The organism is Streptomyces sp. NPDC090045 (assembly GCF_044747975.1).
Taxonomy (GTDB): Bacteria; Actinomycetota; Actinomycetes; order Streptomycetales; family Streptomycetaceae; genus Streptomyces.
The window spans coordinates 284243-335910 of record NZ_JBIVFA010000010.1 but is presented as its reverse complement, the minus strand read 5'-3'; the positions used below and the strand labels follow the sequence as shown (position 1 = coordinate 335910).

Annotated in this window: 40 protein-coding genes and 3 pseudogenes (1 of these 43 cut by a window edge); 29 read left to right on the top strand and 14 right to left on the bottom strand. The window is 70.9% G+C overall.

What is annotated here, in order from left to right; all coding sequences use genetic code 11:
- The first annotated feature begins 329 nt into the window (after positions 1–329).
- The gene (locus tag ACIPYQ_RS26530) at positions 330–5159 is read left to right on the top strand and encodes a HEAT repeat domain-containing protein (RefSeq protein WP_401255757.1); all 4830 of its coding nucleotides are present in this window, start codon (positions 330–332) and stop codon (positions 5157–5159) included.
- A gap of 56 nt (positions 5160–5215) precedes the next feature.
- Here the strand turns inward: ACIPYQ_RS26530 and ACIPYQ_RS26525 are convergent, their stop codons facing one another.
- Entirely contained in the window at positions 5216–5857 is a 642-nt protein-coding gene (locus ACIPYQ_RS26525; RefSeq protein ID WP_401255754.1) for a MerR family transcriptional regulator, read from the bottom strand.
- Between the two features lie 320 nt (positions 5858–6177).
- Here ACIPYQ_RS26525 and ACIPYQ_RS26520 point away from each other — a divergent pair, with 320 nt between their 5' ends.
- The 16 genes from ACIPYQ_RS26520 (at position 6178) to ACIPYQ_RS26445 (ending at position 21028) form a co-directional block, all read left to right on the top strand.
- Complete coding sequence (locus ACIPYQ_RS26520; RefSeq protein ID WP_401255751.1) at positions 6178–7422, top strand: cytochrome P450; 1245 nt, start codon at positions 6178–6180, stop codon at positions 7420–7422.
- A gap of 173 nt (positions 7423–7595) precedes the next feature.
- Positions 7596–8744, top strand: a complete 1149-nt coding sequence (locus ACIPYQ_RS26515) for a hypothetical protein (RefSeq protein ID WP_401255748.1) — start codon at positions 7596–7598, stop codon at positions 8742–8744.
- A gap of 3 nt (positions 8745–8747) precedes the next feature.
- Positions 8748–9146, top strand: a complete 399-nt coding sequence (locus tag ACIPYQ_RS26510; RefSeq protein ID WP_362233586.1) for an iron-sulfur cluster assembly scaffold protein — start codon at positions 8748–8750, stop codon at positions 9144–9146.
- Complete coding sequence (locus ACIPYQ_RS26505; protein ID WP_401255744.1) at positions 9121–10371, top strand: cysteine desulfurase family protein; 1251 nt, start codon at positions 9121–9123, stop codon at positions 10369–10371. Before ACIPYQ_RS26510 ends, ACIPYQ_RS26505 begins: the two co-directional genes overlap by 26 nt.
- Entirely contained in the window at positions 10353–11558 is a 1206-nt protein-coding gene (locus ACIPYQ_RS26500) for an acyl-CoA dehydrogenase family protein (RefSeq protein WP_361767706.1), read from the top strand. Before ACIPYQ_RS26505 ends, ACIPYQ_RS26500 begins: the two co-directional genes overlap by 19 nt.
- Positions 11555–11860 carry an acyl carrier protein gene (locus ACIPYQ_RS26495; protein ID WP_401255740.1) on the top strand — a complete coding sequence of 102 codons (306 nt, stop codon included), beginning with the start codon at positions 11555–11557 and terminating at the stop codon, positions 11858–11860. The genes ACIPYQ_RS26500 and ACIPYQ_RS26495 overlap by 4 nt, the downstream gene beginning before the upstream one ends.
- On the top strand, positions 11857–13515 hold the full coding sequence (locus ACIPYQ_RS26490; protein ID WP_401255737.1) for an AMP-binding protein: 1659 nt from the start codon (positions 11857–11859) through the stop codon (positions 13513–13515). The genes ACIPYQ_RS26495 and ACIPYQ_RS26490 overlap by 4 nt, the downstream gene beginning before the upstream one ends.
- Entirely contained in the window at positions 13516–14022 is a 507-nt protein-coding gene (locus ACIPYQ_RS26485) for a flavin reductase family protein (protein ID WP_401255734.1), read from the top strand.
- Positions 14019–14729, top strand: coding sequence for a 4'-phosphopantetheinyl transferase family protein (locus ACIPYQ_RS26480; RefSeq protein ID WP_401255731.1), 711 nt, complete (start codon positions 14019–14021; stop codon positions 14727–14729). The genes ACIPYQ_RS26485 and ACIPYQ_RS26480 overlap by 4 nt, the downstream gene beginning before the upstream one ends.
- A gap of 149 nt (positions 14730–14878) precedes the next feature.
- Positions 14879–15871: a beta-ketoacyl-ACP synthase III gene (locus ACIPYQ_RS26475; protein WP_401255793.1), complete on the top strand. Its 993-nt coding sequence runs from the start codon at positions 14879–14881 to the stop codon at positions 15869–15871.
- Positions 15872–15945: 74 nt separating this feature from the next.
- Positions 15946–16194, top strand: coding sequence for an acyl carrier protein (locus ACIPYQ_RS26470; RefSeq protein WP_401255728.1), 249 nt, complete (start codon positions 15946–15948; stop codon positions 16192–16194).
- The gene (locus ACIPYQ_RS26465) at positions 16188–17246 is read left to right on the top strand and encodes a 3-oxoacyl-ACP synthase III family protein (RefSeq protein WP_401255725.1); all 1059 of its coding nucleotides are present in this window, start codon (positions 16188–16190) and stop codon (positions 17244–17246) included. Before ACIPYQ_RS26470 ends, ACIPYQ_RS26465 begins: the two co-directional genes overlap by 7 nt.
- Position 17247: 1 nt before the next feature.
- Positions 17248–18129, top strand: a complete 882-nt coding sequence (locus tag ACIPYQ_RS26460; RefSeq protein ID WP_401255722.1) for a hypothetical protein — start codon at positions 17248–17250, stop codon at positions 18127–18129.
- 11 nt (positions 18130–18140) lie between these two features.
- Positions 18141–18707, top strand: a complete 567-nt coding sequence (locus ACIPYQ_RS26455) for a carboxymuconolactone decarboxylase family protein (protein ID WP_401255719.1) — start codon at positions 18141–18143, stop codon at positions 18705–18707.
- A 9-nt stretch (positions 18708–18716) separates the two neighbouring features.
- On the top strand, positions 18717–19418 hold the full coding sequence (locus tag ACIPYQ_RS26450) for a pyridoxal 5'-phosphate synthase (protein WP_401255716.1): 702 nt from the start codon (positions 18717–18719) through the stop codon (positions 19416–19418).
- Positions 19409–21028, top strand: coding sequence for an MFS transporter (locus ACIPYQ_RS26445; RefSeq protein WP_401255713.1), 1620 nt, complete (start codon positions 19409–19411; stop codon positions 21026–21028). The genes ACIPYQ_RS26450 and ACIPYQ_RS26445 overlap by 10 nt, the downstream gene beginning before the upstream one ends.
- Positions 21029–21092: 64 nt before the next feature.
- Here the strand turns inward: ACIPYQ_RS26445 and ACIPYQ_RS26440 are convergent.
- Positions 21093–21278, bottom strand: a pseudogene (locus ACIPYQ_RS26440) (CorA family divalent cation transporter); the annotation flags it as partial.
- 291 nt (positions 21279–21569) lie between these two features.
- Here ACIPYQ_RS26440 and ACIPYQ_RS26435 point away from each other — a divergent pair.
- From ACIPYQ_RS26435 to ACIPYQ_RS26425, 3 genes are all read left to right on the top strand, one after another.
- Positions 21570–21722, top strand: coding sequence for a hypothetical protein (locus ACIPYQ_RS26435; RefSeq protein ID WP_401255710.1), 153 nt, complete (start codon positions 21570–21572; stop codon positions 21720–21722).
- Between the two features lie 413 nt (positions 21723–22135).
- Positions 22136–25864, top strand: coding sequence for a CHAT domain-containing protein (locus ACIPYQ_RS26430; protein ID WP_401255707.1), 3729 nt, complete (start codon positions 22136–22138; stop codon positions 25862–25864).
- Positions 25861–27723 carry a caspase domain-containing protein gene (locus tag ACIPYQ_RS26425; protein ID WP_401255704.1) on the top strand — a complete coding sequence of 621 codons (1863 nt, stop codon included), beginning with the start codon at positions 25861–25863 and terminating at the stop codon, positions 27721–27723. The genes ACIPYQ_RS26430 and ACIPYQ_RS26425 overlap by 4 nt, the downstream gene beginning before the upstream one ends.
- A gap of 18 nt (positions 27724–27741) precedes the next feature.
- Here ACIPYQ_RS26425 and ACIPYQ_RS26420 read toward each other — a convergent pair.
- From ACIPYQ_RS26420 to ACIPYQ_RS26410, 3 genes and pseudogenes are all read right to left on the bottom strand, one after another.
- Positions 27742–27816 (bottom strand): annotated as a pseudogene (locus tag ACIPYQ_RS26420) (RidA family protein); the annotation flags it as partial.
- A gap of 248 nt (positions 27817–28064) precedes the next feature.
- Complete coding sequence (locus tag ACIPYQ_RS26415) at positions 28065–29384, bottom strand: UDP-N-acetylglucosamine 1-carboxyvinyltransferase (RefSeq protein ID WP_401255701.1); 1320 nt, start codon at positions 29382–29384, stop codon at positions 28065–28067.
- A gap of 4 nt (positions 29385–29388) precedes the next feature.
- Positions 29389–29829, bottom strand: a complete 441-nt coding sequence (locus tag ACIPYQ_RS26410) for an ATP-binding protein (protein WP_401255698.1) — start codon at positions 29827–29829, stop codon at positions 29389–29391.
- A 176-nt stretch (positions 29830–30005) separates the two neighbouring features.
- On the opposite strand from ACIPYQ_RS26410, the gene ACIPYQ_RS26405 reads away from it, so the two are divergent.
- Together ACIPYQ_RS26405 and ACIPYQ_RS26400 are read left to right on the top strand one after the other, a co-directional pair.
- Positions 30006–31283, top strand: a complete 1278-nt coding sequence (locus ACIPYQ_RS26405) for a helix-turn-helix domain-containing protein (RefSeq protein WP_401255695.1) — start codon at positions 30006–30008, stop codon at positions 31281–31283.
- Positions 31280–31834, top strand: a complete 555-nt coding sequence (locus ACIPYQ_RS26400; RefSeq protein WP_389565820.1) for a flavoprotein — start codon at positions 31280–31282, stop codon at positions 31832–31834. Before ACIPYQ_RS26405 ends, ACIPYQ_RS26400 begins: the two co-directional genes overlap by 4 nt.
- Before the next feature lie 109 nt (positions 31835–31943).
- On the opposite strand, the gene ACIPYQ_RS26395 is transcribed toward ACIPYQ_RS26400, so the two are convergent.
- The 5 genes and pseudogenes from ACIPYQ_RS26395 to ACIPYQ_RS26375 form a co-directional block, all read right to left on the bottom strand.
- Positions 31944–32327: a hypothetical protein gene (locus tag ACIPYQ_RS26395; RefSeq protein ID WP_389565817.1), complete on the bottom strand. Its 384-nt coding sequence runs from the start codon at positions 32325–32327 to the stop codon at positions 31944–31946.
- Positions 32328–32440: 113 nt separating this feature from the next.
- A pseudogene (locus ACIPYQ_RS26390) lies at positions 32441–34139 on the bottom strand (relaxase/mobilization nuclease domain-containing protein).
- On the bottom strand, positions 34136–34492 hold the full coding sequence (locus ACIPYQ_RS26385; RefSeq protein WP_401255690.1) for a plasmid mobilization protein: 357 nt from the start codon (positions 34490–34492) through the stop codon (positions 34136–34138). Before ACIPYQ_RS26385 ends, ACIPYQ_RS26390 begins: the two are co-directional and overlap by 4 nt.
- Positions 34493–35347: 855 nt before the next feature.
- Complete coding sequence (locus ACIPYQ_RS26380) at positions 35348–36046, bottom strand: ATP-binding protein (protein WP_401255687.1); 699 nt, start codon at positions 36044–36046, stop codon at positions 35348–35350.
- Positions 36043–36963, bottom strand: a complete 921-nt coding sequence (locus ACIPYQ_RS26375; protein WP_401255684.1) for a hypothetical protein — start codon at positions 36961–36963, stop codon at positions 36043–36045. The genes ACIPYQ_RS26380 and ACIPYQ_RS26375 overlap by 4 nt, the downstream gene beginning before the upstream one ends.
- A 568-nt stretch (positions 36964–37531) precedes the next feature.
- Here ACIPYQ_RS26375 and ACIPYQ_RS26370 point away from each other — a divergent pair.
- The 3 genes from ACIPYQ_RS26370 to ACIPYQ_RS26360 all read left to right on the top strand — a co-directional run bounded on the left by ACIPYQ_RS26370 (position 37532) and on the right by ACIPYQ_RS26360 (position 39601).
- On the top strand, positions 37532–37771 hold the full coding sequence (locus ACIPYQ_RS26370) for a helix-turn-helix domain-containing protein (protein WP_242707646.1): 240 nt from the start codon (positions 37532–37534) through the stop codon (positions 37769–37771).
- Positions 37772–38017: 246 nt separating this feature from the next.
- Positions 38018–38296 (top strand): helix-turn-helix transcriptional regulator, encoded by a 279-nt coding sequence (locus ACIPYQ_RS26365; RefSeq protein ID WP_401255790.1) that lies wholly within the window; start codon positions 38018–38020, stop codon positions 38294–38296.
- A gap of 57 nt (positions 38297–38353) precedes the next feature.
- Positions 38354–39601, top strand: coding sequence for a tyrosine-type recombinase/integrase (locus ACIPYQ_RS26360; RefSeq protein ID WP_401255681.1), 1248 nt, complete (start codon positions 38354–38356; stop codon positions 39599–39601).
- Between the two features lie 88 nt (positions 39602–39689).
- Here ACIPYQ_RS26360 and ACIPYQ_RS26355 read toward each other — a convergent pair whose 3' ends face one another.
- Positions 39690–42779 carry a hypothetical protein gene (locus ACIPYQ_RS26355; RefSeq protein ID WP_401255678.1) on the bottom strand — a complete coding sequence of 1030 codons (3090 nt, stop codon included), beginning with the start codon at positions 42777–42779 and terminating at the stop codon, positions 39690–39692.
- 346 nt (positions 42780–43125) lie between these two features.
- Positions 43126–44295, bottom strand: a complete 1170-nt coding sequence (locus ACIPYQ_RS26350) for a magnesium and cobalt transport protein CorA (protein WP_401255675.1) — start codon at positions 44293–44295, stop codon at positions 43126–43128.
- Positions 44296–44474: 179 nt separating this feature from the next.
- On the opposite strand from ACIPYQ_RS26350, the gene ACIPYQ_RS26345 reads away from it, so the two are divergent.
- The 3 genes from ACIPYQ_RS26345 to ACIPYQ_RS26335 all read left to right on the top strand — a co-directional run bounded on the left by ACIPYQ_RS26345 (position 44475) and on the right by ACIPYQ_RS26335 (position 48082).
- The gene (locus ACIPYQ_RS26345) at positions 44475–45593 is read left to right on the top strand and encodes a winged helix DNA-binding domain-containing protein (protein ID WP_401255673.1); all 1119 of its coding nucleotides are present in this window, start codon (positions 44475–44477) and stop codon (positions 45591–45593) included.
- A 98-nt stretch (positions 45594–45691) separates the two neighbouring features.
- Positions 45692–46285 carry an O-methyltransferase gene (locus ACIPYQ_RS26340; protein ID WP_401255670.1) on the top strand — a complete coding sequence of 198 codons (594 nt, stop codon included), beginning with the start codon at positions 45692–45694 and terminating at the stop codon, positions 46283–46285.
- Positions 46286–46390: 105 nt separating this feature from the next.
- Positions 46391–48082, top strand: coding sequence for an AMP-binding protein (locus ACIPYQ_RS26335; protein WP_401255667.1), 1692 nt, complete (start codon positions 46391–46393; stop codon positions 48080–48082).
- A 141-nt stretch (positions 48083–48223) separates the two neighbouring features.
- Here the strand turns inward: ACIPYQ_RS26335 and ACIPYQ_RS26330 are convergent, their stop codons facing one another.
- Together ACIPYQ_RS26330 and ACIPYQ_RS26325 are read right to left on the bottom strand one after the other, a co-directional pair.
- Entirely contained in the window at positions 48224–48712 is a 489-nt protein-coding gene (locus ACIPYQ_RS26330; RefSeq protein ID WP_401255665.1) for a glutathione peroxidase, read from the bottom strand.
- Positions 48713–48828: 116 nt separating this feature from the next.
- Positions 48829–49773: a hypothetical protein gene (locus ACIPYQ_RS26325; RefSeq protein WP_401255663.1), complete on the bottom strand. Its 945-nt coding sequence runs from the start codon at positions 49771–49773 to the stop codon at positions 48829–48831.
- A gap of 267 nt (positions 49774–50040) precedes the next feature.
- On the opposite strand from ACIPYQ_RS26325, the gene gcl reads away from it, so the two are divergent.
- On the top strand, positions 50041–51668 hold the 5' portion of the coding sequence (gene gcl, locus ACIPYQ_RS26320; protein WP_361769781.1) for a glyoxylate carboligase. 160 nt of this gene lie beyond the right edge of the window; only the first 1628 of its 1788 coding nucleotides appear in the window; it begins with the start codon at positions 50041–50043; its stop codon lies beyond the right edge, outside the window.

The following is a 51668-nucleotide window of genomic DNA, read 5'->3' as shown; positions in this document are numbered from 1 at the left end:
ATCTGTGCGTCGCCACCGACGGCCACCTTGCCGACCTGGATCTTGCGGCTGACCCTGCGGTCGGCAAGCTTCGTCGGCACGGCCGGCATTCCGAGCGCAATCGCTGTCACAGCAACCTCTTCCCCCTCTTCCGGGCCGGCACGAAGGCGGTGAAACCCCGTCCCCCACCTGATCGCAGCCCACCCCCGTGGTCCTGAGTGGGCACATGCCCACCGTAGTGGGCATGTGCCCACCCGTCAACGCGGTGGGTCCCGCGCATCGACGGCGTACGGCGCGCGCCGGGGGAATCCTGCTGGTGGGGCCGGGAGCGTCCCGGTTAGCATCCGACGATGACGACGCCCACGGACCAGCCCTTCGACGATGCGGTGCGCCGAGCGGACGTCGCCTGGCTGACGGACCGTCTCGACCCGCGGCTCTGCCCGCCCGCCGTCTTCGGACGTCTCGTCAGGCACGAGGATCCCCGCATGCGGTACCTGGGGCTGGTCCTGCTGACCGAGCGCGTCACATCGGGCCGGACGGGCGACGAGTCCGAGATGGCCGAACTCGCGGGGCTGCTGCCCGTGTCGGTGGAGGGGCCGCCGGAAGCGGCGCTCGCCCTGGCGCGGCTCTACGAACGACTGGCGCCGTACGTCAGGGGGTTCCCGGAGCTCCGCTGGCCGTCGTGGCGCACGGCCGGGCTGCCCGTACGCGTACGGATCGCCTGGCTGCGCGCCGAGCTCCTGAACGAGCCGACGGTGATCCGCAAGGAGCCTCCGGGTGAACTGCTGTACCAGGCCGTGCAGGAGGCGACCGTCACCGGCGCGCACCGGCCCGGGCGACTCGTCGACGAGCTGGCGGACAGCGGCGACCCGGTGTTGCAGGCCGCGGCCCTGCGGCTGGCCCGGCAGGGGCTGCACGCCGGTCTGCTGGCCCCCGCACGGGTGCGCGCACACGTGATCGGCCTGCTCGGCGCCGACAGCGTGGACGTCGTCACCGCCGCCCTGGGTGAACTCGGCGAACCATGGACGGCGTTGGATCCCCTGCGGCCGGAACGGCTGTCTTCCTTCCTCACCGCCGAGTCCGTGACCGCACGCCCCGAGGCGGCCGAGGCCGCACTCACGGCCGCGGCCCGGCACGGGCACGGCGCCCTGCTGCGGCAGGTCGTCGCCGACCCGGATCTGCCCCCGGTTCTTCGCCGGCGAGGGATGGAACTGCTCGGCGACCTGGCGGACCGCGGTGACATCGGCGCGTTGACGGCCGTCGCCGCACGCGACCCGCTGCTGTTCGGCCGGCCGTTGATGACCTGCCTGCGGGGGCTCCACCGGCGCGGGCACTTCCCGGACGGCACGCACGTCCCGTCCCTCATCGGCCTGGCGCTGGCCGATCACACGATCGCGCCCCACGAGGTCGCGACGATCCTGTTCACCTGCCGGCAGGTGATGTTCCGTGAGCTGGTGGACGGCGCGGCCGCCGCCGACGCGGACCCCGCCGGTGATCCGAGCCGGCCGCGGCGGCTCGCGCTGTTGGTCGCCCTGGCCGGACAGGGGGCGGGGGAGCTTCCGATCGGGGACGCGATCACCCGGCTGCTGCCCTCGGCTCCCGTACCGGGGCCGTTCCTCGACGCGATCCGTGCGCTGCGCCACGCGCCGGCCGAGGAAGCCGTGATCGTCCTCCTGCCCGCGGTGCCCGCAGCGGCCCTGGACGCGCTGGAGGCCATCGGCGGGCACCGGACGGTGACCGTGCTGAGGGAAGGGCTCGGCCTCGCCGAGCACGAGGGTGCGGGCGTGATCGCGCCGCATCTGCGCGCCGTGCGGAACCGCGCCCTGGAGGTGCTGTGGCATCTGACCGACGACCCGTCACAGCGGCGTGCCCTCCTCGTCCGACTCGATCCCTCCGACCTGCCGGCTCGCATCGCGGCGGACCTCGGCGGCCCGGACGAGCAGGAACTGGCCCTCCTCGCCTCCCATCTGGACCCGGACGAGCCGGTGGCGGCACTGTGCAGACTGGCCACCCACGGCAGCGCCGGCACGCTGCCGGCCATCGCGGACCTGCTCCTGCGCGTCGTGGCCGAGCTGGCGGCGTCCCCGGAACCGGGCGCGGTCGCCCTGCACTCCCCGTACCCCCTGCACCCCGCGCACGGACAGCCGTCCGGGGAGCCCGTGGTGCCCCAGGAGGTCGTGGACGCCGTACACGGTCTGGGCCGCCGTCTCCACGAGCGGGGGCGGATCAGACCGACCTGCCTGCTCGACGCGGCAACCGCACCAGAGGCCGGACACGCACTCGTCGCGTCCCTCGCGCTGGATCTGCTCGACCGGCCCGGACTGTCGGGCGGCGAACAGGCCATCCTGCTCGAACTCCTGCTCCGGGCCCCCTCTCCCCACACCCGCGCACGGACGCACCGCCTGCTGCGCCACCGCGACCGGCACGTGCGCAAGCACGTGATCGCGTTGCTCGCACGCGACGCCGCGGGGGAGGACGCGCAGGCGCTGTCGGCGACCCTGATCGCGCTGACCGGCGCCCAGGACATCCAGACCGTTCGGCAGGCGCTGCTCGCCCTCGGTCACGCGCGGGCCCGCTGGGCCTCCACCGCGATCGCCGCGTGTCTCGGCCATCCGAACATGAACATCAAGAAGACCGCCGCCGAGGTACTGGTCCACGCGGGCACGGCCACGGCGGTACCGGCACTGCTCTTCTGGCTCGGCCGTCACGACAACCCGGGCCTGCGCGCCCGACTCATCGAGGCGCTGCGCGCCATCCTCGGCGACGCGTACCCGGCGACCGTCCTCGCCGCCGCCGAACGTGCCGGACACGCAGGACAGGCCGAACGCGCGGAACGCGCCGGACACGCCGGACACGCCGGACAGGCTGAACGCGCTGAACGCGCTGAACGCGCTGAACGCGCTGAACGCGCTGAACGCGCTGAACGCGCTGAACGCGCCGGACAAGCCGGACAGGCCGAACGTGCCGGACACGCCCGCACCCGCGAGCTGCTGCTCCAGGGCCTCGACCGCACCCTGCCGGCGCGCTCGGTCCTCGCCCTGGACGACCAGGCCTCCCCGGTCGCACCGACCCTGATCGCCCTGGTGGCGACCGGCCGGATCGCCCTCGCTTCCGGGACGCCCGAAGACCTGTCGACGGCCATGGCCAGGCACGGGATCACCCGGCCCGCCGCGCCGCGGCCGGCGGGCGGGACCGGGGCGGACCCCGACGTCGGCTCGCTGGCGGCCGGGGCCTGGAACCCGGCGGTCGCCCTGCGCATCGCCGACCGGCACGAGCTGCCGCACCCCATCCGGCTGCACGCCCTGCGGCCCCTGCTGGCGGACTGGCTCCGCCTGGCCGGCTCCGAACCCGCCGCCCGGGACCGCGTACTGCGGCTCACGCTCCGGCTCTGCCCCGCACCCTGGAGGCCCGAGGAACTGACGGCCTTCTCCCGGTCCACCGCGGTCCTCGTCGACGCCCTCGCCGAAGGCGCGGCCGCGGACCGCCCCGCCCTCATCGCCGTACTCGAAGCCGTCGCGCCGACTCTGCCGCCGGTGGAGAAGTCGACCGTCGCCGAAGCGGTACGCGCGCTGCCACCCGTACCCGGCGGGCACCGGTCCGCTCTGCCGCTGCTCCGCAGCCTCGACGCGGTCCTGGTCCGCGCCGACCTCGAACGGGCCCTCGCCTCGGCCCGCCTGGACGCCGACCCCCGGCAGGCCGAAACCGCCGTACTGCGGGACGCGTTCGCCGCCCCGCCCTCCACCGCCGCCACGCCGGCCGAGGCCGAGGGGTGGCGAACGGCGCTGGACGCCGCGGCACGGACACCGAGCGCCCTGCGGGCCTTCCGCCGACAGCCCCTCCCGTACGACTCCAGGAGCTGCCTGACCGCACTGATCGAGGTCCACGCCTCCGCCGGCTCCGAGGTCCGCGCCGCCCTCATCGACTGGATGACGGACCTCCAGCCCCTCGACGCACCACCGTGGACCCTCGCCGAGACCACCCACGAGCCGACGGCTCGGCCGCGGACCGTGCACGCCGACGACCTCGACCAGCCCCGGTCGACCGCCCTGCGGGAGCGCCTGCTCGCCATGCTGCAGGCATCCGCCCCGGACCGCCGGCACGCCGCGGCCCTGGCGCTCCTGGAGTGGCCCGAGCCGGAGGCCGCGGTTCCGGTGCTCCGGGCGTTCCTGCGAGGCCGCATCGACATACCCGTCGGCGCCGTTCTGGCCCGCAGCCTGAGCGCCATCGCCGGTACCGAACTCCGCGCGGACGGCATCCTGCGCGACAGGGTGGCGCTCGCGGCCGGCCGGCTCGACCCGTGGGACCTGGAACCCCTCGTCCCGCTGCTGCTGGAATGGTGGGAGCACGACCCGCCGTCCAGCAGCTCCGCAGCCGGACGGGCGCTGCTCCGGTTCCCCGCGGACGCGCTGGCGGTGCACCTCGCCGACCGCCTCGACGCCGGCGCCTGGGGCTTCCTCGACCTGCTCTCCGGACGCTCCCTGCTGCGCACCCCCGCACTGACGCGGACCTGCCGGCGGCTGCGCGCCGAAGGACGCGACGACCTCGCGGACCGACTGCTCCTCGTGGACGGTCCGCTGCGCCGCCCGGACTCCGCGAAGCAGGACGCCGCCGCCCTGGCAGCACTCCGCGACCGCACCCCGTCCACCCCGCCCGGCGCCTCACCATCCCCGTCCCGCCAGGAGCTGTTGGACCTGGCCCGCACCGGCGACCCGGCACGCATCCACCAGGCACTGAGGCAACTCGCCGAAGGACACACCGGCCCGACCGCAGACCAGGACGGCGGCCTGCGCGACCTGATCGGCGCGTTGCTGCACCACCCCAGGCCCAAGGTCCGCCTGCACGCCCACCGCACCTCGCGGGCCCTGTTGGACCGCCAGACCTACCTGCACCACACGTCACTCCTGCTGGCCGACCCCCAGCCGGACCTCGTCCGCGCGGCGATCCGGACCCTCGGCCACGCGACCTGGCCCCCCGCCATTCCCGCGATCACCGCGATGCTGGAGCACCCCCACCCCACCATCCGCAAGACCGCGGCCGAGGCCCTCATCACCTGGGGCGAACCGGCGATCCCCGCCCTCAGGCACGCCGTCACCCACTCCCGCCCCGACAAACGCCGCCTCTACACGCAGGTCCTCGACCGGATCACGGATGACGGCGCCGGCGATGCCACAGCGACCTGACGGGGCGACCAGGCCGGTGCACCCCTGCGGCCGGCGTGAACACCGGATTCGCTCGTCTAGCGGCCCACGGGGTCGAGCACCAGGTTTAACGCCGAGCCGTCGGCCCAGTGGTCGAGTTCGGCTTGGAGACGGCGGTCCACGGCGAGGGAGAGCTCTGCCTTCACCACGTACTTGACCAGCGGATGCACGCTTTTCAGCGCGGCGGCGAGCCGGCCGGCCTGGCTCGGGACTGCCTCGCCGCCGATCGTTTCGAGAAGGCGGGTGCGGACCTGGACGGTGAAGAGGTCCGCGAGGGCGTCGACGTGGGCGCGGACCTCCCGACCGGCGGCCCGTACGGCGTCGGCGAGGTCCTGGGGCAGCGGATGAACATGGGTCTCCCCCCTCCCGGGATGGGTCAACGAGTGGTCCAGCCCCAGGAGTTCGGCAACCGTCTCGAGGTTGCGGCCGCGCCCCCAGGCGTCCATCAGCTCGGCGATGCCGCCCAGCGTGTGCCCGCGCTCGAGCAGGACGGCGATCGTCCGCAACCGGGCGAGGTGAGCCTCGGAGTACCAACCGATCCGCCCGTCGCGGCGCGGCGGGGGAAGCAGTCTGCGCTCGCGGTAGAAGCGCACCGTGCGGACGCTCAGGCGAGCCTCCTTGGCGAGTTCCGCGATCCGGAATTCCCGGCCCCCGCTCGGCGCATCACTTTCGTTCGTCATGGCGGCAGCCTACGAGTTCTCTGTCCGGAACTCGGCTGCACCAGAGTATGGAATGCGATATTCCGGAATCCGGCCCGGGGTGGGCGGGCGTAAATGGCGAATGTAGTACCAGCGTAGAGAAATCCAGATGTGTGAACCCACAGCCGGCGCTGCCGCGGTCCGTGGCTTCGTATTAACGCTGTATTTCGCCGTTGACGACGGTTCCAACACCGTGATCAACTGCGGATGTCTCACCGGGGGGGAGGCGCCTGTCGTATGGCCACGAGGTGCGCTTCACAGCGGAACCCCTCCAGCAGCCGTTCTGATCGATAGGTGCGTTCATGTCCTTGGCGGAGATCGCCTGTACCACCGAGTCGTCCACGCCGGAATTACCGGATCTCGGCATGCTCATCGACCCGGCCTCCCGGCCGGATCCCTATCCGATCCTCGGCGCCCTGCGGGACGCCTCGCCGTTCATCGCATCCGACGGCCTGGTCGTCGTCGGCCGGTACGGGGACTGCTCGAAGGTGCTGCGCGACCCGGCCATGAGCAGTGAGCACGACCGCTCGCGGCTGGCCGGGCGGCGCGGCGCACGGGCCATGCGGACCGGCAACTTCCTGCACCTCGATCCGCCCGACCACACGCGGATCCGGCGGCTCGTCACCAAGGCGTTCACGCCGCGCGCCGTCGCGGCCCTGGAGCCGCGCATCCGGGCCATGGTGGACGAGCTGCTGACCGCAGCCCGGGACCGTGGATCGCTCGACGTGGTGACCGGGCTGGCCCATCCCCTGCCGGTCCGCGTGATCTGTGAGCTGCTCGGCGTGCCGGCGGAGGACCACGGCCGGTTCCAGGAGTGGTCGGCCAGCCTGGCCGAGACGCTGGAGCCGCCCTTTCCCGGTCTGGTCGGCGCCCGCGCCAAGGTGGCGGCGGCGCAGGCGCGCGCCGAGTTCATCGCCTATTTCCGCCGGCTGATAGCCGAGCGTCGGGCCGCCGCCCGGGACGACCTGGTGTCCCACCTCATCCAAGTCAAGGAGGACGGCGACCAGCTGACCGAGAGCGAGCTGCTGGCGACCTGCATCCTGCTGATCAACGCCGGCCACGAGACCACCGCGAACCTGATCAACAACGGTGTGCTGGCACTGCTGCGCCACCCCGACCAGCTCCATCTCCTGCGCCAGGAGCCCGCGCTGGCGCCGGCCGTGGTCGAGGAGGTGCTGCGCTACGACACCCCGGTGCAGCTGACGTTGCGCGTGGCGAGCGAGCCGACCCGGCTCGGCGACGCACGGATCGAGACGGACGACCTGATCGTGCTGTTGCTCGGCGCGGGGAACCGGGACCCGGAGGCGTACGACGATCCGGACCGGTTCGACATCCGCCGCACCGCCCCACGCCCACACCTGTCGTTCTCCGCCGGCCCGCACTTCTGCCTCGGTGCCGGTCTCGCCCGGCTCGAAGCACGCATCGTCTTCGAGGTCTTCGCGCGCCGTTTCGTCAATCCGAGACTGTGCTCCACCGAAATCGCCTACAGGCCCCATCTGAATCTGCGAGGGCCCGCCCGGCTCGACATCGAATTCGATGCCGTGTAACCACGGGACTCAGGGCCACTCTCGTGGCCGAGGTGCCGTCTCGCTCGCGATTTTCGCATTCACCATCACTTCACCTTTCTCTTTCTTTTCGACCACATCGCGGTCGGCGCGTGGCGATGAGTCATGCCCGCTTTCCGTCCGCGCAACACAACATTTCATGAGCTGGGGGAGCTATGGAACTGTCTGCCATGCTGGGCTGTCCGGAAAAAGCGTTCCGCATGCCGCAGGGCGAGTGGGAGGAGTCCGCAACGGCTGCCATGCGCGAATCCTTCGCGCTCCATGCCGAGAACAACGCCTTCTACCGTGCCCAGTGCGAGGCGGCCGGGGTCGGCCCGGCCGATATCGGTACCCTCGCGGATCTGGCGAAGATACCGCTGCTGCCGATGAGCATGTTCAAGAACCCGGACGCACACGTCTTGCTGACCGCGTCGCCGGCCGACATCGAGCTGGAGATCCGCAGCACCGGCGACAGCGGTGTGCCCAGCGTCGCGCGACGCGACGCCACCACGACGACCCGGATGCTCTCGGCGGTCTTCGCCCAGTACCGGGAGTTCTTCGGCATCTCCAACGGCGCGGGGCTCTTCCTGAGTCCGTCCGCGGTCGAGGCTCCGGAGATGGGCATGGTCAAGGCCGCCGCGGTCCTCAACGGCCTGCTGGACCACCACGCGTACGTGGTGCGCGACTACACCTTCGACCCGGAGGAGGCCCTTGGCCTGCTGCGCACCTGGGGTGAGTCGATGACCCGTCACATCATCGGCCCGCCCTTCCTGATCACCCGTCTGGTTCAGGCCCTTGAAGAGCAGGGCAGCACCCTCAAGCTGGACCGCGACTCGATGGTCATCACGCTCGGCGGCTGGACCCGGTACACCGGCCAGAAGATCGTCCCCGCGGAGTTCTACGAACAGCTCGACCGGACCCTCGGCGTTCCCGCCGACCGGGTGCGCGACATGTACGGAATGATCGAATCCAACATGCTCGCCGTCGAGTGCGAGCACCACCGCAAGCACGTACCGCCGTGGAGCTACGTGAGCGTCCGCGACGTGACGGACACCAGTGTCGAGGTTGCGCCGGGCAAGACCGGTGTGATCGCCACGCTTGACGCGCTCAACACGGCCTACCCGGGCTACGTGCTCTTCCAGGACGTCGGCGAGGTCGACGTGACGCCGTGCCCGTGCGGCCGGACCGGTCAGACCGTCACCTTCCGGCGCCGCCTGCAGGGTGCGGAGCTCGGCTGCTGCGCGGTCAGCATCGAGAAGTTCATCGACAGCCGGGAGATCGTCGCCGAGTGCGAACTCCCCTCCCTCGCTCCCGTGGAGGGCTGACCCGTGGCCCGCTTCACCCCCGTGGTCGTCGACCACTTCACCAACCCGCGCAACGCCGGCGAGCTCGACGCCCCCGACGCCCGCGCCTTCATCGGCAACCCCGTCTGCGGCGACCAGATCATGCTCACCGCGCGCGTCGCGGACGGCACCGTGACCGAGGCCCGGTTCCGGGCGCACGGCTGCGCGGCCTCGCTGGCCACGGCCAGCGTGATCACCGAGGCCGCCACGGGCCGCCCGCTGGACGAGCTGGCCGGCTGGAACGCCGAGCACGTCGAGGAACTGCTCGGCGGTCTGCCCCCCGCCCAGCGCCACGTGGCGGCGCTGGGCGCCGACGTCGCCCGCCGCCTGGTCACCAACTATCAGGAGGGAACGAACGATGACATCGCCCTCAGCTGTGCGTAACCCCGACCAGTCCGCCGACGGCCGGCCGGGCATCTACCTGGACAACGCGGCGACGAGCCCGCTGTGCCCGGAGGCGGTCGAGGCCGTGCTGCGCGGCATGGAGATCACCGGCAACCCGTCCAGCCGCCACGCGGCGGGCGACGCCGCCAAGGAGGCCCTGGAGTCCTCCCGGGCCCGGCTCGCCCTGCTGCTGGACTGCACGCCCGAGGAAGTCGTGTTCACCGGCAGCGGTTCGGAGGCCGACGCGCTGGCCATCTGTGGAACGGTGCTGGCCGCCAGGGGCGCGGGCCGTCCGGTTCACCTGATCACCACCGCCATCGAGCACTCGGCCGTGCTGGAGTCCTGCCAGCTGGCACGCGAACTGGGCGCCGAGGTCACGGTGGTGGCGCCGGACGCGCGTGGCTGGGTCGACCCGGAGTCCGTACGGCGGGCGATGCGGCCCGACACCGCCCTGGTGTCCGTCATGCACGCCAACAACGAGACCGGTGTGATCCAGCCGGTCGCAGAGATCGCCGAACTCGCCCATGAGGCCGGTGCGCTGTTCCACATGGATGCCGTGCAGTCCGCGGGCAAGGTGCCGCTGAACGGCATCAACGCCGATCTGGTGTCCGTGTCGGGCCACAAGTTCCACGGGCCCAAGGGGGTCGGCGCGCTCAAGGTGGCCCGCGGCGTCACCCTGGCCCCGCTGGTCCGCGGCGGCAGCCAGGAGAGCGGGCTGCGCGCCGGCACGGAGAACGTGCCCGGTGTCCTCGGGATGGCGGCCGCCGCCGCGGCCGCCCTGGAACACCTCGCGGAGCCCGGGCAGCGGGAACGTCGACAGCAACTGCGGGAGCGCCTGCTCGCGGAGCTGTGCGCAGCCGGCGACGTCGAGGTCAACGGGGCCGGGGCGCCCTGCCTCCCGGACACCCTCAACGTCTCCTTCGCCGGGGTCCGCGGTGACACCCTCGTCGATCTGCTCGCCCTGCACGGCGTGTACGTCTCGGCCGGCTCCGCCTGCCACGCGGGCAGCGACGAGCCCTCGCACGTCCTCACCGCGATGGGCGTTCCGGTGGCGCGGGCCCGGGCGGCGGTGCGGTTCAGCGCCGGCCGCTTCACCGATGAGCGGGCAGCCCTGGAGGCCGCGGCCACCACCGTGGGCCTGGTCGACCGCCTTCGTTCGCTCGGCCCCTCCCTCGTACCGAACCCGTCGCACACCAAGGAGTCGCTGTGGTCGACCTTGCACTGAGCCGCGAAGCTCAGGCCGTCGTGGACGAGGCCCGCGAGATCGCCCGCCGCTGCCTCGCCCCCCGGGCCACCGAGCACGACCGGACCGGCGCCTTCCCCGCCGAGAACATCGCCGATCTGCACGCCGCCGGGCTGCTGGGCCTCCTGGTACCCGTGGAGTACGGCGGCCGGGGCGCCGATCTCACCACGTGGTCGCTGGTGGTGGCCGAGCTCGCCGAGGCATGCGGTTCCACCGGACTCATCTTCGCGATGCACTCCGGGGCCGTACGCCTGCTGGCCGCCGACGCGGCCGGCAACCCGTTCGCGGAGCGCGTGCTGCGCGAGGTGGTGACCGAGGGCAAGCTGCTGGCCTGGGGCTTCTCGGAGCCGGGCACGGGCGCCCAACTGCTCGCCCCACAGCTGACGGCCCTCCCCGACGGCGAGAGCCTGCACCTCAGCGGAACCAAGGCGTTCTGCACGGCCGCCGGTCACGCCGACTACTACCTGGTCAACGGGTACAGCGGACAGCAGGAGTTTCTGACCAGCCAGACCATGGCCATCGTGCCGGCGGGTGCCGTCGGGCTCTCCGTCAAGGAGGTCTGGGACGCGCTGGGCATGCGCGCCAACTGCGCCAACACCCTGCTGTTGGACTGCCGGGTCCCCGTCGAGAACGCCATCGGCGGACCCGGTGGCGGCCTCGTGCTGCTCTCACAGGCGCTCCCCGCCCTCTTCCTGGGGCTGAGCGCGGCATCGCTGGGAGTCGCCCGCGCGGCGCAGAGCTTCGCCAACGCCCATGTGCTGCAGCGGACCCTGGCCAACACCGGACAGCCGCTGGCCGCCTTCCAAGGCGTCCGGCTGCACACGGCGGACATGGCCGTCTCCGTCAAGACCGCCCACCTGACGCTGCTGCACGCGGCCTGGGTGGTGGAGACCGACCCGGCGCAGGCCATCCCCGCGCTCAACATGGCCAAGTACGTGGCCAACCGGGCCGCCCTCGACGTCGCGGACACCGCGATGTTGGTCGCCGGAGGCCGCGGCTATCTGCGCTCCAACCCGCTGGAGCGCCACTACCGGGACGCCCGCGCCGGCGCGGTCATGGGATCGAACCTCGACGTTCTCAGGGACCTGATCGGCAAGACCGCGCTCGGCCTCGATCCCTTCAGCGACACCATCCCCGCGCGAGACCCGGCACAGGAGCGAGCATCGTGACCACCTCCACCCCCGCCCGCTCCGAGCTGTCCGACGAGACCGTGCTCGCCGCCCTCCGGGAGTCGCTGGCGGACGTCCTGGAGGACGACCTCCTCGAGCACGTCGACCTGGAGTCGCTCGGACGCGGCACGCACCTGCTCAGCCTGCCGCTCGACTCGATCACCCTGGTCGACCTGATGACCCGGCTGGAGGACCAGTACGGCGCCGCCATCTCCGAGGAGCAGGCGTTCGCCTTCCAGGTCGTCGGCGATCTCATCGACCACATCGCGGCCCACTCCACGGCCGCCCGAGGTGGCCGATGAGCACCGTGGTCTACCGGGGCCTCGGCCGCCAGGGACACGGAGTCACCTTCCTCGACTCCCGCGGCGTGACCGCGGAACTCGCCTACTCCGACCTGGAGCGGCAGGCCAGGTCCGTCGCCGCCGGCCTGGGCGAGCGCGGTCTGCGGCGCGGCGAGCGAGTGCTGCTGCCGCTGCCGACGGGCCCGGACTACCTGGTCGCGCTGCTCGCCTGCCTGCTGTCGGGAACCGTGCCGTGCACCGTCGCTCCGCCGACGCACACCGACGCGGAGTCCGCCGGAGTACGGCGGTTCCACGCCGCCCTCGCGGCCGTACGACCCGCGGCGGTGATCACGCCCGACGCCGCCACGGCCCCGGCCCCGGCGACGGAGGGCGGCCCCGTCCACCTCACCCTGGACGAACTGAGGCACCACGAGCCGCTGACCGACGACCGGCTGCCGGAGCCCCGCCCGGACGACCTCCACCACATCCAGCTGACCTCGGGGTCGACCAGTGCCCCCAAGGCCGCCGCGCTCACCCACGCCAACACCGCCGCCAACCTGCGGGCCCTGGTGGAGGCCACCGGGCTGCGGGCCGACCGGGACCGGCTCTGCGAGTGGCTGCCGCTCCACCACGACATGGGCTTCGTGATGGTCCTGCTCGCGCTTTCCACCGGTGCGCCGCTCGACCTCATGCCGTCCATCGGCTTCCTGCGCGACCCGCTCTCGTGGCTGCGCCACCTGGCGGTCCGGGGCGGCACCATCACGGCGGCTCCTCCGTTCGGCTACCGGACCGCGCTGGAGCGCTACCGGCGCAAGCCCGAGCCCGGGCTCGACCTGTCCCGGGTGCGCCGGGCGTACGTCGGGGCCGAACCCATCCCGCTGAACGTGCTGTCGGACTTCCAGGACGCGTTCGCGCCGCACGGCCTGGCGCAGGACGTGCTCATCCCCTGCTACGGCATGGCCGAGACGGTGCTGGCCTCCACGATGCCCGGCGCTCCCTACCCCGGCGGCCACCTGAGCCGGGGCCATGTGCGGGCGCTCCGCGTGGACCGCGCGGATCTCCAGGACTCAGGCCTGGTCACCCCCGCCCGGGCCGGACGGAACGCGCTGACGACCGTCTCCTGCGGCCGTCCGATCGGGGGCCTCGACCTGGAGATCAGGAAGGGGACCGGCGGGCCGTGCGGGGAGGGCGAGGTCGGGGAGATCCACCTCGGCGGCGCATCCGTGATGGCCGGCTACTTGGGGCCCGACGGGCTTCCCGTACCGCCGCCCGGCGGGAAACACGCCACCGGTGACCTCGGCTTCCAGCTGGACGGAGATCTGTACGTCGTCGGGCGGGTCAAGGAGATGCTGGTGGTCCGCGGCCGGAACATCCCGCCGTACGACGTCGAGGAGGCGATCGAGGCCCATCGGGCCGTGATGCGGGGCAACAGCGCGGTCTTCTCGTACACCGACGACGCGGGCGGCGAGCACGTCGTCGCGGTCGTCGAGGTCGCGCCGGCGGACACCGCCGACGGCCGGCTGCGGCTGGAGATCGACAACCTGGTGCGGCAGGGGTTCGGGTTCGGGCTGCGCGACACGGTGCTGATGAAGCGCGGTGGTATCGCCCGGACCACCAGCGGCAAGCGGCAGCGCGGCCGGATGCGCCAGTTGTACCTCGCCGGGGAGCTGTCGTAGATGGGGGGAGTGCTGACCGGCACCGGGCAGGCCGGCCATGCCCGGGACCTGCGGCAGGTCCTGGCCGAATTCCCGACCGGGGTCACGGTCCTCAGCACCATGGCCCCGGGCGGGCCGGTGGGGATGACCAGCAGCGCGGTGACCTCGCTGTCGCTCGACCCGATGCTCATGCTGGCCTGTGTCCACCGGAGTTCGAGCACCCTGGCCCTGATCCTCGAGGCCGGGCGGTTCGGCATCAGCGTGCTGGCGAGTGATGCGGCGGCGGTCTCCGAGGCCTTCGCCCAAGGGCCCCCATTGGAGCGCTTCCGGCGGGTGCCGTACCGCACGGAGCGTGGAGTGCCGCTCCTGCGGGACGCCCTGGCCTGCCTCACCTGCGAGGTGTTCGACACCCACCCTGGTGGCGATCACACCATGCTGGTGGGCCGGGTGACCGGGGCTGCCCGTGCCGGCGGCGCGGCCGGCACGCCTCTGGTCCGGCACCGGGGAAGCTACCGGAGCCTCGGATGAGCCCGCCGCCGGGCACGGTCGATCTGTGGTCGGTGCGGGCCGGGCCGGGCAATGTCGCCGCAGCTCGGCGCGAGGCGTCCGTACTGGACGAGTCGGAGGCACAGCGGGCGGAGTCCCTGAGGCCGCCCGCTGTGCGGGACACCTACCTGGTCGCCCACGTGCGACTGCGGCAGATCCTCGGGCGCCGGCTCGGGCTGCCTGCGGCCGAGGTCGCGTTCGCCCGCGAGGAGTGTCCCCGGTGCGGTGGTGGACATGGCCGACCGGTCCTCGCCTCCGGAGCCGGACCGCACTTCTCGCTCTCCCACACCGGTGACCGCATCCTCATCGCCGTGGCCGGTTCGCCGGTCGGCGTCGACGTCGAGGCTGTCGGCCGGAAGCCGCGATCCGGCCTGCTCCGCCGACTTCATCCCGAGGAACGCGCGGCCGTCTCCGCGCTGCCCCCGGGACAGCGCGACGAGGCGGTGCTGACCTGCTGGGTCCGCAAGGAGGCCTACCTCAAGGGGATCGGGGCCGGTCTGGCCGCCGGGCTGGACCGGACCTACGTAGGAACGGGTCCCGCCTTCGGCCGGCCGGAGACGAGGCCGGCGGCACTCGGCGACTGGTGGCTCGCGGCGGTTCCGGTACCGCCGGGCCATGTCGGCGCCGTCGCTCTGCGCCTGCCGGCCGGCCTGCATTCCTTCCCGACCCGGATCCGCCTCCGACCGTGAGCCGCGGACTTCCCTTCACCCACCACCCAGAAACAGGACGCACCACAGATGACAGCGCAGACCACGGCCCCACCCCTCGATCCGAGCGCATTCGGCGACGCATTCGCCGCGACCCGCATCCGGTCCGGGGGAAACTGATGCCGCATCCTGTGATCTTGTCCGGCCTGTCGGGCTGGCTGCCTCCTCGGACGGTGGGCAACAGCGACGTGCTGGCCCATCTCCCGGAGGGCCTGTCCGAGGAATGGATCGTCCAGCGAACCGGTATCCGGGAGCGCCGACGGGTGGATCCGGACATGTCGACCTCCGACATGGCGGTCCGGGCGGCTGCGCCCTTGGTGGCGTCCACACCCGGCCGCATCGACGCCGTGGTCGTGGCGACCACCACCCCGGACTTCCCCATTCCGGCCACAGCGCCCATCGTCGCCGCGGAACTGGGACTCGTCGAAGCGGCGGCCTGGGACGTGAACTCGGCGTGCTCCGGTTTCATCACCGGTCTGGCTGCCGTGACGTCCATGATCGCCGCCGGAGTGTTCGGCCGGGCACTGCTGATCGGTGCCGATGCGATGTCGACCGTGGTGGATCGCTCCGACCGCAACACGGCGATCCTTTTCGGCGACGGAGCCGGGGCCGTGTTGCTGGAGGCCGACTCCGGCGCTGAGAGCGGCTCCTTCGGGCCCTTCGATCTGGGCAGCGACGGCGGTAACACGAAGCTGGTCGGCATCGATGCCGGTGGTTCGCGCCAGCGCTCGCGGACCGGCTCGTGCGCCGCCGACCACGACCACTACCTGCACATGGCAGGACCGGAGTTGTTCACCCACGCCGTCCGGCGCATGACCGCTTCCAGCGCGACGGCGATCAAAGACGCCGGCTGGGAGCCCTCGGACGTCGACTGGCTCGTGGCTCACCAGGCCAATGCCCGGATCCTGTCCGCCGTTGCCGACCGCCTGGGCATTCCCGAAGAACGCTGCGTCGTCAACGTGGACCTCGTCGGCAACACCAGTGCTGCGTCCATCCCCTTGGCGATGGCCCATCTGCACCGCTCGGGCCGCGTACGCGCGGGAGACCGGGTCCTGCTGACCGCCTTCGGGGCCGGCCTCGCATGGGGGTCGACGACCTTGGCCTGGCCCGACCTTCCCCACTGAACTCCCGGCTTGCCCCACAGCTCGCCCCCACAGCTTGATCTCCATCGGAACCGAATGACCAGGAAGACCGAACCATGTCTGAAACACAGCAACTGGCCGAGTCCGTCCATCATCTGCTCGCGACGACGCTTCGAGTCGAACCCGGTGATCTGACCCCGGATACCCCACTCGGCGATCTCGGGATGGACTCACTGGCGGAAGTCGAGATCTCCATGGTCCTGCAAGACGACTTCCAGACCGACATCGCGCCCGGAGACTTTCGGGAGGAGACCGTCGGCGGACTCGTACAGCTCGTGATACAGGGACGGAGCGGCCGATGCTGACGCCGAACGGCCCCAGGTACAGCCGCTTCGAAGCCTTCGGGCGTTGCCTGCCGTCCCTGGAGCGGACGACCGAGGAGGTCGTTTCCGGCACACCGCTCTCGGCCCGCGCCCTCCTCATGCTGACAGGTATCCAGCGGCGGCTTGCCTGCGATGTCGATGCCGGAGAGTGTGCGGAGCAGCTGGCGCTGTCCGCGGCACGGGACTGCCTCTCCAAGTCCCGTTACGACGCGGCAGACCTGGACGTGGTGATCTCCGCGGCGATCTTCCGTTCGGACGAGGGCCGGCGGCTCTCCTTCGAACCGTCGGTCGCCTCGGTCATCGCCCGTGAGATCGGTTCGACGACGGCGTCCTGCTTCGACGTGAGCAACGCCTGTGCCGGCATGTTCACCGGGATCCTGCTCCTCGACCGCATGATCAAGGCCGGGACGATCCGCCGGGGCATGGTCGTCAGCGGGGAGCACGCCTCCCTGATCACCGGTAGCGCCCGGCAGGAGATCACCGGCCTGCGGGACCTGCAGCTGGCCTCACTCACCGTCGGCGACGCCGGGATGGCGGTCATCGTGGACGAGTCGACCGACGCGGCCGACCGCATTCACGCGTTCGAGATGACCACCTCCGGGGCGTACGCATCCCTGTGCAAGGCGATGCCCAGCGACGAGACGGCCGGTCTGGTCATGCACACCGACAGCGCCCGCCAGCAGGCCGCGGAGCGGATGCAGATCGGCGTCAGCCTCACGGAGGACGTCTACGCGCGCTCGGGCCGAACCCCCGCCGACCCGGGGTTCGCCCATTCGATCTACCACCAGAACTCCGTGCAGTTCGTTGAACGCGTCCATGCCATGGCTGCCGGGATCTTCCACCCGACGTCGCCCGAGGCGCCGGCCATCGTGCAGGACTTCGGAAACACCGGCTCGACCTCGCAACTGCTCACGTTCTACGAGCACATGCAGCGAGGAACGATCTCACCGGGCGACACGATCGCCTTCGCACCCAGCGGGTCCGGCATCGTGATCGGGCACCTGTCCACGACGATCACCCACACGAAGGTCTGACATGCCCGTCACCATTACCGCGACTGCAACCTCCGCGGCCACCGGAGCGTTCGCACGCGCGGTCGACGCCGCCCAGCAGTGCCTCGACGCGGCATCGCTCGAACCGTCCGGCCTGCACATGCTCGTCCACGTAGGCCTCTACCGCGAGGACAATGTGGTCGAACCGGCCCTGGCCGCGCTGGTCCAGGAGGCGATCGGCATGCGCCCCGACTACCTGCTGACCCGTGATCCGTTCACCGGCTTCTCCTTCGACCTCATGAACGGTGACTGCGGGTTCCTGACCGCGGTTCAGATCGCCCAGGCATTCCTCGCTCCCGGCGGCCCGCAGAACATGCTCGTCGTGGCCGCGGACGGCCATCCCAGCGGCAGGCCCCACCCCGGTTTCCCGTACGCCGAGGCGGGCAGCGCCGCACTGCTCACCCTGAGCGACAGCGACAGCGGCGGGGGATTCGGCAGGGTGACCCTCGACTCCGACCGCGGGCAGCCCGTTCAGCGAAGGGGGTACTTGGACCTGGCCACCATGGGGACGGAGGGCCGCCGCACGGTGACGATCGAGCAGGACCTCGACGTGCCCGCCCTGACCAGCCGGGCGGTCGACGCAGCCGCCGCACGGCTGCGTGAGGGCGGTGCCGATCCCGACCGGACGTTGCTGATCACATCGCTGCCGACACCGCGCTTCGGCATCGACATCGCCGAGGGGCTCGGGCTTCCCGAGACCGCCGCCGTCACCCTCGACGGAGTCGATGCCGATCCCAGAACCTCCGCCCTCCCCCTCGCCTACCACCGTGCCGCCGGCACGGGGCGACTCGAGGCATACGACACGGTCCTGTTCGTCGCCGCCGACGCAGGGTCCACGATCGCCACCGCTCTCTACACCCTCTAGGCAGGCAACCGATGCCCCGCATCCGCTATCCCGACCCCACCCGGCTGCCGGCCGACGTCATCGCCGCCATCGACGGCCGGCCGCTGCCGAACGTGACCCGCGCCATGCTCAACTCCCCGCACCTGGCCCTGGCTGTCGCCCAGCAGGGCATGACGCAGTTCACCGCCCTGGCACTTCCCGACGACCTGCGCGAACTGGTGGTCCTCGCCGTCGGATACCGCAACGCCTGCGACTACGTGATCGCTCACCACGAACCGCTGGCACGGGCACTGGGGTGTACCGACCTTCAACTGGGGGCCCTGCGCCGGGGCGAGACGCCGGGTGAGGTCTTCACCAGCAGCCAGCGGCAGGCCATCGAACTGGCCTGGAGAACGGTGGATCCCGAAGCCGTCCGCACGGGCGGCCATGCCGATCCGGGTACCGGATTCAGCGACCGCGAACTCGTAGAGATCGTGATCACGGCCGGCTACTACCAGATGATCTGCGGCTTCTGCGCCGTCGTCGAGGTCGAGCTCGAGTCCGATGCGGACAGCGGGGCCCTCGCCGAGTCGATCCGCGCGAACGCACCGCGGACGTAGGGCCCTCGTATGAACGGACACGAGACGGACGCGGCAGAGGAAGCCGAGGACCAGGAGTTCAGGGACCTCCTCGGCGGGCTGCGGATCTGGAACCATCCACTCCCTGCCTTCGACCCCGTCGGCATGCCTGCCGAACCGGTGTCGTTGTTCCGCCGGTGGCTCTGGGAAGCCGCCGCGGCAGGCTGCCCGGATCCGCACTGCATGGCACTGGCCACCGCGGACACGGAAGGCCGCCCTTCCTCGCGGATGATGACGCTGGCGGACGCCGACGCCCGGGGCTGGCACTTCGCCTCCCTGAAGACCAGCCGGAAGGGTCAGGAGCTCGGCGAGCGCCCGGACGCCGCGCTGCTCGCCTACTGGCCGGTCCACGGACGCCAGGTGCGGATCCGCGGGCCGGTCACCGTGGCGGACGCGGCCGCCGGGGCCGCGGATCTGGCCGGCCGCTCCCCGGGCGCCCGTGCCGCCGCCCTGGTCGGGCGGCAGAGCGAGGTGCTCGCCCATCGCGAAGACCTGGCCTCGGCCTTCGAGACGGTGCGGACCGCGATGGCGGACGACCCCCGGGCGCCGGTGCCCACTTGGCGGCGGTACCTGCTCGAGCCGGACGAGGTCGAGTTCTTCCAGGGAACCGCCGACCGCCGCCACATCAGGCTGCGCTACCGCCGCACCAGCGGCGCCCGACCCCAGTGGACCCAGGAGCTGCTATGGCCGTAACCCCCAGGGACACGGACCCCCGGACCGACACGCCGGCGGTGTCCGCAACCGCGCCGGCCGGACATCCGCGCCGGTGGCTGATCCTCCTCGTGATGTCCCTGTGCATGTTCGTCGCAACGTTGGACAACACGATCCTGACGGTGGCGCTCGCCCCCATACAGCAGGCACTGAATGCCACCAACGGTGAGCTGCAGTGGGTCATGGACGCGTACGCCCTCACCTTCGCAGCCCTGCTGTTCACCGCAGGGCTGCTCGGCGACCGGTTCGGCCGGCGATGGGTGCTCGCCGGCGGCCTGCTGATCTTCCTCATCGCTTCCGCGTTCGCGTCCTGGTCCACGGATCCCACCCAACTCATCATCTGGCGCGGGCTGATGGGACTCGGCGCCGCCGTCGTTCCCGGCTGCAGCATGGCCGTGATCATCGACACCTTCGTGCCGGAGGAACGCCCGAAGGCCATCGCGCTCTGGTCGGTCGCCACCGGCGTCGGTATCGCCGCGGGCCCGGTGGTGGGCGGTGCGCTTCTCGCCTCCTTCTGGTGGGGATCGGCGCTGCTGGTCAACGTGCCCCTGGCTCTCGTGGCGATCGTCCTGATCGTCTGGCTCGTACCACAGCGACGGGCGGAGCACCCGGTGCCGCTCGACCTCCCGGGGATGCTGCTGTCCGTTCTTGCCGTCGGGTCCCTGGTGTACGGGATCATCGCCGGGGGCGAGGGCGGAAGCTGGACCGCCCCCGAGGTGGCCGGACCGATAGCCGCCGGGCTGGTGCTCCTGGTCGTCCTGATCCTGGTGGAACGCCGCAGCGACAACCCGTCCATCGATCCCGAACTCTTCCGCAGCCCACGCTTCACGGCAGGCTCCGGCGTACTGGCCTGCTCGTTCTTCGTGGCCATGGGCATCGGGTTCATCCTCACCTTCTATCTGCAGCAGGTGCGCGGCAATTCCCCGGTCGAGGCGGGACTGCTGACTCTGGCCTACGCGGTCGGCACGACGGTCGCCGGCGCCAAGAGCTCCCAACTGGCCGACCGGATCGGGCCATCGGCAACCGTCGCTGTGGGGATGACGGCGATGGCAGCCGGGTGCCTCGGACTCTCCGGGCTGGGAGAGCACACTCCCGTGTGGCTGGTCGAGCTCACCCAGTTCGTCTTCGGCGCGGGTTTCGGACTGACGCTCGCCCCGGCGCTGGCAGTCGCCCTGTCCGTGGTGCCCGCTGCCAAGGCCGGCGCGGGGTCGGCCGTCGTCAACACCGTTCGCCATCTGGGCTCGGCACTGGGTGTTGCCGTACTCGGCGCCGTTCTCGGTGTCGTGTACCGGAACCGGTTCGGTGACGGCGCCGGCCTGTTCTCCCACTCCCAGCAGGCCGCCGAGACGAACTCGCTGGGCAGCACACTGATGCGGCTGGCCCAACTGAGGGCCACCGACCACGACGTCACCCCCGAGGCGCTCGCCGCGGCAGCAGCCCATGCGAAGGACTCGTTCCTGACCGCGATGCAGGCCGCCTCGTGGATAGGGGCCGGGCTCTGCCTGCTGGCCGGGCTGATCGCACTCCGCTGGCTGCCGGGCCGCCCGCCCCACTCCGGCCACCGAGCCGCCCGAGATCACCACGACCGCTGACAGCACTCGAGAAAAGCGGCTCGTTCACGGAGGGCGAACGCGGTCAGCGATTCTCGCTCGCCGGCTACAGCCAGTCGCGCTTCTTGAAGATGACATAGAGGCTGGTGCAGACCACCGCCATCAGCAGGATCGCGAAGGGGTAGCCGCCTGCCCAGTGGAGTTCCGGCATGGTCTCGAAGTTCATGCCGTAGATCGTGCCGACCAGGGTGGGGGCGAAGAGGATGGCGGCCCACGAGGAGATCTTCTTGAAGTCGTCACCCTCACACCGCTGACCTGCGGAAAGCGCCCGGAGAGGCCCTCTGATCTGCAGCGATCAGCCTTTCCGTCCCTTTCGCCATGCTGCCCGTTTGTACGGCCGATCTTCCCCAACCGCTCCCCAACGCGGCTTCATTCTCCCCAGATTCTCCCCAGCGGGGCTGCCTCTGAAGGAGGATCGCCGCTGGTCGGGACCGTGATCCGCGTGCCATGTCAGGCTACGCGGCGTAGCGGCAGCGGGGCAGGAGCAGGCGGACGCTGTTTGCTTGGCGGTGCTCGCGGTTGGGTGCTGCGGCTCGTTCACAGGGAAAATGACCCCTCCGGGGTCGGCGAGGGCGGGGGCCTCCACGGCACCGGCAACCTGGAGGTGCTGCTGTACCCCGAGCGCGACTTGGAGCGCGCCCAGGAGCTGTTCCGGATGAGCTACGCCGTGGCGTAGCCGACCGCCTGTGGGGCGCGCACAAGATCTTCGCCTACACCTTCGCGGTGTACCCGGCCTCCTCGTGGGACGGCGGCTTCTACCCGCCCGACGAGGTGATCGAGCGCGAGATAGTCGCAGCCGGGACGCGGTGCTCCAACCGCTGGGGAATGCGGACTGCATGTACCGCTCGATCGGCAAGGAGTCGACGTACTGCGTCTGACGCAGGCACGGTACGCCGCCAGGTGAGACCAGGGGCGCCCCACCGCCCGGGGGCGCCCCCTTCTGCTGTCCTTCCGCGGTATTCGCGCGGTACCGGCCGGTAGCAGCCGCCTGTTCGGCATGATGTGCGCCGCGTCACAACTCTCCCCACGCCTCCGCGACCTGGGGAAGGTCCGAACCTTCACCCCGTACTTCTGAAAGGGGTACCTCCCGTGACCGCGACACCGCACCCGAACCTGACGCCCGCCGACTTCTTACGGTTCGGCGCGCTGTCCCCGTTCTGCATACCGCTGCCGCTGCCCTACGGGCCCGACCCCGCCGCGCTCCGCGTGGAAGGAGCCCGTGAACCGGGCCGCACCTGGGCCGTGGCCGCGGCGGCCCTGAGCGCCGGGGAGCCCCGGCGCGCTCTCGCCGCCCTCGATGCGCAGGCCGGAGCGGCCGACGCCCCGCCCGGAGCCGCCGCGGTCACCACCGCGCTGCGCGTCGCGGCCCAGGCAGTGGAACTGGGCCACGCCCCCGGCGGCTGGAGCACTTCCGTGGGGGACCAGCAACAGCTGATGGAATTCATGCTGCTGATCAGACAGGGCCACGAACCGCTCGCCGATGCCCCGGCCGGGCTCCCCCGGCTCCTCACCTTCCTCGCCGGCAGCCTTCTTCCCGAAGTGCTCTCCGTCCAGCGCAGCCTCAGCGACGTGGCGCACACCGACGTCACGCACGACAGCGTGTTCCAACAGACCGCGCTCATCCCCGCTCTGGAGGGCGCGGCGGACAGTCTGGCGACCCCGTCGCCCGAGGCGTTGGAGATGGCCCGGCTGGCGGAGGACATCCTGCTCCGCCGTTTCGCCGAGCCTGACCCTGATCACCCCTTCTCCCGGTCGGCGCATGCCGCTCTGCGGCTCCTCCTGGCCGACTTGTGGCACCGGGCCGGCGCCCGCGCGCAGGCCGAGGAACGCCTGCGGGCCGCCCTCGACGCGGCCCCGGACGACCTCGCGCTCCAGGGCTGGGCGGCGCTCATCGAAGGCGACTGGTCTCTGGGCCGTCCGGGGGGCGCGGAGTGGCGTCTGCCCGCCGAGGAACTGCCCGCGGCCGACCTGGACACGGCAGACCGCCGGTGGGAGGAGTCGGCGGGCCTCTACCGCCGTGCGCGCTGCCACCGGGGAGAAGCTGGCGCTCTGCTGCGCCGCGCCTACGTCGCCCGGCTGCGCGGCTCGGCTGACCGCGGCGGATTCCTGCGTACGGCCGAGACACTCGCGGTCCGCGCCGGGGACGGGGCCCTCCGCTCCCTCGTTCAGGTGCATTCCTGGCTCGACCTGATCGAGGACGGGGCCGATGTGCCGGATGAGCAGTGCGCTTCCGTGCGCGAGTGGGGTGTGACGCATGGCGGCGACGGCTGGCTGCGGAGTCTGTCCACTGTGCTCTCCGCGCGCGCCACACGGTGGAGCTCCGCAGGGGATGCCGTACGCGCGACCCAGGCCGAATATCTGGCCGCCGCACTGGTCGGGGACTCGGCTGCGCGGGCTGCCCGGCACAGCGTCGAGGGGGCCGCGCACGATCTGTCGGAGATCGTGCTCACCGAAGAGGAACTGACCGGCCGCGAGGCCGAGTTGGCGCATGCGGAAGAACATCACAAGGGTGAACAGCCGCACCTGGTCGCCCACCTGAACGCGATGCTGGCAGCCATGCGGTTCACGGGCGCCGCCTCCGGCCTGGCCGACCCGGACCTGCTCACGCTGGCCGCCGACCGCACCCAGCGGTTGGCGGAGGCGTCCCCGCGCCGACGGCGGGAAGAGCCGCAAGCGCCTCCCGCCGCGACTCCCGAAGGAGATGAAGCCGAGCAGCTCATCTACGACGCCGACCTCGCAGGCTCGCCCGAAAGTGCCCGCGCCTACGCCGCCTACAGCCGGGCTCGGGCCGCGGCGTTGGCCGGCCTGGAGGAGCGCACCCGGACCTTCGGCGAAGAGGCCCTGGACCGGGCGCTGGCCTGCCGGGACGTCAGAACGGCCCTCGCCACCCTGCTCCTCCTTCGCCGCATGGACGAAGCCCGGTTCCTGCTCGACCGGCTTGCGGAGTCCCGGGCACTGAACGCCTGGGAATTGACCTACTTTCGGCTCTTCGCCGGGCAGGCGCAGGAGGCATCGCAGGCCGCGCGCGGTCTGGACCAGTGGGCGCTGGCCTTCCCGGGGCGTCCCTGGGAGCTGGCGGGACTGAGGGCGGAGGTCGCGGCGGCGATCGGCGACCATTCCGCGGCCCTCGGGCTGGTCGAGGAGGCCCTGGGCCACTACGAGGCCCATCGCGCCCGGCTGGCGCGCGATGCGCTGCGCAGCTCCCTGGCCGATGACGGGACGGTGGCGAGCCTGTACCACACCGGGGTGCTGTCGCACCTGTCGCTGGACGGTGTCACCGGGGACACGGCCGAGGCGTGCGAGGCCGGCATCGGCGCGCGCGCCGCGTTCGCCCTGTCGGAGCGCGCCCGGTCCGGGTTCCTCGATGGCGTCCGCGCCCTGGACATGGCACAGGGGCCCGAGGAGGAGCGCACGGTCCGGGACTGGCTGCGGGCCGACTCGCGCTGGTCCGCCGTGTACGAGGACCAGGTGGCCCTGCTGCGCCGGCGAGCCTCTGTGGGACCGGCCGCCGGCACCACCGCCGCGGATCGTCCGCTGCCGGATTCGGCGGAGCGCCGCCGGCGCGCCGAGGAGGATCTCGGCGCGGCCGAGCGCCGGGTACGACGGGCCGTCCCAGCCGCGCTCACCGCCTGGCGCGGCACGCAGCACACCACAGTCGAGGAGGTAGCCGCATCCCTGCCGCCCGGTGTGCTGCTCCTCCAGTACCACCTGTTCGACGAGGACCTCGCCGCCTGGGCGGTCACCCGGGAGCGGGTGCGCGTGGTGCGCAGGAGCCAGTGGGCCTATGCAGGCGCCGGGCTGGCCCGGCGATTCCACTCCTGGTGCTCGGGCCTGGGCCGTGACACGGGCGTCGGCGCGGAGCTCGCCGGGCTCCTGTTGACACCGTTCGCCGAAGAACTGCGGGACCATCAGCAGGTTCTGCTGGCGCCCACGTCGCGCATGTCCCTGCTCCCGTTCCAGGCCCTGCCCTGGGAAGGCGGCGTACTGGCCGACCACCACACCCTGTCCTACCTTCCCGCGGCTTCCGCGCTCACCCGCAGCCCTGCGCGCAGCGCGCCTTCGGCCGCGTGGAGTGCGCTGCTGGTGGGGGATCCGGCCACCGACCCTGCGCTGCGGCTCAACCGGATTCCGGGCACCGCCGTCGAGGTGCGTCACGCGGCCGCTCTGCTCCCCGCGGCCGACGAGCTGTGCGGCGCAGAGGCCACGTTGGACGCGGTCGCCACGGCAGCCGCCGGGCGCGGGATCCTGCACCTGGCCACCCACGGCATGGTGGACGAGCTGTCCCCCAACCGGAATCACCTCGTCCTGGCAGGTCGCGACGGGCTGAGCGTCGGAGACCTGTACGGCCTGCACACCCACGCCGGTCCGGAGCTGCTGGTGCTCTCCGGGTGTCACACCGGGCGCGGGACCGCGACCTCGGGAGGGGATGTCCTCGGGCTGGCCCGCTCGGCGCTGATGGCCGGTGCCCACCATGCGGTGGTCTCGCTGTGGCCGGTGGACGACCGCAGCGGCGCCCTAACCATGATCCGCATGTACCGTCACCTGGCAGCCGCCCGCTCCCGCCTTCCTGGCGGTCCCGGCTCGGGGGTGGCCGCGGCCCTCGCCGAGGCGCAGCGGGAAGTCCGCGCACTGACGGCCGCGGAACGGGACGAGGAATACGCCTCGCTGGCAGCTGAGGCCGACTGCCCGGTGCCCGCCGGAGCGGCCCGCGGCACGGTCCGCGACAGCGGGTCCGCCCGTGCACCGGGGCTTGCACCCGAACACCCCTTCCACTGGGCCCCGTTCGTCCACATCGGCACTCAGGAGGCCACGTCATGACCCTGCGCGCGGTACTGATCGGCGCCCAGACGTTCGGCCTGTCGGGGGTGCACTCCGATGTCCGGCTGATGGAACGGGTACTCCACGACCGCGGTTTCCGGGACGTCCGGACCCGGACGGACGACGGCGCCCGGTACCACTCCCTCGTCGAGACGCTCGACGGTCTGGAGAGGGACACCGAGCAGGAGGACGGCGTGGTGCTCTACTACTCGGGGCACGGCGCTATGCACGAACGGCCCGACGCCGCCGAACAGGCCCGTGCCCGCCGCTCCCCCTATCTGCACTACTTCGTGCCCACGGACGTGGACGACAGCAGCTCCGGCGAGTTCCGGGGCCTGCTGGTCGAGGAGCTGACCGCCACCGTCCGCAGGCTGACGGCGATCACCCCGAACGTCACGGTGATTCTGGACTGCTGCCATGCGGGCGGGGCCGTACGCGACCCGCGGGTGGCCGTCCGGGCCGTCAGCCGGGACGTGCCCCTGGACGCGGCCCTGGCCCGAGCCGACCGGCTGTCCCGGGAGCTGTCGGCGCCCGACCCCTTCGTCGTACGACTGACTGCCTGTCAACGGCACGAGCAGGCGTACGAGGCTCCGAGCCTGTACCGGCCGGGTGAGCGGAACGGGCTGTTCACCGAGGAGCTCGCCCGGCTCCTGCAGGCCACTCGGGAGCATCCGGTGCCGTGGGGAGCCCTGATGGCCCAGGTACAGGACCGGGTGATGCAGCGGGTGCGGCAGCGCCCGGATCTCGGCGGGCCGCACGCCGCTCTCCTCCCGTTCTCCTCGGAAACGGCCGAACATGCCCGACAGTTGCCGCTGCTGCAGCGAGGGCGCCGCCTGGTGGTGCCCGGCGGCGCGGTGCTGGGTCTGGCGCAAGACGACATCGTGGGACTGGTGGTGCCAGGCACGGCCCCCGCTGAGGCACCGCAGGTCAAGGTCACCGCGATACGGGGCGCGGATGCCGAACTGGAGTCGCCCCCGGAGCTGTCGAAGCCCCAGGAGTTCGACTCCCCGGAGGCCGGCGTACCGGGCCTCCGTGCGATACCGGTGCGTACGGCGGTCCGGCGGTACCTGGCCTTCGACGGGGACGGGCCGCTGTCCCGTGCCCTGCGCGCCGCTCTCCCCAGCTCGGTCGGACTGGCGGTGGCGGGACCGGTCGCCCCGCCCTTTGCCACGGTCCGCACCTCGGAAGACACCGTGGTGGTCGTCGACCGTGCCGGTCTGGCCTTTCGCCCACCGGTTCCCGACGATCCCGGCCGCTGCGGGCACCTGCTCGCCCTGTTGGAGGAGCTGGCCCGAGGCGAACGCCTTCGTGCCCTGCCCGACGCCGCGGGCGCGGCGCACCTGGACGCCGAGGTGGAGGCCGTGTTCGAGCGCCGGCGCCACGGCGGACCGCCTCAGCCGCTGCGCTCCGGCGACCGGCTGGCGGACGGTGACGAGTACCACGTCCAGGTCGTCAACCATGCGCCGGAACGGCTCTTCGTGTGGCTGTTGGACGTCGGGCTGAGCGGGCGGACCGCAATGGTGACCGATTACGAGCCAAGCGGCTGTCTGCTGGCCCCGGCACGCAGCGCGCGCCGGCCGGAACCCGGCATCTGGAACTCCGGCTGGATCGACATCTACTGGCCATCGGACGTCCCGTACCAAGGGCCCCGGCCGGAAACCCTGACCCTCCTGATCGGCAACCGCGAGACAGACCTGTCCTCCCTGGCCTCGCAGCCGCGCTCCCTGCCAGCGGGCCTGGAGGGCGTCGCCGCCGAAGTCCTCAGCGGCGTACGCGACTCCGGACGCTTGAGCGACGGCTTCCGCTACACAGTGCTGCGCTGCGACACGGAGGTGGAGCCCCGCCATCCGCGCGGGTGAGCGCTGCTGCGCCGGTGTTCAGCCGAGGACGGCGAGGGCGTCGATTTCGATGAGGAGGCCCGAGGGGAGGCTGACGTAGACGGTGGTGGCGGCCCAACCCTGTCCCAGCCGCCGACATGCTGCTCGCCTCAGGCCAAGGACAGTTGGGTGGCGCGTGCTCGGGGCCGAAGCGGTGGTCGCGGGAGGAGACGCGGATCCCACCCCAGGAGTTCGCAGCACCATGTACTGCCGTTCGTCGGGGCGCCCGATTGCCGCGCAGGTCACATCCTGCCTCGACGGAACTCAGGGCGGTTCCAGAGACGCGGTGGTGGCCATGATCTGTCGTAGGGAACGGGGCGTGGTCATGGCGCGACCTCGCAGATGTCGGCGCCGAGGTGGAGGAGCTTGCCGGGCAGGTCGGCGTGGCCGCGGCGGAGCTGGTCGACTCCGCCGAGGGTGGTGATGCCGCGGGCGGTCAGGGCGGCGACCATGAGCGCGGAGCCGGTGCGGATGTCGGTGGCCTCTACCCCGGCTCCGGTGAGGCGTTGCGGGCCGGTCAGCCGGCATTCGGTGGGGGAGATCTCCTCGATCTTCGCGCCGAGCCGGGCCAACTGGGGCAGCAGGTTCCCGTGGCGGCCGGGGTTGATGGAGTCGGCGAACAGGTGTGTCCCGGGCTGGCCGAGAGCCAGTGCCATCAGGGGAGGTTCGAAATCGGCGTCCAGGCCGCCGGTGGCGAGTGTGGCAATGGCGCGAAGGGGACGGCCCGTGGGCCGGGCGGCGCTCCCGTCGACCAGGAGGACGTCTTCCCGTACCGAGGTGGGGATGCCCAGCCGTTGCAGGGCTGCCTGCAACGGCACCACATCCCGACCTTGGACGCCCTCGATGCGCACGGTCCCACCGGTGGCGGCGACGGCGCAGGCTAGGGTGCCTGCCTCGATCTTGTCGCCCGGAACGCGCCAGGCCGGCATCTCGGCCGGTGATGCCGCTGCCGGGCTCAGGTCCAGGACCTGTTCGCCGGCTCGGGCCTCCCATCCCACCGAGCGAAGGGCGTCCAGCACGGCGAGGACTTCCGGCGACAGGTTTGGCCGACCGAGGCGCAGCGCACGGCCCGCGACGACCGCACGCAGGACGGCGACGACCGTCGCACCGCGCGACCGGAACGGCAGCGTGTGGGAGACCGTTCCGGTGGTGGGTCGACCGGCCTCGACGTCATAGCCCTCGTCATGGACGGCGACACGGTCACCGAACGCCTCGTACACCTTGAAGTGCAGGTCCATGCCGCGCTCCCCGATCCGGCATCCCCCGGGCCAGGGCAGCCGGGCGCTCCCCTGTAGGGCAAGGAGCGCGGGCACCAGGTAGTACGACGCGCGGATCCGTGCGGCCGGGGCAAGGTCGGGTTCCGCGGGTACGCCGGCAGGGGGCATGATCACCACGCTGTCGGGCCGTCCCACGGCCCGGGCGACGTGCCAGCCCGCCCCTTGGATCAGGGTGAGCATCCAGTGGACGTCGGCACTGGCGGGGACGTTCTCCAGCTGGACGGTCCGGCGTACGGCTGCTGCAGCGGCCAGCAGCGGCAGGGCGGCGTTCTTGGAGCCGTCGACGGTGACCGAACCGGAGAGGGGACTCCCCGGACGTACGGCGATGACCTCCGCGCTCGTCGCAAGAGCTTGATGGGGTGCCATGCGTTCAACTCCTTTGCAGGGGAGGTTGCGTGATGGATGGCGTGACCGAGATGGGTGCGGACAGATCGAGCTCGGCCCAGCAGGACTTGCCGCCGGCGCCGTGGTCGACGCCGTGCCGGTCGGCGAGGGCGTCGATGATCAGCAGCCCGCGGCCGTCCTCGGTGTCCGTGCGGGGTGGGCGTGCGTGGGGGAGGACGGAACTGCGGTCGCGGACCTCGAAGCGCAGTCGGCTCCCGCGCAGGCGAGCGGTTACGGAAGCAGCTTGGTTTCCCGTGTGCTGAACGGCGTTCGCCAGCAGTTCGCCGGCTACGGCCTCTGCCACGCACATGCCGTCGGTGCCGATGACCGAGCGCCAGCCCCTGATCTCGTTCATCACCTGGTGCCGGGCACGAGCGGCGCCCTCGGGCGTACTCGTGACGGCCAGCGTGACCTCGTGCACTTCCATGAGCAGCCTCCTGGAGGGGTGCGGTTCCACCAGGCAAGCGGGTCAGGAGGCGGCTGCGCGACGGGCCGCGCAGCCCCTGCATCGTTCATGCACGTTGTGCATGGCGGGCAAGTTCGTTGCAGCTAGGCTCGGTTGAGCAGGCAGGATCGGTCTCGGCAGAAGGGGCCGTGGCGGAGATGGTCGACACGCAGGGCGAGGTGCACCGGATCGGTGAACTGATCCGCCGGGCTCGGGTCTTACAGGGCCGCTCACAAGCGGACGTGGCTGGCGAGCTGGGGTACCACCAGTCGAAGATCAGTCGGCTGGAGGGCGGACGCGGAACGGACGACATCCGGGTCCTGCACGACGTCGCCCGCATCCTGCGCATTCCTCCGGCCCGACTCGGTCTGGCGGAGGTCGCCCCGGAAGCCGATCCCCACGACCCGGAGACAGAAGAAATGCTGCGCCGCCGTACCCTCCTTGCCGCCAGCGTCACCGCACTCACAGCCTCGGTCGCGCCGACGGCTGCGCACCCCGCGCTCGTCCAGGCACTCCTGCCCGGGATGCAGGCGCCTCCGACGACGGAAGCGCCGGAGTCCGGGGAACTACGAAACCGGGCCACGGCCATCCGGCGCCTCTGGAGCACGTGCGACTACGCGGAGCTGGAGCGGACCCTTCCCGGCCTGATCGCCGATCTTCGCCACTGCATCGCCGACTCCCCGCAGGCCGAGGAGCTTCCTCGCTTCCTGGCCACGGCCTACCAGACCTCAGCCAGCCTCCTGCTCAAGCAGGGAGACCCCGGCACGGCGTGGCTCGCCGTCGGGCGCGCGATGGCCGAGGCCGAACGCTCGGGTGATCCGCTCGTCCTCGCCGCCAGCGTCCGCCTCCACGCGCACGTCCTCGTCCGCGAACAGCACGCCGGCCAGGCCGTCACACTGATCAAGCACACGGCTTCACAACTCGCCAGCGCGTACGACCGGCAGCCCCACCACCACCTCTCCGTGCTCGGGTTGCTGCTACTGCGCGGAGTCACGGCTGCCAGTAGGGCCGGGGACCGCGCTGCCACCGCAGAGTTCCTGGCCGAGGCCAAGGAGGTGGCGCAGTACGTCGCCCTGGACCACCCCGACGCCTGGGCCAACTTCAGCCCCACCAACGTGGCCCTCCACGAGGTCAGCGCGGCCGTGTCCTTCGGCGATGCGGGCGTCGCCATCGACATCGCCCGTCCGCTCATGCGCCGCCACATCCCGGTTCCCGAGCGCCGGGCCGCCCTCTGGGTGGAAGCCGCCCGTGCCTACGCGCAGCAGGGCCGCCTCGCCGACGGCTACCAGGCCCTGCGGATCGCGGAGACCTGCGCAGCCCAGGACGTCCGACGCCCAGCCGTCCGGGACCTGGTCGCCGACATGGCAGCCCGAGACCGTCGGCGTACGCTGCCAGAGCTCCACCACTTCAGCCGCCGACTGGGAGTACCCGCGTGACCGAGCCGCAGCGCAAGCCCTTCCTGTACGTCGTCGTCTGCGCGGCCGGGATCGCGGGCGACGTCGGCAAGCTGATCGACGCCGCGCACGAGCGGAGCTGGGACGTCGGGGTCGTCGCCACCCCGCAGGGGCTTCCCTTCCTCGACGTATCCGAGATCGAGGAGCGGACGGGTTACCCCGTTCGCTCCGCCTGGCGCGCGCCCGGCGACGCACGGTCCTTCCCGCCCGCCGATGCGGTCGCCGTAGCCCCGGCCACCTTCAACACGGTCAACAAGTGGGCGGCCGGCTTCGCGGACAACCTCGCCCTCGGCATCCTCTGCGAGGCTCCGGGCATGGGCATCCCCACCGCCGTCCTGCCCTACGTGAACACCGCCCTTGCGGCCCATCGCGCGTACCAGCGGAGCCTCGCAGAGCTGCGCGAGATGGGTGTTCTGGTCGGCAGCTACGAGCCTCACCGCCCGAAGTCCGGCGGCGGTGCCGACCGCTTCCGCTGGGAGGAAGCCGTTGACCTCCTGGCTCCGTTGCTGGCGGCAGGGGCCGCCCACCACTGATCCTGCGACTGCCAGTGGGTAAGGCCTGCCGGATTTGCACATTGGGAATGCCTGCGACCGGTGACCGGGAGGTACCCGGTCACCGGTCGCAGAGTGCTGTTCAGGCCCGTCAGTCTTCGTAGGGGAGGTATATGCCGCCATCCGGAGCGGCGATGGCGCACAGGCGCTCGTACTCGGCGCGGTCTTCCTCTGTCATGTGCGGGAGTACGTCCATGACCATGCGGGCTTCGGGGTGCCGAGCGAAGTACGAGAACAAGAGCTCGGTGAGGGCCCCCACGGCGGTGTCCTGCTCGAGGGCAGCCGCGGCGTTGCGGGCGCTCAGTGCTGCCACGGCTTCGAGTTCGGCGCGCGTGGCCTGGAAGGCGGTGACCTGTTCGGCCCGTGTGAAGGGGCGCCCGTCACTGTGGGACCAGGTGTTGGTGTCGGGTCGGAGCTTGAAGTCCGCGTCCAACAGCAGGGCGATGATTTCGATGCGCAGTTCGGTTTCGGGCATGCGGGGGTTCCTTACGGGACGGGGCCGGTGGTGATGTTTTCAATGCTCCGGAGAAACCCCGGTTTGGCTGACCGGGGATCGTCGGCTATGTAGGGGACGGCCACGTCCGGGCGTCAGCGGCGGCGGGAGGCGTTGTTCGCGACCTTCGGAGCCGGTTGTGTGGTCGCCGCGCGCCGGGGGAGCGATGCTGCGGGATCGGCAGGCAGGTGCGCGAGACGGCGGAGACGCCAGACGAGGACGTCGCTGACGGAGGTGGCGCTGTCCAGCTCCCGGTGCCGCGTGGCTTCTGCGAGGAGGCGGTCCGGGTTGTGGCCTGCGGCCCGGGTATCGGCGAGGGTGGCCGCCAGGGCGGGCCAGCCCGGCTCGGCCAGAACTTGTTCGGCGATCTCGGGCAGCGCCTGGCGTAGTACGGCTGCCTGTCGTCGCTGCAGTGACAGGGAGCGGCCCCGCTGGTGGAGCACGGACATCGGATGGGCGGCCGCGATCTCGTAGGCGGCGCGCAGGTGTTCGGCGGCTTGATGGGCGGCTTCGGCTTGCTGGGCGTGGTGCTTCTTGGCGTGCCAGTTCGCCGCCGTGGTGACGAGGAAGAACGCGGTGTCGATGAGCATGGCGGTGGTGGCGCCGTCCTCTCCGCTGCCGAGGGCTGGTCCGCTGTGGGTGAGGTCGTGCGCGGCCTGGCGCAGGGCGCGGTCGTGCCCGCGTACGGCGCGGACGTGGGAGCGCGAGGCCCGCTCGAACGCGAAGGCTGCATCCCGGAGTTCTCGGTGGGTGTGGGCGGCGGAGGTCCCGGCGAGCGCGTCGAGGACCTCGCCGGCAGCGGCGATCCGGGCTGCTGCCGTGCCGTCGTCGCCGTGCTCGATGAGCAGCAGCGCCTGCCAGGTCGCCGTGGTCGCGCGGCGGCGGGCGTACGCCGGGCCGGTCACCGGCGGGAGGGCGGGCTGCTCCTGTGAGATGACCTCGTCCGAGGAGGGTTCTGCCGGCAGGGTCCAGTTCGCGGATGCGGGGCAAGGAGAGGTCGGGGGCGAGCTTGGACCCCGAGTAGAAGACGGGCTCACCGTGCTTGTTTCGGTCGTCGGGCAGGGCCACGGTGTAGCCGAGGAGGTCCCCGGACGGCGCCACGCGCTGCTTTACGAGGACACCGGCATGGGTGAGGCGGCCGAAGAACTCCTCCTCGCTCCGGGCACCGGCCGCCGCGCGTCGGACGCTCTCGCGCAGTTCCTCCCTCGGGGTGCGTTCCCGCTGGTGGCGGGCGGCTTTGTGACGCTCGGCGCTGGTGGGGCGCTGGGCTGCGGTTCCGTCACCGGTGTTGAGGCGGCGCAGGCCGTAGTCGGCCTCGACGAGACGGGCTTCGGCCTGGGAGCGCTTGGCTTCGTTGTGGCGGCGGGGCCGGCGGCCGTCCTCGCGGACGGTGGTGGCGATGATGTGGACGTGGTCGTCGGCGTGGCGGACGGCTGCCCAGCGACAGGCGGCGGTGTCGCCCTCGGGGGCCATGCCGGTGGCGGCAACCATGCGGCGGGCGATGTCGCCCCACTGCTCGTCGCTGAGGACCGGGTCCTCGGGCGCGGCCCGTACGGACAGGTGCCACACGTGCTCGGTGGGGCGCCGTGACGTGGGCAGGGCTTCGACGGGCTGGTCGAGGAGCCTTTGCAGGTCCGCGTAAGTGGCTTTCGGGTTGCGTCCGGGGTCGGGGACGAGGCTGTCCCAGGCCGCCACGAGGTGCGGGTCGGTGTGTTCCTCGTGGGTGCCGGGGCCGAAGAGGTAGCGGATCAGGCCGATGGTGCGGGTGCCCATCTTGTGGACGCGGGGGATCATCCGGCGGGAGTCTCCGTCTCCAAGTAGCGCTGGGTGAAATCCTCCACGCGCTCGGCGGTCCGTTGGACGGCGTCGAGGACCGCCTTGGCGTGCGGGGCGTCGGCGCCGGAGTTCAGGACGGCGGCGACCTGGTTGAGGTTGTTTCCGATCTGGCCGAGGGCCCTGCGCAGCGCGAACAGCTCTCTGGCCATCTCCCGATGGGTGGCGATCTCGGCTTCGGTATGTTCGAGGTCGCGTGCGGCCTTCAGAGCGGCGTGGGCGAGGAAGCCGGCGATGCTCATGTGGCAGGCAGACGCGGCGTGGGTGAGGAGCTGGAATTCGTCGTCGTTCATGCGGCAGCTGGGCTGGTGCACGCGCTTCTTCTCGGCGAGTAGGCGTTCACGCTGGCGCGCGTGCGATGTCGTGGGGGTGGTGTGCGTGCAGCGGGGTGTGTGGCAGGTGTGTTGTCCCTCCGATTCGTGGTGCGATCCGGCCTTGGCCGCGTCCCGAAGGACCGGCACCCCCTGGTGCCGGTCTGCTCCCGCCACCCCTGGGGCGGGGGAGCCCAGAGCATTGCTCCCGACGGGAGCAGTGCTCTGGGTACAACTTGCTCCTCCTGAGGCTGGAAGCGAGGGCATGTGCTCGTCGTGGCTGGGACGGTCGTGCGGTGGGTTGTGCATGCGTGTCCTTGAAGAGGTAGAGGCTGGTCGTGTGAAGGGGCTGTTGAGCGGGGTCGACCGGTTGGGGACCGCTTGCTCGTGACGCGAGACGCTGCCGGTGCTGTCCGGGGACCGGGCGGGGACGGTCCCCGTTTCGGGGAGGCACTCGGTCCCCAGCGGCAGGGGCGTGGGGGACCGGTCCCGTCTCGGTCCCCGTAGTCGTGGGCGGGGGCGGTCCCCGAACCGCCGCAGGGTGGTCCCGGATGGTGGGGACCGTGGGGACGGTCCCCACTGAGTCGGGGGATGTCAGGTGGGGGTGACCTGCGGAAATAGAGTTGGGGACCGGTCCCCGTGGTGCCCGGCGCGCGCAGCGCAATCAGGGGACGATCCCCGATCGACTGCTGTCGGTCCCCTCCTGGGGGAGGCCGCTGTCAGGCGGGGACCGGGACCGGGTTGGGGACCGTGATGGGGACGGGACCGGGACCGGGGTGGGGACGGTCCCCGAACGGCTCGGGTCAGTGGTTCGGTCCCCACGATGACGGGGACCGACCCGGGTGGGGACCGTGGTGGTCAGGAGCCCGACGGCTGGGCGCGTCGGCGGTCCGGGCCGGTGAGGATGACGCGGGTGGTCATCTCTGCCAGGCGGGAGGCGACGCGGTCCCCGACTGCGTTGCGGAGTTCCGCGATCGGCAGGTTGGTGGTGATCAGGGTCGGGAGCATCTCGGTGTAGCGGCGGTTGATCAGCCGGTACGTCAGCTCCTCCGTCCACTCGGACTGCTTGGCCGCGCCGAGGTCGTCCAGTATCAGCAGCGGGCACCGGCCGAGCTCTTGGATCTCCCGCTCGGAGTCGTGGTTGGGCCGGGGCCGGAGCTGGGCGTAGAGGTCGGCGGAGGTGACCGCCTGCCAGCGCAGGCGGACTCCGGCGGCCAGCAGCGAGCGGACGGCTCCGTACGCCTGGTGGGTCTTGCCGATGCCGGTGGGCCCGGCGATCAGCAGCGAGGGGCCGTAGGCGATGCCCCAGGTCCCGGCCGGTCCGTTCCGTCCGGCGTGGGTGACCGCCTCCACCCAGCCCAGGACTTCGGGTTGGGTGGCGAGCGCTTCGCGGTAGCGGGGCGGGATGCGACGGTCGGCGAGTTCCAGGGCGGTCACCGGCTCCACCGTGGGCCCGGCGGGGGCGGCGTCGGGGTCGATGCCCTTGGCGGCGAGGATCGCCTGCATACGGGCTGCCAGGGCGCCGGCACGCTGGGGTTCGCGGGTCGCGGTGGTCACAGCTGGCCTCCGTAAGCGGCTTCGGCGTCAGCGGGGTTGGTGTACGGCTGAGGGGCCCGGCGGGCGCCAGCAGCGGCCTGCGGCGGGTTCATGGCCTCGTTGACCAGGCTGGGCAGCAGGCTCGGGTAGAGGCTCTTGAGGCGCATGCGGTCGACCCCGGCGCGGATGTGGTCCGGGTCGATGCCTTCGTGCAGCAGCTTGCTGATCTCCCGGCCGACGTGGCCCAGGACTCTCTCCGGAGGGCGCTTACCGCACGCGGCGGCGTACTCGGCGACCAGTTGCTGGGCCGTTGCGGTCTGGGCTGTGGCGGGGACGCTCGCGCCTCCCAACGGAGATCCTAGATCCATGATCCTAGGTCCTAGATCCGGACCCTGAGGGCTCGGCGCAGGCTCCCGCACCTCTCCCTGATGCCGCTCGGAGGGCTCAGTGAACCCGTCCTGACCTGCGAATACGGGGATCATCGAAGCGGCATGAGGTGTGGGTGCGAGCTCCGGGGCGGGTGCCTGATGGTGCATGGACGCCTCACGGAGCCCTCCCTGCGCCAGCGGTGAAGTCAGGGGTACCCGGCCGCCGTCGTGGTAGGGGCAGTTCGGGTGCCGGACACCGCTGGGGCGGTTGACCTTCTGGTGCTTGGAGAAGGTCACGATGTGCAGGTATCGCTTGCCGTCCTCGCCCTCGTACCGGCAGATGAGTTCATTGCCGGCGAGCTGGGTGAGGTCGTCCTCGACCTCGATCGGGCCGTGTTCGGGGCGCAGGGACCACAAGAGGCCTGCGATGACGGCGGACTGGTCACGGAACCGGCCGTGGTCGTCGGCCTGGGTGAGCAGGCCGAAGAACGTCCGCTCCGCGGTGATGCTGACGGCGGCCAGCGATTCGGAGCTGAAGGCTTCCGGCTTGATGGTGCGGATGCGTGCCACGCCTATCGCCCCGCCTTCGTCTGCTGCTGGGACGGCGACGCCGGGGTGGGCGCGGGTGTGCGGACGGCTGCTTCGGCCGTACTGTGGGGCATAGACGTTCCTCAGATCCGTTCAGGAGTGGACGGTTTGGACAAGGGGCTCCCATCGGCTCTCGGCGCTGCAACGCCGGGAGCCGATTCCTTTGTCAGGGGTGCTTGGCCAAGACAGCCACACCCAGCCCGCGCAAGTCCAGTGAATCCGCACTCGAAAAGCGTCAGAGCGCATCGCTGATCGCGAACGTCTTCACAGTAAGGGCGAATCCCCGGTTGGCCAAAAAGTCGACGGCGTAGGGAGAGCGGCGAAGATCGCACCCCGAAAGCCATTGACCGGGGTAGGTGAGGCGATCTATGTTTCCGCCGCCCGGAGCCACTGATGGTGTGCGTACCTCTGTGATCCGAGATGGGTCGTAGTTCTGCAATGGCTGCCTATGCGGGAATCGCCAGTTCGTTCTCCGCGAAACCGGCCCCAAAGTCCCATGTCTGGGCTTCCGCGATTACGTGAACCCGGGAACCCGAGCTACAACAGACGCATGCCCCGAAGAGCTACGGAAATCGGTCCCGCCGGAGAACGGACCGCCCACGCCATCGAGCGGCTGCGCACCTCGCGCGGATTCGCCCAGCGTGAGCTCGCTGCCCGTGTCACCGAGCTCGGCCATCCCATGACCAACACCATGCTGTCCCGCATCGAACGCACCCGCCGGCGCTGCGACGTGGATGACCTCGTCGCCATTGCGGCCGCCCTCGGTGTCTCCCCACTCGCCCTGCTCTAGCCCGCGACGTAGGGGTCCGGGCGGGTGCGCGGTGACGTCGCCCCGGCTTATACCCGACGATCCCCGGTCAGTCAAACCGGGGATTCTCCAGACCATAGAAGTAGTCCGCTCCACCTGCCTGACAGCAAGCGGGGGCGGACTCGTCATGCCCGATGTCCGTCGCCACAGGTTGTCGACGGAAGACCCCGAAGGTTTCGATACGTGCGAAGTGCTGCTCGTGACAGTGAATTGCTGGCGAATGTCCGTATGTCTCCCCGTGTGTCGCCGCTGGGGAGGGGTTTTCTGAACGTGCGTGAAGCCGCCGAATACCTGGGGCTGTCGCCCGCCACCCTTTACGTGTGGCGGCATCGCCGCCAAGGTCCGCCAAGTTTTCGAATGGGGCGGAGTGGACGTGTGATGTACCGGATCGAAGCTCTTGACGAGTGGATCCGGGAACAGGAGCAAGCGGACTCCCGCAGTAACACTTCCCTAAATCCGGTGAATGCCGCCCCGCAGTGCCGCGCCGGGTACTCGGCCACGGCCTGACCGATCTACCCGGCCTTACCGCCCGCCCTACGCCCAACCCTTACCCCGAGGAATTCTTTGGCTGGCTATATCGAAGACCGTTGGATCAAAAAGAAGAAGGATCCCGTCACAGGGAAGCGCGAGCGTACGACCCGTTACGGCAAGGGGTCTCGGTATCGTGTCGCTGGAATCCCGGGCGTCCGGGACATGTCGTTCGACGTGCTGGAGGACGCCAAGGGGTGGCTCCGGCGGTCTGGCACCGACAGCGAACGGGGCGAGTTCGTCGACCCGCGCGACGGCTCCATCACCTTGACGGACTTCGTCACGCGCCACTGGCGCGCCGGCGTTCGCGGCGCGCCCGGCACGGTCAAGCGAGTTGACGAGCGTGTACGACTCCACATCCTTCCGCACCTCGGTGCGGTGGCGCTGCGCGACGTATCAGCGACCGTCCTGCGCGGCTACATAGCCACGCTCGAAGGCGAGTGCTCTCCGCGGTACGCCCGGCAGATCCTCACCTCGCTGTCGAACATCTTCGAGACCGCGATCGACGACAAGCGCCTGGTCCGCAACCCGATGCGGGCCAAGACGGTGCGTTGGCCGAAGGCCCCCGACGAGGATCGTGACGCGTGGCCGCTGGTAACGGCGCAGCGGGTGCGGGACGTGATCAATCCCCGCTACCGGATCGCGGTCGTCGTCGCGCTGGGGTGTGGGCTGCGTCAGGGAGAGGTGTTCGGGCTGTCGCCGAGGGACATCGACTTCGAACGCGGTGTCATCCGAGTGCGCAGGCAGGTGCAACTCCTCTCAGGGCGCCTCTACTTCGCCCTGCCCAAGGGTGGCAAGACGCGCATCGTCGACATGCCCCGTTCGGTGGCTGCGGAACTGGCCGCGTACTTCCTCGACCATCCGGCGGTCGACGTCGAGCTCCCCTGGGGCGGACCGGAGCCCGACCGGGAGAAGCAGAGCTTCCCGCTCATCCTCACCACGACGTACGGGAACGCCATCCGCGCCAACATCTTCAACGACGAGGCGTGGAAGCCAGCCCTCGCAGCGGCCGGGGTCATTCCCGTGCGGGAGAAGGGTGCACGGTGGAAGGCCTCCCGCAAGGACGGCTTCCACGTGCTCCGGCACACTTACGCCTCGGTCCTCCTCGAAGCGGGCGAGTCCATCGTGACGCTCGCCCGGTGGCTCGGTCACTCAAGTCCGACCATCACCCTCGACCACTACGCCCACTTCATGCCGGAGGCTGGCGGCAAGGGCCGCGCGGCCATCGACGCACTGCTCGGCACGGTGCCCGAGTACGTACCTGACGGGTTGGTCGTGTCGTGAATAACGGTTGGCACTGCAGATGCTGTGCCAGATGTCGGGCAGGAGGCGGTGTGCGGTGGCCTGGTGAACGACAGACTTGGCCGAAGGCTCACACGGCACTGTCCATCTTGGTGGCGGCTGTTCGCACCTGCCGGTGGTGGTCCTGCTGCAGCTGCACAAGGAGGGGGTGGTTGCAGGGGAGGCTCTGAGCGATGTTGACCCGCACGCGCCAGTCCGTGTCACCCGCTAGGAGCTCCCTGCACAGTTCGAGTGTGGCCTCGTCCCCCTGTCGGCTTCTGGCAGCAAAACATCGGGCCCAAGCTTGCTGGTGGACGGCAAGGGTTGTCAGGGGCGGTAGATGGGCCGGGTCGAGATGGCCGAGTGCTCGTGCGATTAGACGGGCCTCGCCGTCTGTGGCATGAGATAGCTGCTTCAGGGCGATGACGGCGATGGCTGACGCTGTCGCTTCACTCGAAGCGCCCAGACGGGCAGCCGTGACGAGGGCTTGCGGACGGATCATGGGTGGGCTCATGAGGAAGCGGAAGCGGTCCAGTGGATGGTCTGGGAGGTTCTCGTCGGCAGGTACTGGCAGTTCCCCTCGCGCCGCTGCCAGAGCCAGTTCGGCGTAGGGGCGCCGCTGCTGAATGGGCAGCACCTCGGCGGCGTAGCCCAGCGCGGTGATCGCGGCGCACTGATCGTCGCGATCACGAGGTGCTGTGATCTGTTCTGCGAGGGATTCGATCCGCGGCGCGATCTGCTCCACCGGCAGGAGCCGTGCACCGATCGCGATGAGGTCTGTCCCGCTGAGATTGCTGTCGCCGGCTCCGCCTTGCTGCAGCCAGTCGGCAACCGCCTGTCGACAGATGCCGGGCTCAGCGTCCGCGAGGAGGAGGAGCCGGACAGCACCTACCTTGCCGTCCATTGCGGCGGCCGTGCACTCCTTCGAGATCACCGATGCATGCTTGATGAAGAGGTCCTGGGCATGTCGTAGAACCTCATCGAGAAGGTAGTCGCTAGTCAGAGCGGCCCGCGCCAGGTCTTGCGCGGCCCCGGGGCCGAGAATTTCGTGGACGCCAGCCAGCGCGGCGAGGGCCCGGATCCGTGCCCTCGCGGTGTCCGCAGTGGTTCGCTCGATCACCCCCGGACTGCCAGCGGCCCGGCGAGCCTGTTCGGGTGTGGTGAGCACCGCGAGTGCCCTGATGATGCCCCAGGCGGACTCGGTCGGAGGGGTAACGGCCCTGGTTCGGGGAGTGGGTTTTTCTACCTCTCTGATTGCCTCTTCGATCCAGACTTCGGCGGTACTGTCGGTCAGGATGTCGGCCATCCGACCGGCGAGGGCGAAGGCACAGGTGCGCTCCCACACTGGCCGGTCACGAAGGTCTGCGGGCGGGGCCCAGGCAAGCGCTTCGGGAGGAAGAGCAGGAAAGAAGGTGCGCACCTGCTTGGCCGCGTTCGCGATGCCGGAGTTGATCAGGTGGTTCATCGCCTGAACCGTCTCGCCGACAGCCGTGTACAGGCGGGCCAGGAGTTCTTCCGCTTCCCGCTCGTGGGCCCAACTGCCCAGGGCGAACGCGCGGCGCCGATACTGCAGCTGGTCTTGGCGCGCGTCCTGGTGCTTCCCGCGGAGGAGCGTGGCCATCGCTGGATCACGGTGGTTCGATGCCACAGGCATGATGCTGTTGCCACCGGCCTGCCGCAGGACTCGTTGGAAGGTATGCGCGTCGATGGCTTTGAGGTAGTCCTGAGAGCTAGTGGCGTGACGGCTGATCACGAGTCGCTGGGCTGCGAGCCACTCTTCCGCGTCACCGTGGGTGCCGGCAGTGAGAGAGTGTTCAATAGCGTCGTAGTAGCCGTCCACGGCCCCTTCGGCGTCACCGCCGATGACTAGGAATCGGGCACGGCGGGCGGCAAGCAGAGCGCGCACGGCCATTCGGTAGTCGTGCCGCGCGGCTCGGTGCAGTTTCCGCCACGTGCTTCCCGAGGGATCCGCGTCCGCAAGGCTCGCTCGCAGTCGGGCCGTGTCCAGATGGCCGGCTGTCCCGGCGACGATGATCGCTTCGAGCAGGCCCAGCCGCTTCGTAAGTAGATCCGGCCTGCGTGCCGCCATTGCGTGTTCGGTGAACAGAGCCGCCGCGAGCTGCACACTGGGGTCGTCCGGGGACTGAACGTCGAGATACCCGGCGACGTCGTCGAGTGACACGGCGTGTTCGAACTCGTACTCGGCGAGACAGCCGAGGGTGTTGATGCTGCGGATCAGTGCGTCGTCCCCTTCGACCTGCTGCTCAGAAAGCGCGGTGATGGTGCGCCGGGCCTCGAAGGCGAGGCCGTCTGATAGGTCGCGCGCCATATTCTGCAGATCGATACGAAGAGCGGCATCGTGCTCGCCAGCATCATGAAGAGCGGCTGCTTGCCGTGCCCGCATCCAGCTCGCGAATGGGGCGTAGAGCGTCTGCTCGAGCTGCTCTGCAATGTATGCGTACACTTCCGCAGCCCGGCCCGGCTCGTCCTCGCGGGCCTGGTCCCCCTCAGCGAGGTACTCGGAAAGCCCCAGATGTGCCACCGGGCCTCGCAGCAAGGCCTCGACGTCCACCTGCTGCCACTCCAGCACGGCAGGAGCCGGCTCCTCCGGCGTGGGGGGCGGGCAGAACACCTGGGTCGTTGCCGCCCCGAAGAAGGCGGTCACGATCTCCGGGTGCGGCCGCAGCTCATCGGACAGACGCTTCCTATTCCACAGTTCGAGTTGGAGATCCAGGTGTCTTTGCCGCAGCTCCATGAGGCGATCCTGGATCTCCGTGCGACTTGCATCGTGAGTGGTGACCACGACGAAACGGGTGGCCCCCAAAGGCCGCTTGCCTGCGACGAAGCGGTCGACCGCCCTCTCGAGGTCCTCGCACGTGAAGGTCTTCAGCCTCTTGGCCTGGAACACAGCGACTTCCGTGCCGGTCACGCCCGCGACATCGATGCCGTGCTGGTTCTGGCCCCGCTCGCCGTAGATCCACGTCTCCTCCCACCCCTCCACCTTCCGAACGAGCCACGCGATCAGATACTCCACGCTCTCCCAATCGAGATCGTGCGTGTTGAGCAGGTGGGGTGACGACACCACCAGCGGGGGTGCAGTCAACGCGGGGCGGCGGAACAGGGCGTGTTCCGAGCCCATCTGGCACCACGCCTGACGGTCTGTGGTCCTCTCGGCAGTCATGAAGGCAACTTAGGGGGAGGGTCGGACACCCGTCCCCCGAACGGGCAGGACGAGGACCTGTCGCCAAGACCGGCGGTCTCCCATCCACGATGAGGCCCGCACCACAAGGGCATCGCCAAAGCGGCCTCAGACGCTGACCGACGGATTACCGCACTCTCTGTGACGGGCTGCGCCGGTATGGCAGGGCTAGTCGGCCGGGTGAGCGGGTCCGGAGTGGCTGGTCTGGGGCCGATGGCATGCTCCCCCCCAGCGCCGCGCATTCTCCCCAGATTCTCCCCAGGCCCCCGGATCAACCTCTCGGATGCGTTCGCTATAGCGAATTTGGCCAGGGGTTCTTACCGACTCTCTACAGCCAGTCGCGCTTTTTGAAGATGACGTACAGACTTACACAGACCACTGCCATCAGCAGGATTGCGAAGGGGTAGCCGCCCGCCCACTTTAGTTCTGGCATGTCTTCGAAGTTCATGCCGTAGATCGTTCCCACCAACGTGGGTGCAAACAAAATGGCGGCCCACGAAGAGATCTTCTTGATCTCCTCGTTCTGTTCGAAGCCGGCTTCGGCGAGGGCGCGCATTTCGGCGTTTTGCTGTTGGGAGACCAGGGTGGCGTTGACCGTCAGGATTTCCGTGAGGGCCTGGCGGAAGCCGTCCACGCGTTCGCTCGTGTGCGTGACGTGGTCGGCGACGTCGCGGAGGTAGCGCTGGAGTTCCTCGTCCGTGCCGTACTTCGCGAAGCCGGCCATCAGGTTGTGGAGCATGCCGACCAGGGGGCGGGTGGCGCGTTGGAACTCGACCATTTCGCGGGAGAGTTCGTAGATGCGGCGGGAGACCGCCGGGTCGCCGCGGAAGACCTCCGTCTCGATCTCGTCGATGTCGGTCTGGACGCCCTCGACGACGGGGGCGTAGCCGTCGACCACCGCGTCGAGGATGGCGTACAGGGCGGCTTCCGGGCCGAGCGAGAGGAGGTCCGGGTTCTCCTCCATGCGGCGGCGGACGGAGGAGAGGTCCGGGGCGCCGCCGTGGCGGACCGTGATCAGGAAGTCCGGGCCGACGAAGATGTGGAGCTCGCTGAAGTCGACCTCCTCCTGGACGTCGAGGTAGCGGGCGGCGCGCAGGACGACGAAGAGGGTGTCGCCGTAACGCTCCAGCTTGGGGCGCTGGTGAGCCTCCAGGGCGTCCTCGACGGCGAGTTCGTGAAGGTTGAACTCGGCGGCCAGGGAGTGGAGTTCGGGTTCCGTGGGCCGGTGGAGGCCGATCCAGGCCATCCCGTCGGGCTCCTCGCGCAGCTTCCGGAAGGTCTCGGCCAGGGTGGTGGGGGAGGCGACCCGGCGGCCGTCGCGGTAGACGGCCGAGTCGATCACACTGCGGTGGTTCGGGGGAGTGGGGGTCTGCGGTGCGGGCTGCGGTGCGGCCGGCGGGCCCGCCGGGGGTGCGGCGGCCGGGGTGGCGGCGCGGCGCCAGGGCGGGCGCTTCCCGCCGGGTGGCGGCGAGGGGCGGCGGTCTGGGCGCTCCGACATCGCAGGTCAGCTCTCGTGACGGGTGTTCATTGCGGGCAAGGGGCAGGGTATCGGGGGAAAACGGCGGCACGGGGTGAGGGGGGCCGGTTCGAGGTGGGTTTCGGCCCGGAGTTGCGAACAGGAGTTGCAGCCTGGAGTTGCGGACAGAGAGCGTCCGCAAGGGGGGTTAGTTTGTTGTCATGGCCTCCACGACGACGCATCCCGTACTCGGCACCCGCGCCCTGAACCGTGCCACGCTCGCCCGCCAGCTGCTGCTCAGCCGCGCCGAGATGTCCGCGGAGGGCGCCGTCACCCACCTGCTCGGACTGCAGGCCCAGAACGTCAAGCCGCCCTACTTCCAGCTCCACGCCCGCCTCACCGGCTTCCGGCCCGCCGAACTGGCCGGGCTCATGGAGTCCCGCGAGGTGGTCCGGATGGTCACCATGCGGTCGACGATCCACACGCACACCGCCCACGACGCCCTGACGCTGAGGCCCCTCGTCCAGCCCGCCCGCGACCGGGAGGTCAACTACTTCCGCAAGGGGCTCGTGGGAGTGGACCTGGACCGGCTGGCGGAACGGGCCCGCGGCTTCGTCGAGAGCGCGCCGCGCACCATGGGCGAGATCCGCGAGGAGCTGCTCCGCGAGTGGCCCGACGCCGACCCGCAGTCCCTGTCCGTCGCCGCGCGCTGCCGGCTGCCGCTGGTCCAGGTCACCCCGCGCGGCGTGTGGGGGAGCAGTGGGCAGGTCCGGCTCACCACCGCCGAGAACTGGCTCGGCCGGCCCGCCGGGGAGGCGCAGCCCGTCGACGACGTCGTACTGCGCTACCTCGCCGCCTTCGGGCCCGCCTCCGTCAAGGACATGCAGATCTGGGCCGGACTGACCCGGCTGCGCGAGGCCTTTGAGCGGCTGCGGCCCGGCCTCGCCGTCTTCCGGGACGAGAACGGCGTCGAGCTCTTCGACCTCCCCGACGCGCCCCGCCCCGACCCGGAGACCCCGGCGCCGCCCCGCTTCCTCCCGGAGTTCGACAACCTCCTCCTCTCGCACGCCGACCGCACCCGCGTGGTCGCCCCCGAGACCAAGGGCCGCACCTGGACCGGGAACCAGGCCCACTGCACCCTGCTGGTCGACGGGTTCGTCGCCGGGCTGTGGAAGCTGGAGGGGACGGTGCTCACCGTCGAGCTGTTCGGCCGGGTCTCGAAGGCGCAGGAGGAAGAGATCGTCGCCGAAGGGGAGCGGGTGATCGCCGATATGGGGGAGGGCGGAGTGCGAGGCGGCGCCGGGGCATCCGTGCGGTTCGGGGCGACGCGCCACGCGTGAAACCCGGTAACCGGGTAACCGGGTAACCGGGTAACCGGGTAACCGGGCTCAGTGCAAAAGGAGTTGTACGGTTCGTGCGCCGGCCGCATGATCCCGGGATGGACGACATGCCGACACGGATCCCGGACTCCCTGCCCGCCCTGCGCGCCGCGGCGCGCAGGGCCGGCTTCACCCGTTCCTGCGAGGAGCGCACCGGCAGCCTGCTGGCCCTCCTCGCGGCCACCCGCCCCGGCGGCCGCATCCTCGAACTCGGCACGGGCGTGGGCGCAGGAACCGCCTGGCTCCTCAGCGGGATGGACGCAGCCTCCCGGCTGGTCACCGTCGAACTGGACGAGGCCGTGCAGAAGGTCGCCCGCGAGCAGTTCCGTTCCGATCCGCGGGTGGCCTTCGTGGCGGCGGACGGCGGCGCGTGGCTGGAGGAGTACGACGGGGAAGGGTTCGACCTGGTCTTCGCGGACACCTGGCCCGGCAAGTTCACCCACCTGGAACGGACCCTGGCGCTCGTGGCCCCCGGCGGGACCTACCTGATCGACGACCTCGTCCCGCAGCCCGGCTGGCCGGAGGGGCACGGCACCGCGGTCCGGCGCCTGCTGACCGAGCTCGAAGAGCGGGCGGACTTCCGTACCGTCCGCATGGCCTGGGCGAGCGGCCTCCTCATGGCCGTGCGCACGGCGCCAGCCGCCAGGTGGTGATCCGGTCGGCTCATGTGTGCGTTCCGGCCATCGCCTGGTCGGCCGTCAACTCCCGCCGGGCGTCGCACTGGTGGTCCGTGCAGCGGACGCGGCACGATACCTGCCATGACGACCGAAAGTACGCAGAACAGCGCCACCGCCCAGTTCCTCGCCGCGCGGGACTTCCTGCTGGAGCGCCGCGGTGACTACGAGGCCGCCCACACCGGATTCACCTGGCCCCGCCCCCGCCGCTTCAACTGGGCCCTGGACTGGTTCGACCACATCGCCGCCGGGAACGGCGCCGACGCCCTGCGCATCGTCGAGGAGGACGGCACCAGCGAGGCGCTCACCTTCGCCGAGCTGGCCGCCCGCTCCGGCGCGGCCGCCAACTGGCTGCGCGAGCAGGGCGTCGCGCCGGGCGACCGGATCCTCGTCATGCTCGGCAACCAGCGCGAGCTGTGGGAGGTCATGCTCGGCGCGATGAAGCTGCGCGCCGTCGTCATCCCCGCCACCCCCCTGCTCGGCCCGGCCGATCTGCGCGACCGGGTCGAGCGCGGCCTCGTACGCCACGTGATCGCGCGCGCCGAGGACACGGCCAAGTTCGACGAGGTACCGGGCGGCTACACCCGGATCGCCGCCGGGCGGCAGATCCCGGCGGGCTGGCGCCGGCTCGCGGACATGGGGAGCGCGGACACCGCCTTCACCCCCGGAGCGGAGACCCTCGCCACCGACCCGCTGATGCTGTACTTCACCTCCGGCACCACCGACCGCCCCAAGCTCGTCGAGCACACGCACGCCTCGTACCCCATCGGGCACCTCTCCACCATGTACTGGCTCGGCCTGCGCCCCGGCGACGTGCACCTCAACATCGCCTCGCCCGGCTGGGCCAAGCACGCCTGGTCCAACCTCTTCGCCCCCTGGAACGCCGGCGCCACCGTCTTCGTCCACAACTACACCCGCTTCGACCCGGAGCGGCTGATGGCCGAGATGGACCGGCACGGCGTGACCACCTTCTGCGCCCCGCCCACCGTGTGGCGGATGCTGATCCAGTCCGACCTCACCAAGCTGGCCACACCCCCGCGCGAGGCCGTCGCCGCAGGCGAGCCGCTCAACCCGGAGGTCATCGAGAAGGTCCGCGAGGCCTGGGGCGTCACCATCCGCGACGGCTTCGGCCAGACCGAGACCACCCTCCAGGTCGGCAACTTCCCCGGGGTGCCCGTCAAGCCCGGCTCCATGGGCCGCCCGGCGCCCGGATACGAGATCGTCCTGGTGGACCCCGTCACCGGAAAGGAGTCCCCGGACGAGGGGGAAATCTGTGTGAACCTGCGGGCCCGGCCCGCCGGCGTGACGACCGGCTACCGCGACGACCCGGAGCGCACCGCCGAGGCCATGGCGGACGGGCTCTACCGCACCGGCGACATCGCCGCGCGCGACGCCGACGGGTACCTCACCTATGTCGGGCGCTCCGACGACGTCTTCAAGGCCTCCGACTACAAGATCAGCCCGTTCGAGCTGGAGAGCGCCCTGCTGGAGCACGAGGCGGTCGCCGAGGCCGCCGTCGTACCGGCCCCCGACGCGCTGCGGCTGGCGGTCCCGAAGGCGTACGTCACGCTCGCGGGCGGCTGGGAGCCCGGGCCGGAGACGGCCCGGGTGCTGTTCGAGCACTCCCGCGCGGTGCTGTCCCCGTACAAGCGGATCCGCCGCATCGAGTTCGGCGAGCTCCCGAAGACCGTGTCCGGCAAGATCCGCCGGGTCGAGCTGCGGGAGCTCACCGCGGCCGGCTCGACGGGGGAGTACGACGAGGCCGACCTGGGCTGAGCCGCGCTGGTACGGGCAGCCGCGCGGCCCGCGCAGCGGCCCGCACGGGAATCCGACCGCGTGCCGGAATCCGACCCCGTACGGGAACCCGACCCCGTGCCGGAACCCGACCCCGTACTGGAACCTGCGGGCGAGGAGGCCTTACGCCGGGAGGTGCGCCTCGATCGCGGCGACGACCTCCGGGGCCTCGGGCTCGGTACGCGGGCGGAAGCGCGCGACGACCTCGCCGGCGGGGGAGATCAGGAACTTCTCGAAGTTCCACTGGATGTCCCCCGCCTCGCCGTCCGCGTCCGGGGTGTTCACCAGCTCCTGGTACAGCGGGTGCCGGTTCTCGCCGTTGACCTCGGACTTCTCCAGGATCGGGAAGGTGACGCCGAAACCGGCCGCGCAGAACGTCTGGATGTCCTCGGCGTTGCCGGGCTCCTGCTCGCCGAACTGGTTGCAGGGCACGCCGATGACCGTGAAGCCCTTCTCCTCGTACTTGAACTGCAGACGGGCCAGCCCCGAGTACTGCGGGGTGAGCCCGCACTGGGAGGCGGTGTTCACCAGGAGGATCGCCTTGCCCTTGTACGCCGCCAGGCTCGTGGGCTCGTCGGACAGGGTGGTCAGCGGGATGTCGTACAGGCTCATCGGGCTCTCCTCGGCAGGAAGGGCGGCGGCCGGCGGCAAGCGGCCGCCAGGCGGTAAGGAACTGGGCACGTAACGCCTACGAGCTTAAGCGCCCCTCCTGCGGATCACGCCGACCCCTAGGCGCCCGATCCGACCAGCTCGTCCGCCGGGTCGTTGACCGGCTGCGGCATGCCGGTGAGGTCCATGACGAACAGCGGTATCCCGAGATCGTCCGCGCGGGTGCGGGCGTCCTCCGTGTACCCGGCGAGGGCGAAGTAGACGCTGGTCGCGGAAGCTGTGAGTCCGTTCAGCCAGACGCACTCCACCGCCCGCAGCCCGGCCGGTGCGGTGGTCGGGTCCACTTGGGCGACCAGCCCCGGTGCCCGGAGGTCCACGGCCGCCGAGGGGATCGGGCGCGCGTCGGGCTGCCGTACGTCCTGGAAACCGAGCCAGCGCAGGTACAGCGCGGCCGTGGCCACCGCGTCGCGAGCCGTACGGATGGTCACCGGCCGGAAGGCCGGCCGCGGCAGCGGCGTGTGCGCAGGCAGTCCGGCGGCAGGCGGCCCGGCGGCAGGACGGTCGGCGGACCCCCTGCCGTCGGGATCGGCCCCGGGCCCCGCGTCGCGCGGATCCGGCCGGGGGCCGGACCGGCCGCGGTCGTCAGGGCCGGGCCGCCCCGTGCCCGCGCCAGGCCCCGTACCCGCGGCCGGCCGCGTACCGGGCCCCGCGCCGTCCCTCCGTACCCCGCCGCCGGCCTGCCCCGGCCCGGGCTCGTCGTGCACACCGGTCCCGTCCCCGGAGTCCGGCACGGGCCGCTCCATCGGGTGCACCGGGATCCGCACCACCGTCCCGCACGAGCCGCATCCCAGCTCGGGCTGCGGCCACTCGCTCTCCCGCCCGCAGGCCGTGCACCGCACCGCCACCCAGCTGTCCGACCAGGTGCGATGGGTCAGCGGCACCGGCGGCGCGGCCAGGTCCAGCGGGGGATGCACCGGGCTTCCGCAGGCGCAGGGGAAGACCGGCGCGGTGTAGCCGTTGTCGCGCAGGCACGCCGGGCAGCGCACCGGTACCGCTTCCGCCATGAGACCTGGACCCCCTCCGTCGCTGTGCGTAGGTCCATGCTCCACCACCGGCGACCGCCGGGGCGAGGGCGCACGCCATTTCCGGGGGATTCGGGTCGCCTCATCGGTCATTTGTACAACTCACCGAGCAAGACGCGGCTTTTGGTGGGTTCCGGGGTCCCCTACCGCCTTGACGTCGACGAAGGCGCCGCTTAGCTTGTTCCGTATAGCAGAACAAAACTTCCGGATTACGGAAAAGCCTGACCGCCAGACCCGCAGGAGAACCTGATGCCTCGTATGACAGCCGCCGCCGCTGCAGTTGAGATCCTCAAGCTCGAGGGTGTCGAACAAGCGTTCGGCGTGCCCGGTGCTGCGATCAACCCGTTCTACCGCGAGCTCAAGAACGTGGGCGGTATCGCTCACACGCTGGCCCGCCACGTCGAGGGCGCCTCGCACATGGCCGAGGGCTACACGCGGGCCAAGGCGGGCAACATCGGTGTCTGCATCGGTACCTCGGGCCCGGCCGGCACCGACATGATCACCGGCCTGTACTCCGCGATCGCGGACTCGATCCCGATCCTGTGCATCACCGGTCAGGCTCCGGTCTCGAAGCTCCACAAGGAGGACTTCCAGGCCGTCGACATCGCCTCGATCGCCAAGCCCGTCACCAAGAAGGCCACGACCGTCCTGGAGGCCGCGCAGGTCCCCGGCGTGTTCCAGGAGGCCTTCCACCTGATGCGCTCCGGCCGTCCGGGCCCGGTCCTGATCGACCTCCCGATCGACGTCCAGCTGACCGAGATCGAGTTCGACCCGGCCACCTACGCGCCGCTGCCGGTCTACAAGCCGCAGGCCACCCGCGCCCAGGCCGCCAAGGCCCTGCAGTTCCTGCTGGAGTCGGAGCGCCCGCTGATCGTCGCCGGTGGCGGCATCATCAACGCCGACGCCTCCGACCTGCTGGTCGAGTTCGCCGAGCTCGTCAACGTCCCGGTCATCTCCACCCTGATGGGCTGGGGCACCATCCCGGACGACCACGAGCTGGCCGCCGGCATGGTCGGTGTGCAGACCGCCCACCGCTACGGCAACGCGACGTTCCTGGAGTCGGACTTCGTCTTCGGCATCGGCAACCGCTGGGCCAACCGTCACACCGGCTACAACCTCGAGGCGTACACCAAGGGCCGCAAGTTCGTCCACGTCGACATCGAGCCGACCCAGCTCGGCAAGATCTTCGCCCCGGACTTCGGCATCGCCTCCGACGCCAAGGCCGCGCTGGAGCTCTTCATCGAGATCGCCAAGGAGCTCAAGGCCGAGGGCAAGCTGCCCGACTTCTCCGCCTGGGCCGCCTCGGCGCAGGAGCGCAAGGCCACCCTGCAGCGCCGTACGCACTTCGACAACATCCCCCTGAAGCCGCAGCGCGTCTACGAGGAGATGAACAAGGCCTTCGGCCCCGAGACCCGCTACGTCACCACCATCGGTCTCTCCCAGATCGCCGCCGCGCAGTTCCTGCACGTCTACCGGCCGCGCAACTGGATCAACTGCGGCCAGGCGGGCCCGCTCGGCTGGACCATTCCGGCCGCCATCGGTGCCGCCACCGCGGAGCCGGAGACCCCGATCGTCGCGCTCTCGGGCGACTACGACTTCCAGTTCATGATCGAGGAGCTGGCGGTCGCCGCCCAGCACAAGGTCCCCTACGTCCACGTCCTCGTGAACAACGCCTACCTCGGTCTGATCCGTCAGGCGCAGGGCGGCCTGGGCATCAACTTCGAGGTCAACCTCGAGTTCGAGAACATCAACACCCCCGAGCTGGGCGTCTACGGCGTCGACCACGTCAAGGTCGCCGAGGGCCTGGGCGTCAAGGCCATCCGCGTCACCGACCCGGACAAGCTGGGCGAGGCCTTCGAGGAGGCCAAGAAGCTGGC

Bases quoted from the DNA above. Each gene is read 5' to 3' on its own strand.
- ACIPYQ_RS26530 (WP_401255757.1), top strand. From the start codon at position 330: ATGACGACGCCCACGGACCAGCCCTTCGACGATGCGGTGCGCCGAGCG.
- ACIPYQ_RS26525 (WP_401255754.1), bottom strand. From the start codon at position 5,857: ATGACGAACGAAAGTGATGCGCCGAGCGGGGGCCGGGAATTCCGGATC.
- ACIPYQ_RS26520 (WP_401255751.1), top strand. From the start codon at position 6,178: ATGTCCTTGGCGGAGATCGCCTGTACCACCGAGTCGTCCACGCCGGAA.
- ACIPYQ_RS26515 (WP_401255748.1), top strand. From the start codon at position 7,596: ATGGAACTGTCTGCCATGCTGGGCTGTCCGGAAAAAGCGTTCCGCATG.
- ACIPYQ_RS26505 (WP_401255744.1), top strand. From the start codon at position 9,121: ATGACATCGCCCTCAGCTGTGCGTAACCCCGACCAGTCCGCCGACGGC.
- ACIPYQ_RS26490 (WP_401255737.1), top strand. From the start codon at position 11,857: ATGAGCACCGTGGTCTACCGGGGCCTCGGCCGCCAGGGACACGGAGTC.
- ACIPYQ_RS26485 (WP_401255734.1), top strand. From the start codon at position 13,516: ATGGGGGGAGTGCTGACCGGCACCGGGCAGGCCGGCCATGCCCGGGAC.
- ACIPYQ_RS26480 (WP_401255731.1), top strand. From the start codon at position 14,019: ATGAGCCCGCCGCCGGGCACGGTCGATCTGTGGTCGGTGCGGGCCGGG.
- ACIPYQ_RS26470 (WP_401255728.1), top strand. From the start codon at position 15,946: ATGTCTGAAACACAGCAACTGGCCGAGTCCGTCCATCATCTGCTCGCG.
- ACIPYQ_RS26465 (WP_401255725.1), top strand. From the start codon at position 16,188: ATGCTGACGCCGAACGGCCCCAGGTACAGCCGCTTCGAAGCCTTCGGG.
- ACIPYQ_RS26460 (WP_401255722.1), top strand. From the start codon at position 17,248: ATGCCCGTCACCATTACCGCGACTGCAACCTCCGCGGCCACCGGAGCG.
- ACIPYQ_RS26455 (WP_401255719.1), top strand. From the start codon at position 18,141: ATGCCCCGCATCCGCTATCCCGACCCCACCCGGCTGCCGGCCGACGTC.
- ACIPYQ_RS26450 (WP_401255716.1), top strand. From the start codon at position 18,717: ATGAACGGACACGAGACGGACGCGGCAGAGGAAGCCGAGGACCAGGAG.
- ACIPYQ_RS26445 (WP_401255713.1), top strand. From the start codon at position 19,409: ATGGCCGTAACCCCCAGGGACACGGACCCCCGGACCGACACGCCGGCG.
- ACIPYQ_RS26425 (WP_401255704.1), top strand. From the start codon at position 25,861: ATGACCCTGCGCGCGGTACTGATCGGCGCCCAGACGTTCGGCCTGTCG.
- ACIPYQ_RS26415 (WP_401255701.1), bottom strand. From the start codon at position 29,384: ATGGCACCCCATCAAGCTCTTGCGACGAGCGCGGAGGTCATCGCCGTA.
- ACIPYQ_RS26410 (WP_401255698.1), bottom strand. From the start codon at position 29,829: ATGGAAGTGCACGAGGTCACGCTGGCCGTCACGAGTACGCCCGAGGGC.
- ACIPYQ_RS26405 (WP_401255695.1), top strand. From the start codon at position 30,006: ATGGTCGACACGCAGGGCGAGGTGCACCGGATCGGTGAACTGATCCGC.
- ACIPYQ_RS26395 (WP_389565817.1), bottom strand. From the start codon at position 32,327: ATGCCCGAAACCGAACTGCGCATCGAAATCATCGCCCTGCTGTTGGAC.
- ACIPYQ_RS26370 (WP_242707646.1), top strand. From the start codon at position 37,532: ATGCCCCGAAGAGCTACGGAAATCGGTCCCGCCGGAGAACGGACCGCC.
- ACIPYQ_RS26365 (WP_401255790.1), top strand. From the start codon at position 38,018: ATGTCTCCCCGTGTGTCGCCGCTGGGGAGGGGTTTTCTGAACGTGCGT.
- ACIPYQ_RS26355 (WP_401255678.1), bottom strand. From the start codon at position 42,779: ATGACTGCCGAGAGGACCACAGACCGTCAGGCGTGGTGCCAGATGGGC.
- ACIPYQ_RS26350 (WP_401255675.1), bottom strand. From the start codon at position 44,295: ATGTCGGAGCGCCCAGACCGCCGCCCCTCGCCGCCACCCGGCGGGAAG.
- ACIPYQ_RS26345 (WP_401255673.1), top strand. From the start codon at position 44,475: ATGGCCTCCACGACGACGCATCCCGTACTCGGCACCCGCGCCCTGAAC.
- ACIPYQ_RS26340 (WP_401255670.1), top strand. From the start codon at position 45,692: ATGGACGACATGCCGACACGGATCCCGGACTCCCTGCCCGCCCTGCGC.
- ACIPYQ_RS26335 (WP_401255667.1), top strand. From the start codon at position 46,391: ATGACGACCGAAAGTACGCAGAACAGCGCCACCGCCCAGTTCCTCGCC.
- ACIPYQ_RS26330 (WP_401255665.1), bottom strand. From the start codon at position 48,712: ATGAGCCTGTACGACATCCCGCTGACCACCCTGTCCGACGAGCCCACG.
- ACIPYQ_RS26325 (WP_401255663.1), bottom strand. From the start codon at position 49,773: ATGGCGGAAGCGGTACCGGTGCGCTGCCCGGCGTGCCTGCGCGACAAC.